Source organism: Comamonas sp. FG99, from assembly GCF_057808605.1.
Genome location: NZ_JBMDII010000013.1, coordinates 55,153 through 111,703, shown reverse-complemented (window position 1 = coordinate 111,703; position 56,551 = coordinate 55,153). Strand labels below are relative to the sequence as shown.

50 protein-coding genes (2 of these 50 running past the window's edge) are annotated in these 56,551 nt (G+C 69.8%); 30 read left to right on the top strand and 20 right to left on the bottom strand.

All coding sequences use genetic code 11. The features are described from left to right. The 3 genes in view from rhmD to aldA are tightly spaced (at most 29 nt apart) and all read left to right on the top strand, a layout consistent with a single transcriptional unit that may run on beyond the window. Positions 1-926, top strand: the 3' portion of a protein-coding gene (gene rhmD / locus ACODRX_RS11125; protein WP_488871557.1) for an L-rhamnonate dehydratase. Its footprint begins 262 nt before the window's first position; only the last 926 of its 1,188 coding nucleotides appear in the window; the start codon falls outside the window, past its left edge; it ends in the stop codon at positions 924-926. Between the two features lie 10 nt (positions 927-936). Further along, complete coding sequence (locus tag ACODRX_RS11120) at positions 937-1,743, top strand: HpcH/HpaI aldolase family protein (RefSeq protein ID WP_488871556.1); 807 nt, start codon at positions 937-939, stop codon at positions 1,741-1,743. 29 nt (positions 1,744-1,772) lie between these two features. Then, positions 1,773-3,206: an aldehyde dehydrogenase gene (aldA, locus tag ACODRX_RS11115; protein ID WP_488871555.1), complete on the top strand. Its 1,434-nt coding sequence runs from the start codon at positions 1,773-1,775 to the stop codon at positions 3,204-3,206. Between the two features lie 44 nt (positions 3,207-3,250). Here aldA and ACODRX_RS11110 read toward each other — a convergent pair whose 3' ends face one another. The 7 genes from ACODRX_RS11110 to ACODRX_RS11080 form a co-directional block, all read right to left on the bottom strand. Further along, positions 3,251-3,742, bottom strand: a complete 492-nt coding sequence (locus ACODRX_RS11110; RefSeq protein WP_488871554.1) for a cupredoxin domain-containing protein — start codon at positions 3,740-3,742, stop codon at positions 3,251-3,253. Between the two features lie 20 nt (positions 3,743-3,762). Continuing rightward, positions 3,763-4,614, bottom strand: a complete 852-nt coding sequence (locus ACODRX_RS11105) for a transporter (RefSeq protein WP_488871553.1) — start codon at positions 4,612-4,614, stop codon at positions 3,763-3,765. Positions 4,615-4,630: 16 nt separating this feature from the next. Further along, positions 4,631-6,937 carry a primary-amine oxidase gene (gene tynA / locus ACODRX_RS11100; protein ID WP_488871552.1) on the bottom strand — a complete coding sequence of 769 codons (2,307 nt, stop codon included), beginning with the start codon at positions 6,935-6,937 and terminating at the stop codon, positions 4,631-4,633. 52 nt (positions 6,938-6,989) lie between these two features. Further along, positions 6,990-8,474, bottom strand: coding sequence for an aldehyde dehydrogenase family protein (locus tag ACODRX_RS11095; RefSeq protein ID WP_488871551.1), 1,485 nt, complete (start codon positions 8,472-8,474; stop codon positions 6,990-6,992). Between the two features lie 105 nt (positions 8,475-8,579). After that, positions 8,580-9,521 carry a transcriptional regulator FeaR gene (feaR, locus tag ACODRX_RS11090; RefSeq protein WP_488871550.1) on the bottom strand — a complete coding sequence of 314 codons (942 nt, stop codon included), beginning with the start codon at positions 9,519-9,521 and terminating at the stop codon, positions 8,580-8,582. Positions 9,522-9,707: 186 nt separating this feature from the next. Then, on the bottom strand, positions 9,708-10,439 hold the full coding sequence (locus ACODRX_RS11085) for a GntR family transcriptional regulator (protein WP_488871549.1): 732 nt from the start codon (positions 10,437-10,439) through the stop codon (positions 9,708-9,710). A gap of 4 nt (positions 10,440-10,443) precedes the next feature. Further along, complete coding sequence (locus ACODRX_RS11080; protein ID WP_488871548.1) at positions 10,444-12,138, bottom strand: sigma 54-interacting transcriptional regulator; 1,695 nt, start codon at positions 12,136-12,138, stop codon at positions 10,444-10,446. Between the two features lie 343 nt (positions 12,139-12,481). Between ACODRX_RS11080 and ACODRX_RS11075 the strand changes: the two genes are divergently transcribed. The 19 genes from ACODRX_RS11075 to thmT are packed head-to-tail and all read left to right on the top strand — an operon-like array spanning position 12,482 to position 28,783. Next, positions 12,482-12,688 carry a phenol hydroxylase subunit gene (locus ACODRX_RS11075; RefSeq protein WP_488871547.1) on the top strand — a complete coding sequence of 69 codons (207 nt, stop codon included), beginning with the start codon at positions 12,482-12,484 and terminating at the stop codon, positions 12,686-12,688. Positions 12,689-12,738: 50 nt separating this feature from the next. Then, entirely contained in the window at positions 12,739-13,731 is a 993-nt protein-coding gene (locus ACODRX_RS11070) for an aromatic/alkene monooxygenase hydroxylase subunit beta (RefSeq protein ID WP_488871546.1), read from the top strand. Between the two features lie 15 nt (positions 13,732-13,746). Further along, a complete protein-coding gene (locus ACODRX_RS11065; RefSeq protein WP_488871545.1) occupies positions 13,747-14,028 on the top strand; it encodes an MmoB/DmpM family protein in 282 nt (93 codons plus the stop codon). 32 nt (positions 14,029-14,060) lie between these two features. Beyond that, positions 14,061-15,632 carry an aromatic/alkene/methane monooxygenase hydroxylase/oxygenase subunit alpha gene (locus ACODRX_RS11060; RefSeq protein WP_488871544.1) on the top strand — a complete coding sequence of 524 codons (1,572 nt, stop codon included), beginning with the start codon at positions 14,061-14,063 and terminating at the stop codon, positions 15,630-15,632. Beyond that, the gene (locus ACODRX_RS11055; protein WP_488871543.1) at positions 15,629-15,985 is read left to right on the top strand and encodes a phenol hydroxylase subunit P4; all 357 of its coding nucleotides are present in this window, start codon (positions 15,629-15,631) and stop codon (positions 15,983-15,985) included. Before ACODRX_RS11060 ends, ACODRX_RS11055 begins: the two co-directional genes overlap by 4 nt. Positions 15,986-15,998: 13 nt before the next feature. Further along, complete coding sequence (locus ACODRX_RS11050) at positions 15,999-17,063, top strand: NADH:ubiquinone reductase (Na(+)-transporting) subunit F (RefSeq protein WP_488871542.1); 1,065 nt, start codon at positions 15,999-16,001, stop codon at positions 17,061-17,063. A 15-nt stretch (positions 17,064-17,078) separates the two neighbouring features. Continuing rightward, a complete protein-coding gene (locus tag ACODRX_RS11045; protein ID WP_488871541.1) occupies positions 17,079-17,480 on the top strand; it encodes a 2Fe-2S iron-sulfur cluster binding domain-containing protein in 402 nt (133 codons plus the stop codon). A gap of 1 nt (position 17,481) precedes the next feature. Continuing rightward, positions 17,482-18,426 carry a catechol 2,3-dioxygenase gene (locus tag ACODRX_RS11040; RefSeq protein WP_488871540.1) on the top strand — a complete coding sequence of 315 codons (945 nt, stop codon included), beginning with the start codon at positions 17,482-17,484 and terminating at the stop codon, positions 18,424-18,426. 47 nt (positions 18,427-18,473) lie between these two features. After that, entirely contained in the window at positions 18,474-19,364 is an 891-nt protein-coding gene (locus ACODRX_RS11035) for a SphA family protein (protein ID WP_488871539.1), read from the top strand. Positions 19,365-19,375: 11 nt separating this feature from the next. Continuing rightward, positions 19,376-19,867, top strand: a complete 492-nt coding sequence (locus ACODRX_RS11030) for a GlcG/HbpS family heme-binding protein (protein ID WP_488871538.1) — start codon at positions 19,376-19,378, stop codon at positions 19,865-19,867. A gap of 24 nt (positions 19,868-19,891) precedes the next feature. Next, the gene (locus tag ACODRX_RS11025) at positions 19,892-21,346 is read left to right on the top strand and encodes a 2-hydroxymuconic semialdehyde dehydrogenase (protein WP_488871537.1); all 1,455 of its coding nucleotides are present in this window, start codon (positions 19,892-19,894) and stop codon (positions 21,344-21,346) included. Beyond that, entirely contained in the window at positions 21,327-23,102 is a 1,776-nt protein-coding gene (locus tag ACODRX_RS11020; RefSeq protein ID WP_488871536.1) for an arylsulfatase, read from the top strand. The genes ACODRX_RS11025 and ACODRX_RS11020 overlap by 20 nt, the downstream gene beginning before the upstream one ends. Next, positions 23,089-24,135 (top strand): formylglycine-generating enzyme family protein, encoded by a 1,047-nt coding sequence (locus tag ACODRX_RS11015; RefSeq protein ID WP_488871535.1) that lies wholly within the window; start codon positions 23,089-23,091, stop codon positions 24,133-24,135. Before ACODRX_RS11020 ends, ACODRX_RS11015 begins: the two co-directional genes overlap by 14 nt. Positions 24,136-24,149: 14 nt before the next feature. After that, complete coding sequence (locus tag ACODRX_RS11010) at positions 24,150-25,016, top strand: alpha/beta fold hydrolase (RefSeq protein WP_488871534.1); 867 nt, start codon at positions 24,150-24,152, stop codon at positions 25,014-25,016. Continuing rightward, positions 25,013-25,795, top strand: a complete 783-nt coding sequence (dmpE, locus tag ACODRX_RS11005) for a 2-oxopent-4-enoate hydratase (protein WP_488871533.1) — start codon at positions 25,013-25,015, stop codon at positions 25,793-25,795. Before ACODRX_RS11010 ends, dmpE begins: the two co-directional genes overlap by 4 nt. Positions 25,796-25,812: 17 nt before the next feature. Continuing rightward, entirely contained in the window at positions 25,813-26,727 is a 915-nt protein-coding gene (locus ACODRX_RS11000) for an acetaldehyde dehydrogenase (acetylating) (protein WP_488871532.1), read from the top strand. Between the two features lie 12 nt (positions 26,728-26,739). After that, on the top strand, positions 26,740-27,774 hold the full coding sequence (gene dmpG, locus ACODRX_RS10995; protein WP_488871531.1) for a 4-hydroxy-2-oxovalerate aldolase: 1,035 nt from the start codon (positions 26,740-26,742) through the stop codon (positions 27,772-27,774). A 13-nt stretch (positions 27,775-27,787) separates the two neighbouring features. Beyond that, entirely contained in the window at positions 27,788-28,576 is a 789-nt protein-coding gene (gene dmpH / locus ACODRX_RS10990; protein WP_488871530.1) for a 2-oxo-3-hexenedioate decarboxylase, read from the top strand. Between the two features lie 15 nt (positions 28,577-28,591). Beyond that, entirely contained in the window at positions 28,592-28,783 is a 192-nt protein-coding gene (gene thmT, locus ACODRX_RS10985; protein ID WP_488871529.1) for a 2-hydroxymuconate tautomerase, read from the top strand. Positions 28,784-28,810: 27 nt separating this feature from the next. Here the strand turns inward: thmT and ACODRX_RS10980 are convergent, their stop codons facing one another. Together ACODRX_RS10980 and ACODRX_RS10975 are read right to left on the bottom strand one after the other, a co-directional pair. Then, positions 28,811-30,742 carry a RecQ family ATP-dependent DNA helicase gene (locus ACODRX_RS10980; RefSeq protein WP_488871528.1) on the bottom strand — a complete coding sequence of 644 codons (1,932 nt, stop codon included), beginning with the start codon at positions 30,740-30,742 and terminating at the stop codon, positions 28,811-28,813. 81 nt (positions 30,743-30,823) lie between these two features. Next, entirely contained in the window at positions 30,824-31,441 is a 618-nt protein-coding gene (locus tag ACODRX_RS10975; RefSeq protein ID WP_488871527.1) for a 2-hydroxychromene-2-carboxylate isomerase, read from the bottom strand. A gap of 151 nt (positions 31,442-31,592) precedes the next feature. Here ACODRX_RS10975 and ACODRX_RS10970 point away from each other — a divergent pair, with 151 nt between their 5' ends. Beyond that, positions 31,593-31,964, top strand: coding sequence for a hypothetical protein (locus ACODRX_RS10970; RefSeq protein WP_488871526.1), 372 nt, complete (start codon positions 31,593-31,595; stop codon positions 31,962-31,964). A gap of 40 nt (positions 31,965-32,004) precedes the next feature. Here the strand turns inward: ACODRX_RS10970 and ACODRX_RS10965 are convergent, their stop codons facing one another. From ACODRX_RS10965 to soxR, 6 genes are all read right to left on the bottom strand, one after another. Then, positions 32,005-33,021: a Bug family tripartite tricarboxylate transporter substrate binding protein gene (locus ACODRX_RS10965; protein ID WP_488871584.1), complete on the bottom strand. Its 1,017-nt coding sequence runs from the start codon at positions 33,019-33,021 to the stop codon at positions 32,005-32,007. A 192-nt stretch (positions 33,022-33,213) separates the two neighbouring features. Further along, positions 33,214-36,312 (bottom strand): efflux RND transporter permease subunit, encoded by a 3,099-nt coding sequence (locus tag ACODRX_RS10960; RefSeq protein WP_488871525.1) that lies wholly within the window; start codon positions 36,310-36,312, stop codon positions 33,214-33,216. A 9-nt stretch (positions 36,313-36,321) separates the two neighbouring features. After that, positions 36,322-37,494, bottom strand: coding sequence for an efflux RND transporter periplasmic adaptor subunit (locus ACODRX_RS10955; protein ID WP_488871524.1), 1,173 nt, complete (start codon positions 37,492-37,494; stop codon positions 36,322-36,324). Further along, positions 37,491-39,023: an efflux transporter outer membrane subunit gene (locus ACODRX_RS10950; RefSeq protein WP_488871523.1), complete on the bottom strand. Its 1,533-nt coding sequence runs from the start codon at positions 39,021-39,023 to the stop codon at positions 37,491-37,493. Before ACODRX_RS10950 ends, ACODRX_RS10955 begins: the two co-directional genes overlap by 4 nt. A 152-nt stretch (positions 39,024-39,175) precedes the next feature. Next, the gene (locus tag ACODRX_RS10945; RefSeq protein WP_488871522.1) at positions 39,176-40,033 is read right to left on the bottom strand and encodes a helix-turn-helix domain-containing protein; all 858 of its coding nucleotides are present in this window, start codon (positions 40,031-40,033) and stop codon (positions 39,176-39,178) included. A gap of 45 nt (positions 40,034-40,078) precedes the next feature. Further along, positions 40,079-40,564: a redox-sensitive transcriptional activator SoxR gene (gene soxR / locus ACODRX_RS10940; protein WP_488871521.1), complete on the bottom strand. Its 486-nt coding sequence runs from the start codon at positions 40,562-40,564 to the stop codon at positions 40,079-40,081. 223 nt (positions 40,565-40,787) lie between these two features. On the opposite strand from soxR, the gene ACODRX_RS10935 reads away from it, so the two are divergent. From ACODRX_RS10935 to ACODRX_RS10905, 7 genes are all read left to right on the top strand, one after another. Further along, positions 40,788-41,171 carry a hypothetical protein gene (locus tag ACODRX_RS10935; RefSeq protein WP_488871520.1) on the top strand — a complete coding sequence of 128 codons (384 nt, stop codon included), beginning with the start codon at positions 40,788-40,790 and terminating at the stop codon, positions 41,169-41,171. Beyond that, positions 41,168-42,043, top strand: a complete 876-nt coding sequence (locus ACODRX_RS10930) for a helix-turn-helix domain-containing protein (RefSeq protein ID WP_488871519.1) — start codon at positions 41,168-41,170, stop codon at positions 42,041-42,043. Before ACODRX_RS10935 ends, ACODRX_RS10930 begins: the two co-directional genes overlap by 4 nt. 138 nt (positions 42,044-42,181) lie before the next feature. Next, positions 42,182-43,336 (top strand): efflux RND transporter periplasmic adaptor subunit, encoded by a 1,155-nt coding sequence (locus tag ACODRX_RS10925; RefSeq protein WP_488871518.1) that lies wholly within the window; start codon positions 42,182-42,184, stop codon positions 43,334-43,336. Between the two features lie 13 nt (positions 43,337-43,349). Beyond that, positions 43,350-46,535, top strand: a complete 3,186-nt coding sequence (locus tag ACODRX_RS10920) for an efflux RND transporter permease subunit (RefSeq protein WP_488871517.1) — start codon at positions 43,350-43,352, stop codon at positions 46,533-46,535. Next, on the top strand, positions 46,528-47,967 hold the full coding sequence (locus ACODRX_RS10915; protein WP_488871516.1) for an efflux transporter outer membrane subunit: 1,440 nt from the start codon (positions 46,528-46,530) through the stop codon (positions 47,965-47,967). Before ACODRX_RS10920 ends, ACODRX_RS10915 begins: the two co-directional genes overlap by 8 nt. Before the next feature lie 51 nt (positions 47,968-48,018). Continuing rightward, entirely contained in the window at positions 48,019-49,083 is a 1,065-nt protein-coding gene (locus ACODRX_RS10910) for a homocysteine S-methyltransferase family protein (protein ID WP_488871515.1), read from the top strand. 409 nt (positions 49,084-49,492) lie between these two features. Next, entirely contained in the window at positions 49,493-50,473 is a 981-nt protein-coding gene (locus tag ACODRX_RS10905) for a porin (protein ID WP_488871514.1), read from the top strand. A gap of 3 nt (positions 50,474-50,476) precedes the next feature. On the opposite strand, the gene ACODRX_RS10900 is transcribed toward ACODRX_RS10905, so the two are convergent. The 5 genes from ACODRX_RS10900 to mdlC all read right to left on the bottom strand — a co-directional run. Beyond that, entirely contained in the window at positions 50,477-51,928 is a 1,452-nt protein-coding gene (locus ACODRX_RS10900) for an aldehyde dehydrogenase (RefSeq protein ID WP_488871513.1), read from the bottom strand. Between the two features lie 288 nt (positions 51,929-52,216). After that, entirely contained in the window at positions 52,217-53,224 is a 1,008-nt protein-coding gene (locus ACODRX_RS10895) for a Bug family tripartite tricarboxylate transporter substrate binding protein (protein ID WP_488871512.1), read from the bottom strand. 18 nt (positions 53,225-53,242) lie between these two features. Beyond that, on the bottom strand, positions 53,243-54,214 hold the full coding sequence (locus tag ACODRX_RS10890) for a Bug family tripartite tricarboxylate transporter substrate binding protein (protein WP_488871511.1): 972 nt from the start codon (positions 54,212-54,214) through the stop codon (positions 53,243-53,245). Positions 54,215-54,237: 23 nt separating this feature from the next. Beyond that, positions 54,238-55,188: a ketopantoate reductase family protein gene (locus ACODRX_RS10885; RefSeq protein WP_488871510.1), complete on the bottom strand. Its 951-nt coding sequence runs from the start codon at positions 55,186-55,188 to the stop codon at positions 54,238-54,240. A 2-nt stretch (positions 55,189-55,190) separates the two neighbouring features. Then, positions 55,191-56,551 carry the 3' portion of a benzoylformate decarboxylase gene (gene mdlC, locus ACODRX_RS10880; protein WP_488871509.1) on the bottom strand. Its footprint extends 313 nt past the window's final position, so only the last 1,361 of its 1,674 coding nucleotides appear in the window; its start codon lies beyond the right edge, outside the window — the gene reads right to left on this strand; its stop codon occupies positions 55,191-55,193.

The following is a 56,551-nucleotide window of genomic DNA, read 5'->3' as shown; positions in this document are numbered from 1 at the left end:
AGCACCTGGCGCGCTTCCTCGAAGGCGCGAAAGTCACCGACATCGAGCGCATCTGGGACCAGATGTATTTGTCCACGCTGTACTACGGTCGCAAGGGCCTGGTCATCAACACCATCTCGGGCGTGGATCTGGCGCTGTGGGACCTGCTGGGCAAGGTGCGCGGCGAGCCGGTGCACCAGCTGCTCGGCGGCGCGGTGCGCGACGAGCTGCAGTTCTATGCCACCGGCGCGCGGCCCGACCTGGCGCAGAAGATGGGCTTCATCGGCGGCAAGCTGCCGCTGCACCACGGCCCGGCCGAGGGCGAGGAGGGCCTGCGCAAGAACCTGCAGGAGCTGGCCACCATGCGCGAGCGCGTGGGCCCGGACTTCTGGCTCATGCTCGATTGCTGGATGAGCCTGGATGTGAACTACGCCACCCGCCTGGCGCAGGGCGCGAAGGAATATGGCCTCAAGTGGATCGAGGAAGCCCTGCCGCCCGACGACTACTGGGGCTATGCGGCGCTGAGGAAGAACGTGCCCACCGGCATGCTGGTGACCACCGGCGAGCACGAGGCCACGCGCTGGGGTTTTCGCATGCTGCTGGAGATGGGCTGCTGCGACATCATCCAGCCCGACGTGGGCTGGTGTGGCGGCATCACCGAGCTGCTCAAGATCTCGGCCCTGGCCGATGCGCACCAGGCCCTGGTCATCCCGCATGGCTCCAGCGTCTACAGCTACCACTTCGTGGCCACGCGCCACAACAGTCCGTTCGCCGAGTTCCTGATGATGGCGCCCAAGGCCGACGAGGTCGTGCCCATGTTCCATCCACAGCTGCTGGGCGAGCCGGTGCCGGTGAATGGCCGGATGCGCATCTCGGCGCTGGACAAGCCGGGCTTTGGCGTGGAGCTGAACGCCGAATGCGCGCTGCACCGTCCCTACACGCACTGAAGGAGCCGCCATGCAATTACCCGTCAACCCCTTCAAGGCCGCGCTGCGCCGCGCCGAGCCGCTGTACGGCATCTGGGCCGGCTTTGCCACGCCCTATGCGGCCGAGATCATCGCCACCACCGGCTACGACTGGATGCTGGTCGACGGCGAGCACGCGCCCAACACCGTGCCCACGCTGCTGGGCCAGCTGCAGGCGGTGGCGCCCTATGCCACGCATCCGGTGGTGCGCCCGGTCAGCGGCGATGCGGTGCTCATCAAGCAGCTGCTGGACGTGGGCGTGCAGACGCTGATGGTGCCCATGGTCGAAACCGCCGAGCAGGCCCAGGCCCTGGTGCGAGCCATGCGCTACCCGCCGCACGGCATGCGCGGCGTGGGCGGCGGCCTCACCCGGGCCACGCGCTGGGATGCGGTGCCCGACTACATCCGCACGGCGCACGAGGAGCTGTGCCTGATCGTGCAGATCGAGTCGCGCCGCGGTGTGGAGAACGCCGCCGCCATCGCCGCGGTGGATGGGGTGGACGCGGTCTTCATCGGCCCGGCCGACCTGTCCACCGGCATGGGCTACGCGGGCGATGCCAGCCAGGGCGAGGTGCAGGACTGCATCCGTCGCACCATCGAGGCGACGCGGGCGCAGGGCAAGGCCTGCGGCATCCTGGCGCCGCGCGAGGAAGATGCGCGCCGCTATGCCGCATGGGGCTGCAGCTTCATCGCAGTGGCCATCGACATCAGCCTGCTGCGCCAGGCCGCGCAGGCCAACCTGGCGCGCTACCGCGCGAGCGGCGAGACGGCCCCTGCCCCCGCATCCCGAACCTATTGACTCCCAATATTGCCCCCAAGGAGGAATCCATGGCACCCATTCCCGTGTTGCGCAACTTCATCGCCGGCGCCTTCAGCGACAGCGCCGAGCTGCACGATGTGACCAACCCCGCCACCGGCGAGCTGCTGGCGCGCTCGCCCCTGTCCACGCCGGCCGACGTCGAGCGGGCCATCGCGGCCGCGCGCGGCGCCCAGAAGGCCTGGGCCCGCAAGCCGGCCATCGAGCGCGCCCAGCACCTGCGCCGCATTGCGGCCAGGCTGCGCGAGCACGCGCCGCGCATCGCCCGCACCATCACGCAGGAGCAGGGCAAGATCCTCGGGCTGGCCGAGGTGGAGGTCAGCTTCACCGCCGACTACCTGGACTACATGGCCGAATGGGCGCGCCGCCTGGAAGGCGAAATCATCACCAGCGACCGCGCGAATGAGCAGATCTTCCTGCAGCGCAAGCCGCTGGGCGTGGTGGCGGGCATCCTGCCCTGGAACTTCCCCTTCTTCCTGATCGCGCGCAAGATGGCGCCGGCCCTGCTCACGGGTAATACCATCGTCATCAAGCCCAGCGAGGAAACGCCCATCAACTGCCACGCCTTCACCGAGCTGCTGGCCCAGAGCGAGCTGCCGGCCGGCGTGTTCAACGTGGTCTACGGGCAAGGCGGCACGGGCGCTGCGCTGGCCGGGCATGCGGGCGTGGACATGGTCAGCTTCACCGGCAGCGTGGCCACGGGCGAGCGCATCGCGGCCGCCGCCGCGCCCCACATCACCAAGCTCAACCTGGAGCTGGGCGGCAAGGCGCCGGCCATCGTGCTGGCCGATGCCGACCTGGAGCTGGCAGTCAAGGCCATCCGCGATTCGCGCATCATCAACACCGGCCAGGTCTGCAATTGCGCCGAGCGTGTCTATGTGGAGCGCAAGGTGGCCGATGAATTCATGGCGCGCATCGCGGCTGCCATGGCCGCCACGCGCTTCGGCGACCCCCTTGCCCGGGCGGATGTGGAGATGGGCCCGCTGATCAACCGCAAGGGGCTGGACAGCGTGCAGGCCAAGGTCCGCCAGGCCATCGCCGACGGCGCCGAGGTGCTGACCGGCGGCGCGGTCGCCGACCTGGGCGCGGGCTTTCACTTCCAGCCCACGGTGCTGGCGAACTGCCATGCCGGCATGGAGATCATGCGCAAGGAAATCTTCGGCCCGGTACTGCCGATCCAGGTGGTCGACAGCCTGGAGGAAGCAGTGGCGCTGGCCAACGACTGCGAGTACGGCCTGACCTCGTCGATCTACACGCGCGACCTCTCCAAGGCCATGTATGCGATGCGCGAGATCGACTTCGGCGAGACCTACATCAACCGCGAGAACTTCGAGGCCATGCAGGGCTTTCATGCTGGCGTGCGCAAGTCGGGCGTGGGTGGCGCCGACGGCAAGCACGGCCTGTACGAGTACACCCATACGCATGTGGTGTACCTGCAGGGCTGAGGGCGCGGCGGCGCCGCCCGCCCGCTCCCGGGCTGCAGGCAAACTCAGGGCGCTACGCTGAAGCTGCCCTGCATGCCGGCTTCGAAATGGCCTGGCACCAGGCAGGCAAAGGCAAAGCGGCCGGCGCGGTTGAAGCGCCAGACCAGCTCGCCGGCCTGGCCCGCGGGCACATGCGCCATGTGGGCCTCGCCATGGGCCATGCCGGGGTTGTGGCGCATGTGCTCGGCATGCGCGGCCAGGGCCTGGGGCGTGCCCAGCACGATCTCGTGCAGGAGCCGGCCCTGGTTTTGCACGCGCAGCCGCAGCGTCTCACCCAGGCGCACGCTGAAATGGCTGGGGGTGAAGCGCATGTCGTCGCCCATGCGCAGCGTGATGGTGCGCCGGGCCGCCTTGGCATCGCCGGCAATGCCCCAGGGCTGCTGCTGCGCCGTGGCCGGCGCCGGCGCGTGGTGGCCGGCATGCGGGCCGGCCTCGTGGGCTCGGGCCGCGCCGGCGCACAGCGCTGCCGCCATGCCGAGCAATGCTCGTCGTTCCATGCATTGCATATGCACCTCCGCTAGAACAGTTGCACCAGCCGCAATTGCACGCCGTGCAAGGGGGTGCCGTTGCGCACCCGCACGTCGCGCTGGTATTGCAGCTGCAGCTGCGTGGCCTCGCTCAGCCATTGCTGCCAGGTCAGCATCAGGTTGGTATCGCGGCGCGCGCCCATGAGCGTGGCGCCGTCCAGGGTTTCCTTCATGCCCGCAGTCTGGCGCACGGAAAATGCCAGCCTGGTGCGCTCGCCGAGCTGGTAGCTCAGGTGCGCGAAGGCGCGCAGCATGGGCCGGCGCCTGACCGAGGTGGCGCGCTCGTCGCCATAGAGCTCGAGCTGCCCGACCAGGTCCAGCGACCACGATTGGCCCAGCGGCATGATGTAGCCCGTCTCGATGTCCCAGGCATAGCGGTTCTCGCTGACGGCCAGCCCCTGGTCGCGCTTTTGTCCGCTGGGCACGCTCAGGTAGGAGGCAATGCCCCAATGGCGGCCCGTGGCCTCGTCCGAGAACGGCCAGAGGGTCGCGCCCAGCGCCAGGTTGCCCAGGCCCGACTCGCGGTAGCCGATGGAGGATATGCGTTGGCGCGCCGCCGGCACGATGATTTCCACATCGGCCGGCATGCCGGCCACCTGGAAATAGTGCATGCCGCGCAGAATGCCCAGATCCAGCCGCAGGCCCAGGCCCGAGGACTCCAGCTCGCCTCGGGCATAGGTCTTGCCGCCGCGCGCCTGTTGGGCGTAGAAGGCCAGCACCGTCGAGCCCGCGGGGGCGGGGGCATAGTCGCCGGGGTCGGGCGTGCCGGCCGCCTGCGCGGCGGCGCCGCACAGGCCGGCGATGGCAAGCACAGCCGCCTTGGCGCGAATCGTCATGCGCATGCTTGTCTCCCTGCGTTCATCGGCTGGTTTGCTGGGGGCTGGCCTTGGCCGGGCGGTTCAAGCCCAGCGTCGGCGTCTCGTCGAAGAAGTTCCAGGGCTTGAGCAGCACATTGACCCATTCGGTGGGCATGATGGGCCACTCTTCGGCGCGCGCGACGTGGGTGGTGCCGGTGGTCAGCCAGACCACGTTGTCGGTGTTGACGATGGACTCGTCATCCGCGCTGAATTGCCCCAGCCCCGTGTCGCGGTCGGAGCGGTTCGAGTACTTGCCTTCGGGGTAGCGCTCCTCGGGCTTGTAGCGCGTGACCCAGAGCTGCCGGTCCATGAAGCTCAGGCGGTTGTAGATCCATTCGTCCGCCGCGAAATTGGCGCCCTTGGCGATGGGGTGCGTGCCGCCCGCGTAGGGAATCAGCTGGTAGGAGACGGGATTGCCCATCTTGTTGAGCCTGCCGGTATTGCTCAGCAGGCGCACGGTGGAGGCGTCGAACTTCTGCGCCGCCTGCTTTTCCGTGCTGGCGATGCGCGTGGTGGTCTGCATGGTGCTGGTGCGCGGCCCGGCCACCGGGCTGGGCAGGACGACGGGATCGAGCTCGGTCAGGGTGTTGGCCTCGCCATCCACGTCCAGGTCGAGGCGGAAGTTGTAGATGTGCTGGTGCGTGGTGCCCACGATGTTGTGGTCGATCAGCGTGCCGTAGCGCGTGTCTTGCGCGGCCGTGGGGTCTTGCATGGTGCGCGCCTGCACGCCCTTGACGGCTTCGATGCCGGTGGCGCCGGCATTGATGCCGATGGTGCCGTTCTCGGCGAACACCCAGTCGAAGATGTAGTCGTAGTTGCCCACGGTGCTGATCCAGCGCACCACCAGCTCGCGCCGCTCCACGCTGGTGTTGCGCGCTTCGCCCAGCAGCTCGTTGTGCTTGAATTCCGGGCCGGCATAGCGCTCGAACACCGCGATGGCATTGGGCACCGGCGTCGGCGTGCCGGTGTAGTCGGCCAGGGTGGCGCCGAGCATGACGGCGTTCTCGGGCGCGTCGGTGCCGCGCACCATGGGCGAGGTCAAGGTGCCCATGCCGTACTCGCCGGAGTCCAGGTAGGCCTTGAAGTACCAGCCCACGTCGGGGTCGCCATAGGGCACGATCATGCCGCCCAGCGAGCCCTCGTACAGGATCTTGCGCTTGACGCCCTTGTCGTTGTAGGTGACGGTGGAGAACACCAGGCCGACGCGCTGGTCCAGGCGCACATGGAAGTCCCAGTTGCGCCAGTGGATGGTGTTGCCGGTGATGGTGTAGTTCTTGCCCTCGGGCTCGCTGATGTGCAGCGGCTTGGGCGGCTCGGCCAGCCGGCGCGCGCCGCGTCCGTCATACGGCGTGGCGGCCATGGGCACGGGGATGACGCCCGCATCCTCGATCTTGAGCACCTTGCGCTTTTCCAGGTCGACCACGGCGACGAGGTTCTCGATCGGATGGGCCCAGAAATTGCCGTCCGTGCCTTCGTTCAGGTAGCTGACCACCTTGAGCAGCCGGTCTTCATGCCTGAGGCCATCCTTGCCGCCGAAATAGCCCACGGTCAGCGGGTTCGCCACCACATCCTTGGCGCTCTTGATGCCGCGCTTGGCCAGGGCCTGTGCGTATTCGGGGCTGGCCTCGATGATCTCCTGCACCGCCATGAAATCGTCGAGCAGGACCATGCCGTGCACGCCCGGAACTTCCTGGAGGCTGACGAGCTGGCGCGCGCCCAGGTCGACCACGCCTTCCAGCACTTTCTTGCCTTGCAGGATGATGAATTCCGATTGGCGGCTCTGCGCGACGGACTTGCCGCTCAGGGCCTGCTCCCAGACCTGCTGCTTGGGTGGCGTCTTGAGCGAGATTTCGGTGAAGCGCGCGCCCTCGGGCAGCCGGCCGCTGGCCTTGAGGATGTCGACCGTGGCCGTGATCTCCGCCGCGCTCAGCGGGTTGAGCGGGCTGGCGCTGGTTTCGATCCGGAAGGTCTGGTCCAGCCCCGATTGGAAGACTTCGTTGAAGAACTCTTCGGAGACGAAGGGCTGGCCCTTGCGCTGCACCACCGGCACGCTGAGCTTGAGCGGCTTGCCGTTGACCGTGGCCTCGCGCGAGCCGGGCTTGATGCGCACCACCGCACCGTTGCGGTAGACCGTGTAGACACCGGCGAATGCATCCCAGCGCACGGTGGCGTCCGTGTCCTTGAGCACCTCCTTGAGGGGCTGCATGTGGGCGGCGGCCCCATGGGCATGGGCCGGGGAGCTGCCCAGCAGGGCGGCTGTCAGGGCGGCGGCGGCGATGGCCGCAGCCGTAGGGATGGGATGGTGCATGAAGGTCTCCTCGGTTGTTGTAGTGGGAATGGCCCGGCGCCGGGCGGCGGCGTCAGTGGGCGATGCAGACCGATTTGATTTCGGTGAACGACTCCACCGCCGCGCTGCCGAACTCGCGCCCCTGGCCCGACTGCTTGACGCCGCCGAACGGCATGGCCGGATCGATCAGCACATGGGTGTTGACCCAGACCGTGCCCGATTCGATGCGCGGGATCAGGTTCATGGCCCGGCCCAGGTCCCGGGTCCAGAGGCTGGCGCCCAGGCCGTAGTCGCTGTCGTTCGCCATGGCCACGGCTTCTTCGTCCGAGTCGAAGGGCAGCACGGCCAGCACCGGGCCGAACACTTCCTCGCGCGCAATCGCCATGCCGGGTGTCACGCCATCGAGTACCGTGGGCTGGACATAAAAGCCTGGCCGATCCGGCAAGCCGCCGCCGGTGACGATGCGGGCGCCCTGCTGCGCGGCCTGGGCCAGCCGCTGCGCTATGGCCTGCTGCTGGCGCAGCGAGACCACGGGTGTGATCTGCGAGGTCGGGTCCAGCCCCGGGCCGATCCGCATGCCAGCCACCGCGGCCGCCAGCGCGTCGACGAATTCCTGGTGGCGCGAGCGGTGCACGAAGAAACGCGAGGCCGCGGCGCACACCTGGCCCGAGTTGGTCAGGCCGCCCAGCAGCGCGCCCTGTACCGCCTGGGCGATGTCCGCGTCCTCGAACACCAGCATGGGATTCTTGCCGCCCAGCTCCAGCGTGAAGCGCGCCATGCGCTCTAGCGCGGCCTGGCCGACCTGGCGGCCGGCGTGGGTGGAGCCGGTGAAGGTGATCTTGCGCACCAGGGGGTGCGACACCAGGGCCTGGCCAGTCTGCGCCCCGCCGGGCAGCAAGTTGAAGACGCCGGGCGGCAGGCCTGCCTGCAGCGCCAGCTGCGCCAGGTAGAGGGCCGTCAATGGGGTTTCGGGCGAGGGCTTGAGCACCACGGTGCAGCCGGCGGCCAGCGCGGGAATCAGCTTCCAGGCGGCGATCAGCAGCGGGAAGTTCCAGGGCACGATGCCGGCCACCACGCCGACCGGTTCGCGGCGCGTATAGGCGGTGAATCTGGCGCCGGGCGGCAAGGCGATGGAGACATCCATGGTGCGGCCCTCGATCTTGGTCGCCCAGCCCGCCATGTAGCGCATGAACTCCACGCAGCCGCCCACATCGAGCAGGCGCGCGACATGGATGGACTTGCCCTGGTTGAGCGTCTCCAGCTGCGCCAGCGTTTCCGCATGCCGGCCGAGCAGGGTGGCGAAATCCAGCAGGATGCGCTCGCGCTCGGCCGGGCGCAGCGCGCTCCAGCGCCCGTCCCGAAAGGCCTTGTCCGCCGACAGCACGGCCTGCTCCACGGTGCTGCCGTCGGCAAAATGCACCTGGGCGATCGCCTGTCCGGTCGATGGGTCCAGAACCTGGTGGGGCTCGCCGGCGAGTACGCTGGCGCCTTCGATGAAGCTACCATGCGGCTGGCGCAGAAAGGACTGCACTTCCTGCCCGGGCGGGAAGAGTTCCATGGCTTGTCTCCTGATGCTGTTGTTGGGAAACAAGCATAGGAGAGGGCGCTGGGCGGTGCTTTGCTGTTCCTGCCAGATGCTTGGCCGTGCCTGCCAAGTTGCGTGTCAGCTTCGGTATTGGTGCCGGTACTGGCTTGGCGACTGCCCGAAGCGATCCTTGAAGGCGGACGAGAAGTGGCTGATGTTGGTAAAGCCCCATTCCAGCGACACGGCCGTCATGCTGGCCGAGCTGCCGCGCAGCGCCTGGGCGCAGGCATCGAGCCGGCGGTCCCAGATGTAGCGGCTCACGGTTTCGTTGCGGCGCGCGAAAAGCCGGTACAGGCCGCGCACCGAAACCCCGACGGCGCGGGCGATCTGCTCGGGCAGCAGTTCGTCGTCGCGCAGGTGTTCGTGGACGAAGGCGCAGGCGCGCTGGTACAGCTTCTCGTGGTTGTCCATCTCTGCCAGCGGCATCGGGCAGATGGCCGGCCGAAGCAGGCTGATCAGGGCCGATTGCAGTGCCTCGACTTCCGCCAGCGTCAGCTCCTGCTCGCGCTGCGCGGCGGCATCCAGCACCAGCTGCCTGGCCCACTTGCCAAAACTGAGATGGCTGTCGATGCGCCTGGCGCAGGCAATGGTGCCGGGCGCCCCATGCTCGACCAGGGGGGCGGGCAACAGCATCGAAACCTGGCAGGACTGCTGCGGCACCAGCACCCGGAAGGGCCGGTTGCCGTCGAGCAGGGTCAGGTCTCCCGCCACCAGGCTGGTGTCCTGCCCGCTTTGCTGCACCACCGACGCGCCGCGCAATTGCAGTACCGCATAGAAGCAGCGCTCGCGCGAGTCCAGATGCGATGAATCCTTGAACAGCGTGAGCTGGTCGAGCGTCGCCAGGCTCACGCGCAGGCTGCCGCTGCCCCGGTCGCTGAGCTGCCCGGTGAAATGCTCGCCCAGGGGCTCGGCGCCGAATGTCCCGCAGACGCGATTGACATCGTCCAGCCACTGCTCGAAGACGTCGCTGCGCTGGGCGCGAGTCGCGAGACCCGCAACCGGGGTCGCTGGCTGCAGCATGGCATCACTCCTTCACGGCTACGGCAGAAATCGGACCAGGCTGGGCGCGCTACGCCATGTCACACCACACCACACCGCGCCTGCGCGCAACAGGCTCTGCAAAAAAGCAAAATTGTAGGCGGGGCTGAACTTTCGCACCACTCCCGCCGGCACAGGGTTTGTGCGTAGCCGCGGCTAGGCCGCGGCCTAGCCCGGCAGTACCACCCGGCCCTCGCGCAGCGCCTTGAGCAGCTCGTGCGGCGTGGCGCAGATGTGCGCCTCCAGCGCCAGGGCCGCGCGCGCCTCCTGGCCGGCCATGGCCAGCTCGAAGATCTCGGTGTGCTCGGCATGCACGTCGCGCGTCATGCCGGGCAGGTCCATCGCGTAGCAGCGGTAGCGTTCGCCATGGCGTGCCAGCAGGCGCAGCACCTTCTGCGTCCAGGGCGAGGGCTGGCCCGCCAGCAGGGCCTCGTGGAAGCTCAGGTTCATCGCTTCCCAGGGGCGGCGCTGGGCGCGCGACAGCGGCTGCTCGAAGGAGGACAGCTCCTCGTAGCTGGCGCGCAGCTGGGCGCGCCAGGCGTCGCCGCCATGGCGTATGGAGTCGCGCAGGGCCTGGGTCTCGATGTGCACGCGCAGCCGCGTCAGGTCCTCCAGGTCGTCGATGGCGATCGGCGAGACGCGAAAGCCGCGCTGCCCCTCGGCCGTGACCAGGGCGTCGCTGACCAGGCGCGTGAGCGCCTCGCGCAGCGTGCCCGCGCCCACGCCATAGGTCTGGCGCAAGTGCTCTATGCGCAGCTTGCTGCCGGGCAGCAGCCGGCCCTCGATGATGTCGGCGCGCAGCTCCGCATAGGTCTGCTCGGTCAGGGTGCGCGAGGCATGGCCGGCGGGCATCTCGGCATCGTGCATCAGCAGGCGCTGGATGAAGGGTCTCTTGGCCATGCGTTCACTCCTTGGCGCGCTCGCGGATGCGCGACAGCCGGTAGCTCAGCTGCGGCCGCGTCATGCCCAGGGCGCGCGATGCGGCCGCCAGGTTGCCGCCGGCGCGGCGCACGGCCTCCTGCAGCAGGCCGTCCTCCAGCGCCTCCAGCGACAGGCCCTGGCTCTGCATGGCGTCGTAGAGTCCGCCCGCGTTGCCGTGGCCCGGGGCGGCTGGTTCCGGAGCCAGGTAGCCCTGCGCATCGATGCCGCTGTGTCCCGCATCGCTCCACTGCGGAAAGAGCGTGGCCACGTCGATCAGCTCGCCGGGCGGCGTGAGGATGAGGCCGCGCTCCATCAGGTTTTCGAGCTCGCGCACGTTGCCGGGCCAGCGGTGGCCGCGCAGCGCGGCCAGCGCCCGGTCGCTGATGCCGGCCACCGGCTTGCCGTGCAGCGCGGCGTATTTCTGCAGCAGGTGCATGGCCAGCAGCTCGATGTCGTCCACGCGCTCGCGCAGCGCCGGGATGCGGATGGGGTAGACGTTCAGGCGGTACAGCAGGTCGCGCCGGAAGCGCCCTTCCTCGACGGCCTTTTCCAGGTCGACGTTGGTGGCGGCGATGACGCGCACATCGACCCGCGTCGGGCGGCTGCCGCCCAGGCGCTCGAGCTCGCCGCTTTGCAGCACGCGCAGCAGCTTGGCCTGCGCCGGCAGCGGCAGCTCGCCGAGTTCGTCGAGCATCAGCGTGCCGCCGTGCGCGCGCTCGAAGCGGCCGATGCGGGTGGCGCTGGCGCCGGTGTAGGCACCCTTTTCGGCGCCGAAAAGCTCGCTTTCGATCAGCTCGGCCGGCAGTGCCGCGCAGTTGATGGCGACGAAGGGCTTGCCCGCGCGCGGGCTCATGGCATGCAGCGCGCGTGCGAAGCGCTCCTTGCCGACGCCGGTCTCGCCGGTGAGCAGCACGGTGACCTGGGTGGGCGCGGCCTTGCGCAGCAGCTCCACCGCGCCCCGGAAGGCGCGCGAGTGGCCCAGCAGCGGGCCCTGGTCGTCGCAGGGCTGCAGCCCGGTGCGCAGCGCCTCGACCTGCGACTGCAGCTCGTCGATGCGCACCAGCATGGAGTCGGGGTCGTAGTCGCGCGCCATCAGTTCGCCGTCGGGCCATTCGTGCAGGAAGCGTCCCTCGATGAGGCAATGCGGATGGCCGCAGGCCGAGCACTGGACTTCCTTGAACAGCGCCGGGCGGCGGAAGAAGGCGCTGGTGTAGCCCGAGGCATAGCCGAGCAGCATCCAGCAGGCGGGCGCGTCCTGCGGGCCCCAGGTGCGCTGGTGCACTTCGGCCTCCCAGCTGTGGTCCCAGCGCACGGTGCAGCGCAGCCGGCCCGCGGCCTCGTCGATCTCGAAGATTTCGGGCGTGGCGCGTACCGCGCCTTCGAGCCGGTGCAGCTGGGGGCCCACGGCGAACATCTCGAACGGACTGGCGTCGGGGCGGATCTGGCGCGCCAGCAGCGCGTCGCGCCCGCCCGCGGCATAGCCGGCGCGCAGCAGCAGGCGGCGCGTGTGATCGGGGCCGACGGTGTCCATCAGCTCGCGGCGCAGCGCGCCCAGCGAGGCCGAGTGCAGCAGCAGCATGCGCTCGCCCGATAGCCAGATCAGGCCGTCGTCGGTGGAAAAGCGCACGAGGCTGCGCAGGTCGGCATCGGAGGGCAGGGCTGGGGCGGGCGTGGGCATCTCAAAACTATCGATAAAAACACTGTTATTGACCATGCGGATTGACCCGCAGTCCGCGGTTTTCGCCCGATGCGGGGGCGGGGTGATGAATTGCGCACATCGTTCCAGCCACTTCACCATTTGATCATGCTGCAGCGCGCAAACGCGAGGCCTTGTGCCGAGCGCAGCCCAGGGTTTGCCCCGATGCGGGCCGGAGCAGGCGGCCGAGGAGGGTGGCTGGCCTAGGTGCTAACCCTCAATTTATCGATATTTTTGTGTTTCGGGCATGGATTGGCACGGCGCATGCAAACAGGCTGGGCACGGACCTGCCAGCAACCAGCCAACGAACCGACAGGAATACACCATGGATACGACCAGCCCTTGCGCGATGCCCCCCGAGTTGCCCGCCTGCGATCTTTCGCGCCGCTCGGTGCGCGTGCTGCAGCGCCGCGGCAATGGTTTCGTGGAGTTCGAGTTCTCCGTCGGCTGGCCCGAGCTGGTGGTGGAGCTGACCATGACCGAGGCCGACTTCCAGGCCTTTTGCCGCAGGCAGCAGGCCACCGTGCTGTAGGCCCCGCCCAGATCCATAGAGACCGATGACACCCACAGGAGACGACGCCCATGAACATTGAACTGCAGGCGCGCGAGCTTCAGCCGCTGCGCCATACCTTCGCCCGCGTGGCGGCCTATACGGGGGACAAGCCCGCCTCGCGCTATCTGGAGGCGACGCTGGGCGTCCAGCCCACGCACCACTTCCACTACCGGCCGCTGTGGGAGCCCGAGTTCGAGCTGTTCGACACCGGGCGCACCGCGATCCGCATGGCCGACTGGAACGCGCTGCGCGATCCGCGCCAGTTCTACTACGCCACCTGGACCATGGCCCGCGCCCGGCAGCAGGAGGCGGTCGAGGCCAACTACCAGTTCGTGGAGTCGCGCGGCCTGGCGGGCAAGATGCCCGATGCCCTGCGCTCCAAGGTGTGCGAGGTGCTGATGCCGCTGCGCCATGTGGCCTGGGGCGGCAACATGAACAACTGCCAGGTCTGCTCGCGCGGCTATGGCACGCCGTTCACCGCGCCGGCCATGATGCATGCCATGGACCACCTGGGCGTGGCCCAGTACCTGACGCGGCTGGGCCTGGCCATGGACGAGCCCGGCGTGCTGGAGGCCGGGCGCAACGACTGGATGCAGGCGCCGGCCTGGCAGCCGCTGCGCAGCCTGGTGGAGTCCCTGCTGGTGATGCAGGACCCGATGGAGCTGTTCGTGGCCCAGAACCTGGCGCTGGACGGCCTGCTGTACCCGCTGGTCTACAACCATTTCGTGGACGACGACGTGGCCGTGCAGGGCGGCACCGCGGTGGCCATGCTCACCGCCTTCATGCCCGAGTGGCACGCCGAGAGCGCGCGCTGGATCGATGCGGTGGTCAAGGTGGCCGCGGCCGAGTCGCAGCCCAACCGCGAGCAGCTCTCGCGCTGGTACCAGGCCCATGCCGGCCAGGCCTGCGCGGCCCTCGCGCCGGTGGCCGAGCTGGCCCTGGGCGCGCGCGGCGCCGCCGTGCTGGACGGGGTGCGCCAGGACCTCGACGCCCGCGCCCGCAAGGCCGGCCTGGATGTCTGAACACGGGAGCCAAGCATGAACCAAGCCGTATCCAAGGTGTTCATCGCCTTCCAGGACAACGAGGAGTCGCGCCCCGTGGTGGACGCCATCCTCGCCGACAACAGCCATGCCCAGGCCGTGTATTCGCCCGGCCTCGTGAAGATCGACGCCCCCGGCAGCCTGGTCGTGCGCCGCGCCAGCATCGAGGAGCAGACCGGCCGTCCCTACGAGCTGCAGCAGATCCAGATCAACCTGGTCACGCTGTCCGGCAACGTGGACGAGGACGACGACGAATTCCGCCTGAGCTGGAACCAGTAAAGCCACCGCATCACGCATTCCAAGGAGACACCATGGACGCACCCGTAATCAAGAAAAAGCTGGGTCTGAAGGACCGCTACACCGCCATGACGCGCGGCCTGGGCTGGGAGACCACCTACCAGCCCATGGACAAGGTCTTTCCCTACGACAAGTTCGAGGGCATCAAGATCCACGACTGGGACAAGTGGGAAGACCCGTTCCGCCTGACCATGGACGCCTACTGGAAGTACCAGGGCGAGAAGGAGAAGAAGCTCTACGCGGTCATCGAGGCCTTCGCGCAGAACAACGGCCAGCTGGGCGTGACCGATGCGCGCTACCTCAATGCCCTGAAGCTGTTCATCCAGGGCGTGGTGCCGCTGGAGTACTACGCCCACCGCGGCTTCGCGCATGTGGGCCGGCACTTCACCGGGCCGGGAGCGCGCGTGGCCGCGCAGATGCAGTCCATCGACGAGCTGCGCCACTTCCAGACCGAGACGCATGCGCTGTCGAACTACAACAAGTACTTCAACGGCATGCACAGCTCCACCCACTGGTTCGACCGGGTGTGGTACCTGTCGGTGCCCAAGTCCTTCTTCGAGGATGCGCTGACGGCCGGGCCCTTCGAGTTCCTCACGGCGGTGAGCTTCTCGTTCGAATACGTGCTCACCAACCTGCTGTTCGTGCCCTTCATGTCGGGCGCGGCGCACAACGGCGACCTCTCGACCGTGACCTTCGGCTTCTCGGCGCAGAGCGACGAGTCGCGCCACATGACGCTGGGCATCGAGTGCATCAAGTTCATGCTGGAGCAGGACCCGGACAACGTGCCCATCGTGCAGCGCTGGATCGACAAGTGGTTCTGGCGCGGCTACCGCGTGCTCACCCTGGTGGCGATGATGCAGGACTACATGCTGCCCAAGCGCGTGATGAGCTGGAAGGAGGCCTGGGAGATGTATGCCGAGGAGAACGGCGGCGCGCTGTTCCGCGACCTGGCGCGCTACGGCATCCGCGAGCCCGAGGGCTGGAAGCTGGCCTGCGAGGGCAAGGACCACATCAGCCACCAGGCCTGGAACATCTTCTACAACTACACGGCGGCCGCGCCCTTGCACACCTGGGTGCCCACCGACCAGGAGATGCAGTGGCTGTCCGAGAAGTACCCGGACACCTTCGACCGGCACTACCGCCCGCGCCTGGAGCACTACCGCAGCGAGCAGCAGGCGGGCCGGCGCTTCTACAGCAAGACCCTGCCCATGCTGTGCACCATCTGCCAGATCCCCATGGGCTTCACCGAGCCCGGCGACGCCACCAGCATCTGCTACCGCGAGTCCGACTACCAGGGCAGCAAGTACCACTTCTGCAGCGACGGCTGCAAGCATGTGTTCGACCACGAGCCCGAGAAGTACGTGCAGTCGTGGCTGCCCGTGCACCAGATCTACCAGGGCCACTGCTTCAAGCCCGACGCCAACCCCGGCGCCGAGGGGTTCGATCCGCTGGCCGCGGTGCTCGACTGGTACGGCCTGCAGTTCGGCCGCGACAACCTCGACTTCGAGGGCTCGGAAGACCAGCGCAACTTCGCGGCCTGGCGCGGCGACGCGCCGGCCCAGGCCAGCCAGGAGGCACAGCCATGAGCATCAACGCACTCAAGCCCTACGACTTTCCCGCCAAGGACGTGCGCGAGAACTTTCCTGCGCCCCTGCTCTACATCGGCTGGGAGGACCACCTGATGTTCTGCTCGCCGGTGGCGCTGCCGCTGCCCGCCGACACGCCCTTCGGCGCGCTGGCCGAGGCCGTGCTGCCCGGCGTCTATGGCGCCCATCCCGACTTCGCGCGCATCGACTGGAGCGCCGTGCAATGGTTCAAGTCGGGCCGGCCCTGGTCGCCCGATCCGGCCAGGTCGCTGCAGGACAACGGCCTGGGGCACAAGGACGTGATCCGCTTCAGGACGCCGGGGCTCACCGGCATCGAGGGCTCGCACAGCTGACGACGGACGCGCCATGAGCTACCAACTCACACTCGAACCGCTGGGCGCCACCATCGAGGTGGAAGACGGCCAGACCCTGCTCGACGCCGCCTTGCGCCAGGGCATCTACATACCGCATGCCTGCGGCCATGGCCTGTGCGGCACCTGCAAGGTGCAGGTGTGCGACGGCGAGGTCGACCATGGCGCGGCCAATCCCTTCGCGCTGATGGACATGGAGCGCGACGACGGCAAGACGCTGGCCTGCTGCGCCACCTTGCTCAGCGATGCCACCGTCGAGGCCGACATCGAGGACGAGCCCGATGCGCAGGTGATCCCCGTGCGCGACTTCGGCGCCACGGTTACGCGCATCGTGCAGCTCACGCCCACGATCAAGGCGCTGCATCTGCGGCTCGAGCAGCCCATCCGCTACCAGGCCGGGCAGTACGTGCAGGTGCAGATCCCGGCGCTCGGCCAGTCGCGCGCCTTCTCCATCGCCAATGCGCCTGGCAGCGACGGCACGGCCACCGAGATCGAGCTCAACGTGCGGCTGGTGCCCGGCGGCGCGGGCACCACGTGGCTGCACGAGTCGCTGGCCGAGGGCGGGCGCCTCGGCATCTCGGGGCCCTACGGGCGCTTCTTCGTGCGCCACTCAGCCGGCCAGCCGATGGTGTTCATGGCGGGCGGCTCCGGCCTGTCCAGCCCGCGCGCCATGATCCAGGAGCTGCTGGCCAGCGGCTGCGAGCAGCCGATCACGCTGGTCTATGGCCAGCGCAGCCGGGCCGAGCTGTACTACGACGCGGAATTTCGCGAGCTCGCGGCGCGGCATCCGCGCTTCACCTACGTGCCGGCCATCTCGGGCGACGAGGACGGCGCGGGCTGGAGCGGCGCGCGCGGCTTCGTCCACGAGGCGGCCAAGGCGCATTTCGGCGGCAACTTCGCGGGCCGCAAGGCCTATCTGTGCGGGCCGCCGCCGATGATCGAAGCCTGCATCTCCACGCTGATGCAGGGCCGGCTGTTCGAGCGCGACATCTACACCGAGAAATTCATCTCGGCCGCCGATGCGCAAGGCCCGCGCAGCCCGCTGTTCAGGCGCGTCTGAAGCGGGGTGCCGGCCATGGGGAGCCTGAACCCGGGCAGCAAGCTCAGCGTGCAGGTCGCGCAGACCGGCGAGTGCTACGACTGCCATAGCGGCGAGAGCCTGCTCAAGGGCATGCTGCGCCTGGGCCGCCGGGGCATTCCGGTGGGCTGCGTCAACGGTGGCTGCGGCGTGTGCAAGGTGCGCATCGTCGAAGGCAGCGTGCAGGCGCTCGGCCCCGTCAGCCGCGCCCACGTGAGCTGCGAAGAGGAGGCCCAGGGCTACACGCTGGCATGCCGCGTCGCGCCCACCGCGGCCGTGCGCCTGGAGGTGAGCGCGCGGCTGTCCAAGCCCTTTGGTCAACCCTGTGCCGAAGCCTGCGCCAGGCCGGCTTCGGCCCCACCGAATTCATCGACAACCGCAACCACAAAGGAGACATGACATGGGAGTTCTACGTTTGGGCCACGCGAGCCTCAAGGTAATGGACATGGCCGCCGCGCAGCAGCACTACGAGAAGGTGCTGGGCATGAAGACCGTCATGAAGGACAACGCCGGCAATCTGTACCTCAAGTGCTGGGACGAATGGGACCGGTTCTCGCTGATCCTGACGCCCTCGGACCAGGCGGGCCTGAACCACCTGGCCTACAAGGTGGAGCAGGACGCCGATCTCGACGCGCTGCAACAGCGCATCGAGCAGTGGGGCGTGAAGACGCAGGTGCTGCCCGAGGGCACGCTGCCCGCCACCGGCCGCATGCTGCAGTTCAGGCTGCCCAGCGGCCATGAGATGCGCCTGTATGCGCACAAGGAATACGCCGGCACCGACGTGGGCACCACCAACCCCGACCCATGGCCCGACGACATCCACGGCGCCGGCGTGCACTGGCTGGACCATGCACTGCTGATGTGCGAGATGAACCCGCCCGAAGGCATCAACACCGTCGCCGACAACACGCGCTTCATGAGCGAGTGCCTGGACTTCTTCCTCACCGAGCAGGTGCTGGTCGGCCCCGAGGGCGACATCCAGGCCGCCACCTGGATGGCCCGCACCACCACGCCGCACGACATCGCCTTCGTCGGCGGCCCGCGCAGCGGCCTGCACCACATCGCCTTCTTCCTCGATTCGTGGCACGACGTGCTCAAGTCCGCCGACGTGATGGCCAAGAACAAGGTGCGCATCGACGTGGCCCCCACCCGCCACGGCATCACGCGTGGCGAAACCATCTACTTCTTCGACCCCAGCGGCAACCGCAACGAGACCTTCGCCGGCCTGGGCTACCTGGCCCAGCGCGACCGCCCCGTGACCACCTGGACGGAGGACCAGCTCGGCAGCGGCATCTTCTATCACACCGGCGACCTGGTCGCATCCTTCACCGAGGTCTACACCTGATCGGGCCCGCGCGCACCAACCCACGAAAAGACAAGCAAGGACAGACCATGAACCGAACCATTGCATCCGCCGCGCTGGCGGCGGCGGCCGCGTTTGCCCCGGTGGCGGCGCTGGCCGACGGCCACTATGTCCCGGGCGTCGAGGGCATCCAGGGCGCGAGCGTGCCGCCGGCGGGCATCTACTACCTCGGCTATCTCGTGAACTACGACATCGGCAGCTTCCGCGCGCCCGGCTCCAGCAGCGACCTGCCCGGCCACAACAGCGGCACGGTAACCGCGCTCGCCAACCGCCTGGTGTGGATCAGCCATACCAAGCTGCTGGGCGCCGACTACGGCATGGAGGCCATCGTGCCGCTGGTGCGCACTTCGCTCACGGTGAATGCCGCCGGCATCTCCGACAGCCGCTCCGGCGTGGGCGACATCTATGTCGGCCCGCTGGTGCTCGGCTGGCATGGCCCGCAGTGGGACGCGGTCGCCGCTGCCGGCATATGGCTGGACACGGGCAGCACCGACCACCCGGCCTCGGCCGGCAAGGGTTTCAAGAGCACCATGCTCACCGGCGGCCTGACCTATTACTTCGATTCGGCCAAGAGCATCTCGGGCTCCGCGCTGATGCGCTTCGAGCGCAATGGCCGCAACGCCGCGGGCCTGCGGCCCGGCAACCAGGTCACGCTGGAATGGGGCCTGGCCAAGAACTTCGGCGCGGTGCAGGCCGGCCTGGTCGGCTACAGCCAGTGGCAGGTGAGCGACGACGGCGGCGCCGGCGCCAGCAACCAGCGCTCTTCGCGCCATGCCATCGGCGCCGAGCTGGTGTACCCGGTCCCGGGCGCGGGCGTCTTCCTCAAGGCCGCCGCCTACAAGGAGGTGCGCGCCGAGGCCGGCACCGGCGCCTACCCCAAGGGCTCGCTGCTGCGCTTCACGCTGGTGAAGGCGTTTTGAGGGGGCCCGGCATGCGCAATGAAGCCGATACCCTGGTCGCCGATGGCTGCAGCGTGGAGCTGCGCGCCATCGAGCTGGGCGCTGCGCTGCGGGCCGTGCAGGCCGCCGTGCGGCACGCCACGCAGCTTGGCGTGTGCGTGAACGTCGCGGTGCTCGACTCGGCCGGCGTGCTGGCGGCGTTCGCGCGCATGCCCGGCGCGCCGCTGCACTCGATCGATATCGCCATCGACAAGGCCTACACCGCCACCAGCTTCGGCCTGCCCACCGGCGCCTGGCAGCAGGCCCTGGCCTCGCATTCGGAAGCCGTGCGCGCCGGCCTGGTGCTGCGCCCGCGCTTCGTGGCCTTCGGGGGCGGGATTCCCATCGTCGAGCGCGGCGTCCGTGCGCACGGCGCCCGTATGCACGGCGCCCGCATTGGCGCCATCGGGGTGTCGGGCGGCAGCGAATCGCAGGACGAAGCCATTGCGCTCGCGGGCCTGGCCGCGCTCGGCGCCGAGGCATGAGCAACAAGCAAGGAGAGATCGACCATGAAACAGGTGCTGAATTTCATCAACGGCGAGTACGTGGCCTCCAGCCGCACTTTTGACAAACACTCGCCGCTCACCGGCGAAGTCATTGCCCAGGTGCACGAGGCGGACAAGGCCGCGGTGGACAGCGCGGTGGCCGCCGCCCGCGCCGCGCTCACGGGCCCCTGGAGCCGCATGACCGTGGCCGAGCGCACGGATAGGCTATGCGCGCTCGCCGATGGCATCAACCGCCGCTTCGAGGAGTTCCTGGCCGCCGAATGCGCGGACACCGGCAAGCCGCGCAGCCTCGCCAGCCACATCGACATTCCGCGCGGCGCCGCCAACTTCAAGATCTTCGCCGACGTGGTGAAGAACGTCCCCACCGAGTTCTTCGAGATGGCAACGCCCGATGGCAAGGGCGCGATCAACTACGGCTACCGCACGCCGGTCGGCGTGGTCGGCGTGGTCTGCCCCTGGAACCTGCCGCTGCTGCTCATGACCTGGAAGGTCGGGCCGGCCCTGGCCTGCGGCAACACCGTCGTCGTCAAGCCTTCGGAAGAAACGCCCCAGACCGCCGCGCTGCTCGGCGAAGTCATGAACGAGGCCGGCATCCCGCCCGGCGTCTACAACGTGGTGCATGGCTTTGGCCCCGACTCCGCGGGCGAGTTCGTCACCACGCACCCCGGCATCGATGCGATCACCTTCACCGGCGAGACGCGCACTGGCGAGGTGATCATGAAGGCCGCCGCCAAGGGCGCGCGCCCCGTGAGCATGGAGATGGGCGGCAAGAACGCGGCCCTGGTGTTTGCCGACTGCGATTTCGACGCGGCCATCGAAGGCACGCTGCGCTCCGCATTCGTCAACAGCGGCCAGGTGTGCCTGGGCACCGAGCGGGTCTATGTCGAGCGCCCGATCTTCGAGCGCTTCGTGGCCGAGCTGGCGCGCCAGGTCGAAGGCTGGAAGATCGGCGTGCCCGAAGATGCCGGTACCCGGCTGGGCCCGCTGATCAGCCGCGAACACCAGGACAAGGTGCTCTCGTACTACCGGCTCGCGGTGCAGGAAGGCGCGCAGGTCGTGACTGGCGGCGGTGTCCCCGACATGGGCGCCAGGTACGCGGGCGGCGCGTGGATCCAGCCCACCATCTGGACTGGCCTGGCCGACGATGCGCGCGTGATGACCGAGGAGATCTTCGGCCCCTGCTGCCACATCATGCCCTTCGACAGCGAGGAAGAAGCCGTCGCCAAGGCCAACGGCAACGCCTACGGCCTGGCCTGCGCGATCTGGACCCGCGACGTCTCGCGCGCGCACCGCGTGGCGCAGCGCATGCAGGTGGGTATCTCCTGGGTCAACAGCTGGTTCCTGCGCGACCTGCGCACCGCCTTCGGCGGCGCCAAGCAATCGGGCATCGGCCGCGAGGGCGGCGTGCATTCGCTGGAGTTCTACACGGAGATGAAAAATGTCTGCATCAAGCTGTGAATTCGCGCTGCCGGCCGTGGCAGCCCCCCGGCGCGGGCCGTGGCTTCGCGTGGCCCTTGCCGCGGCAGTGATCGCCGCCGCGGCCGCGCCCCTGCATGCGAGCCAGGCGGCCGGCAAGGCCGAGGCCCGCCGTCCCAATGTGCTGCTGATCCTGGCGGACGACCTGGGCTATTCGGACATCGGCGCCTTTGGCGGGGAGATCGCCACGCCGAACCTGGATCTGCTGGCCAGGAGCGGCATGAAGCTGACGGATTTCTATGCCTCGCCGTTTTGCTCGCCGACGCGGGCCATGCTGCTGTCCGGCGCAGACAACCACCAGGTCGGGTTTGGCAGCATGGCCGAGCTGCTGACGCCGCAGCAGCGCAGCCGCGCCGGCTACGAGGGATACCTCACCGACCGGGCGCTGCCCTTTCCCCAGCTGCTCAAGGATGCGGGCTATCACACCTACATGGCGGGCAAGTGGCACCTGGGCGTGAAGGAGGAGCACGCGCCGCCCCAGCGGGGCTTCGAGCAGTCCTACGCCATGATGAACGGCGGCGCGAGCCACTTCGACCAGACGGGCATCATCACCTTCGAGGCGGACAAGACGCCGATGGCGCTGTACCGCGAGAATGGCAAGGAGGTGCAGATCCCCAAGGATTTCTATTCGAGCGAGCAGTTCGCGTCGAAGATCATTTCCTACATCGACGGGGGCAAGGGCGACGGCAAGCCGTTCTTTGCCTACCTGGCCTTCACCGCGCCTCACTGGCCGCTGCAGGCGCGCGATGCCTACATCCGGAAATACCAGGGCAAGTATGACGTCGGCTACGACGTCATCCGCGCCCAGCGCCTGCAGCGCATGAAGGCGCTGGGCATCGTGCCCAAGGACATGCAGCCCTATGCCGGCAACCCCGCATGGCCGCGCTGGGACCAGCTGAGCCCCCACCAAAAGCGCGTCGACGCCAAGCGCATGGCGGTGTATGCGGCCATGGTGGAAGAGATGGACGCCGAAATCGGCCGCGTGGTGAGCTACCTCAAGAGCATCGGAGAGTACGAGAACACCGCCATCTTCTTCATGTCGGACAACGGCGCCGACGGCAACACCGTGCTCGACGAGGGCCAGACCCGCGAATGGGCCAGAAGGCACCGCGACAACAGCATAGAGAACACGGGCCGGCCCGGCTCGTTCGCCGAATACGGGCCCGGCTGGGCGCAGGTGGGCTCCACGCCGCACAACATGTACAAGGCGTTCATGTACGAGGGCGGCATTGCGGTTCCCGCCATCTTCAGCCTGCCCGAGGGGCGCGGCCAGGCCGCGGTATCCCGCGCGCCGGCCCATGTCACCGACATCGCGCCCACCATCCTGGAGCTGGCGGGGGTGGAGCGCCCCGGATCGAGCTACCGGGGACGCGAGGTCGCGCTCATGCAAGGCACCTCGATGCGGCCGCTGCTCACCGGGCAGAGCCAGACGGTGCACCCGGTATTTCGCCGGGGCTGGGAGCTCAACGGCCGCCGCGCGATGCGCGTGGGCGACTGGAAGATCGTCCAGGCCAACAAGCCGTGGGGCTCCGGCGCCTGGGAGCTGTACGACCTGTCCAGGGACCGCGCGGAGCTGACCGACCTGGCTGCGCAGCAGCCCGAGAAGCTCAAGGAATTGCTGGCCGAATACGAGCGCTATACCAGGGAAAACGGCGTGGTCGATTTCGAGGGGCTGGCCGCGCGCCCGGGCTACAGCAACAGCCTGAAGTACTACGAGGACATCAATGAAGTCCAGTGACGCGCCCGGCCTGCCGCGGCTCGCCGCGCTGGCCGCCCTGTGTGCGATCTGGGCCACCGCCCAGGCGGCGCCCGCGCCGCTGTGCACCGGCTATTCCGGGCTGCCGCCAGGCTTTGGCGCGCCGGGCGGCAACCGCGCAGGCATGGTGGAGATCTCTGCCGGGCGCTTTCGCATGGGCTCCAGCGACGGCTACCCGGAGGAGCGCGAGGTGCACGAAGTCCGCGTGGCTGGCTTCTGGATGGACCGGCATGAAGTGACGAACGCGCAGTTTGCGCGCTTCGTCCAGGCCACCGGATATGTCACCCGGGCCGAACGCAGGCCGCAGGCCCAGGATTTTGCCGGGCTGGATGCCGATCGGCTGCAGCCGGGCTCCGCGGTGTTCGTGCCGCCGCGCGGCGCGGAGCACCTGGGCGGCGGCGCCTATGCATGGTGGCGCTGGGTACCCGGCGCCAGCTGGCGCCATCCGCAAGGCCCGGGCAGCGGCATCGCGGGCCTGCAGAACCATCCGGTGGTGCATGTGGCCTACGAGGATGCGCTGGCCTATGCCCGCTGGCTGGGGCATGAGCTGCCAACGGAGGCCCAGTGGGAGTATGCGGCGCGCGGCGGGCTGGACGGCGCCGAATACCCCTGGGGCAACACGCCGGATGCGAAAGGCAGGCCCATGGCCAACACCTGGCAGGGCCGCTTTCCCTCCACGGACAGCGGGCGGGACGGCCACAAGGGAACGGCGCCCGTGGGCTGCTATCCCGCCAACGGCTTCGGCCTGTACGACGCGGTCGGCAATGTCTGGGAATGGACGCGCGACTCCTACCAGGCCCGCCATGCGGCAGCGCCGATGGTGGACCCGGTGGTGGTGAGCCTGCCGGCGGCCGGCACCGGCGGCGCGGCGCCGGCAAAAGTCATCAAGGGCGGATCGTTTTTGTGCGCGCCTGATTTCTGCGTGCGCTACCGCCCCGCGGCGCGCCAGCCGCAGGACACGCTGCTGGGGGCGGTGCACATCGGCTTTCGCACCGTGCTGAACCAGGCCCCATGAGAAAGGAGACAGGAATGCTGCAATCCCATGCCGAGATCGCGCACCAGGTGCGCACCGGCGGTTTCACGACCAATGTGCATGACAGCGGCAGCGGCGAGCCCGTGCTGCTCATCCATGGCTCCGGCCCCGGTGTTTCCGCATGGGCCAACTGGCGGCTGGTGATGCCCGAGCTGGCGAGGCGGGCCCGCGTCATCGCCCCCGACATGGCCGGCTTCGGCTACAGCGAGCGGCCGCCGGGCCTGCGGTACGGCATGGATGCCTGGGTGCGGCAGACCGTGGACCTGCTCGACGCGCTGGGCATCGAGCGCGCCGACCTCGTGGGCAACTCCTTCGGCGGTGGCCTGGCGCTGGCACTGGCCATACGCCACCCCGGGCGCGTGCGGCGGCTGGTGCTCATGGGCAGCGTCGGCGTGCCGTTCGCGCTCACGCCGGGGCTCGATGCGGTCTGGGGCTACGAGCCGTCGATCGAGGCCATGCGCGGGCTGCTCGACATCTTCGCCTTCGACCGCGGCCTGGTGAACGACGAGCTGGCGCGCCTGCGCTACGAAGCCAGCATCCGGGCCGGCGTGCAGGAATCCTTCGCGGCCATGTTCCCGGCGCCGCGCCAGCGCTGGGTCGATGCGCTGGCCAGCCGCGAGCAGGACATCCGCCGCATCCCGCACGAGACGCTGCTCATCCATGGCCGCGAGGACCGCGTGATCCCGCTGGCCAACTCGATCACCCTGTCCTCCTGGATCGCGCGCTCGCAACTGCATGTCTACGGCCAGTGTGGGCACTGGACGCAGATCGAGCATGCCGCCCGCTTCGCGCGCCTGGTCGGCGACTTCCTCGCCGAAGCCCGCCCCGGCGAACCCTTTCCACTGACGAGCCCCCAACCATGAATACCGAACTGCAAGAAAAACTGGGCGACGAGCTGTACGCGGCCCTGCGCGACCGCCAGGCCATCGAGCCGCTGAGCGCGCGCCATCCCGGCATCACCATCGAGCACGCCTATGCGATCCAGCAGCGCATGCTGGCGCGGCGCCTGGCCGCGGGCGAGCGGGTGGTGGGCAAGAAGATCGGCGTCACCTCCCAGGCGGTGATGGACATGCTCGGCGTGTTCCAGCCCGACTTCGGCTGGCTCACCGACGGCATGGTCTTCAACGAAGGCGAGGCCATCCCGGCCGACTCGCTGATCCAGCCCAAGGCCGAGGGCGAGATCGCCTTCGTGCTCAAGCGCAGGCTGCAGGGGCCCGGCGTCACCGCCGCCGATGTGCTGGCCGCCACCGAGGGCGTGATGGCCTGCTTCGAGATCGTCGATTCGCGCATCCGCGACTGGAAGATCCGCATCCAGGACACGGTGGCCGACAACGCCAGCTGCGGCGTCTTCGTGCTCGGCGATCGCCTCGTCGATCCGCGCGATGCGGATCTCTTTACCTGCGGCATGGTGCTGGAGAAGAACGGCGAGATCGTCGCCACCGGCGCGGGTGCCGCGGCACTCGGGCATCCCGCCAACGCCGTGGCCTGGCTGGCCAACACCCTGGGGCGGCACGGCATCGCGCTCGAAGCGGGCGAGGTGATCCTGTCCGGATCGCTGGCTGCGATGGTGCCGGTCAAGGCCGGCGACAGCCTGCGCGTGAGCATTGGCGGCATCGGCGGCTGCTCGGTGCGCTTCATCTGATTCAAGGAGACAAGGCAATGAGCCAGAAAATCAAATGCGCCCTGATCGGGCCCGGCAACATCGGCACCGACCTGCTCGCCAAGCTGCGGCGCAGCGCCGTGCTCGAACCCGTGTGGATGGTGGGCATAGACCCGGCCTCCGACGGCCTGCAGCGCGCCCGCGAGATGGGCATCAAGACCACCGCCGACGGCGTGGACGGCCTGGTGCCGCACATGCGGGCGGACGGCGTGCAGATCGTCTTCGACGCCACCAGCGCCTACGTGCACGCCGAGAACTCGCGCAAGGTCAACGAACAGGGCGCGCTGATGATCGATCTCACGCCCGCGGCCATAGGCCCGTACTGCGTGCCGCCGGTCAACCTGCGCCAGCACCTGGGCGGGCGCGCGATGAACGTCAACATGGTCACCTGCGGCGGCCAGGCCACCATTCCCATGGTGGCGGCGGTCAGCCGGGTGCAGCCGGTCGCCTACGGCGAGATCGTCGCCACCGTGTCCTCCAAGTCGGTGGGCCCGGGCACGCGCAAGAACATCGACGAATTCACCCGCACCACCGCCGGCGCGGTCGAGAAGGTCGGCGGCGCGAAGCAGGGCAAGGCCATCATCGTCATCAACCCGGCCGAGCCGCCGCTGATCATGCGCGACACGGTGCACTGCCTCACCGAGGGCGCGCCCGACCGCGAGGCCATCACCGCCTCGGTGCACGACATGCTGCGCGAAGTGCAGCAATACGTGCCCGGCTACCGCCTGGTCAACGGCCCGGTGTTCGACGGCAACCGCGTCTCCATCTTCCTGGAGGTCGAGGGCCTGGGCGACTACCTGCCCAAGTACGCGGGCAATCTCGACATCATGACCGCCGCCGCCGCGCGTACCGCTGAAATGTTCGCCGAGGAAATCCTCAAGGGCGAACTCGTCCTCGAACCCATTGCCGCCTGAAGGAGACACGCCATGACACTCAAGGGCAAGAACATCACCGTGCACGACATGACGCTGCGCGACGGCATGCACCCCAAGCGCCACCTGATGACGCTCGAACAGATGAAGAGCGTGGCCCAGGGCCTGGACGCGGCCGGCGTGCCGCTGATCGAGGTCACCCATGGCGACGGCCTGGGCGGCGCCTCGGTCAACTACGGCTTTCCCGCGCACAGTGACGAGCAATACCTGGGCAGCGTCATCCCGCTGATGAAGCGCGCCCGGGTCTCGGCCCTGCTGCTGCCCGGCATTGGCACGGTGGACCACCTGAAGATGGCGCACGGGCTGGGCGTGTCCACCATCCGCGTGGCCACGCACTGCACCGAGGCCGACGTCAGCGAGCAGCACATCGCCATGGCCCGCAAGCTCGGCATGGACACCGTGGGCTTTCTGATGATGGCCCACATGAACAGCGCCGAGGGCCTCGTGAAGCAGGCGCGGCTCATGGAGGGCTATGGCGCCAACTGCATCTACGTCACCGACTCGGCCGGCTACCTGCTGCCCGACCAGGTCAAGGAGCGCATCGCCGCGGTGCGCGCCGCGCTCAGGTCCGAAACCGAGCTGGGCTTCCACGGCCACCACAACCTCGCCATGGGCGTGGCCAACTCCATCGCCGCGGTCGAGGCCGGGGCCAACCGCATCGACGCGGCGGCGGCCGGCCTGGGCGCGGGCGCGGGCAATACGCCGATGGAGGTGCTGGTGGCCGTCTGCGACCGCATGGGAATCGAGACCGGCGTCGACGTCTGGAAGATCCAGGACGTGGCCGAGGACCTGGTCGTGCCGCTGATGGACTTTCCCATCCGCATCGACCGCGACGCGCTCACCCTCGGCTATGCCGGCGTGTACGGCAGTTTCCTGCTGTTCGCCAAGCGCGCGGAGAAGAAATACGGCGTGCCCGCGCGCGACCTGCTCGTCGAGCTGGGCCGGCGCGGCATGGTCGGCGGCCAGGAAGACATGATCGAAGACACCGCGCTGACCATGGCGCGCGAACGCGGCCTGCAGGCGGCTTGAAAGGAGTGCAGCAATGGTATTGAGCCCAAACACCGTCGAACGGCTGGCCGAGCATCTGGAGACCTGCGAGCTGCAGGCGCGCGACACGCCGAAGATCACCGATGAACACCCCGGCATGGACTGGGACGACGCCTACGCCATCCAGGACGCGATCCTGGCGCGCAAGCTCGCGCGCGGCGCCCGCGTGGTGGGGCTGAAGGCCGGGCTGACCTCGCACGCGAAAATGAAGCAGATGGGCGTGACCGAGCCGGTGTTCGGCTTTCTCGTCGACGGCTTCAGCGTGCCCGAGGGCGGCACGGTGCACACCCGCGAACTCATCCACCCCAAGGTCGAGCCCGAGATCGCCTTCGTGCTGGGGCGCGCGCTCAAGGGGCCGGGCTGCCATATCGGCGCGGTGCTCGCGGCCACCGACTTCGTGCTGCCGGGCATCGAAGTCATCGACAGCCGCTACCGCGACTTCAAGTTCGACCTCAAGAGCGTGGTGGCCGACAACACCTCGGCAGCGCGCTTCGTGGTGGGTGGGCGCGCGCTGCGCCCCGAGGCCATCGACCTGCGCACCGTGGGCATCGTGCTGGAGAAGAACGGCCAGCCGGTGGCCCTGGGCGCGGGCGCGGCCGTGCTCGGCCACCCGGCGGCGGCCATTGCCATGCTGGCCAACCACCTGGGGCGGCGCGGCCAGGAAATCCCGGCCGGCAGCCTGATCCTCTCGGGCGGCGCCACCGAGGCCGTCGCGGTGGCGGCGGGCGACCACGTCTGCCTGCGCGTGCAAGGCATGGGCAGCGTGTCGCTGCGCTTTGACTGAGCCAGGGAGCCAGCCATGCCATTTGCACAGATCTACATGCTCGAAGGCCGTACCGAGGCGCAGAAGAAGGCCGTGATCGAGAAGGTGACGCAGGCCCTGGTCGAGGCCATAGGGGCGCCCGTGGCCAACGTGCGCGTCTGGATCCACGACGTGCCCAAGGAGAACTGGGGCATCGCCGGGGTCAGCGCCAAGGAGCTGGGGCGCTGACACCGCGGCGCACGGCGGCGCCGCCGCTCAGTCCGCGGCGCACACCCGCAGCACCTCCTCGCCATAGGCTTCGAGCTTCTTGGCGCCGATGCCGCTGATGCCATGCAGGTCGTCCAGCGTGCCCGGGTTGCGCTGGGCGATGGCGGCCAGCGTGGCGTCGGCGAACACCAGGTAGGCGGGCACGTTGTGCGACTTGGCCACCTCGGTGCGCCAGGCCTTGAGGTTGATGAAGCGCACCTGCTCGTCGGGCCCCAGGTTGGCCGCGGCGATGGCGGGCTTGGCGGCGCGGCCCGACTTGCGGCTGCCGCGCTCGGCTGTGGCCTGGCGCAGCAGCACCGTCTGCTCGCCGCGCAGCACCGCGCGCGAGCCCTCGCACAGCGCCAGCGTCTCGAAGCTGTAGCCGGCCTCGGTCTCCACCTTGCGGCTTTGCAGCGCGCCCACCGCCAGCAGCTGGCGCAGCACGCCGCGCAGCTGGGGCTCGCTGTAGGCGCTGCCGAGGCCGAAGGTCGAGAGCTTGTCGTGCTGGAACTGGCGCACCTTGTCGGTCTCCTTGCCGCGCACGATGTCGAGGATGTGGCCCGCGCCGAAGGTGATGCTGCTGGCCTCGTGCGCGCGGTAGATGGTGGACAGCAGCTTGCGCGCGGCGTCGGTGCCGTCCCAGGTGGTGGGCGGCTGCAGGCAGTTGTCGCAGTTGCCGCACTGGTAGCGTGGCGCCTTGCCGGCGCCGGGATCGCTTTCGGGGTGGGCCGAGTCCTGGTCGCCGCCGAGGCCGTAGGTCTCGCCGAAATAGTTCAGCAGCCGCACGCGGCGGCAGTCGATGGCCTCGGCCAGCGTCAGCAGCGCATCGAGCTTGCTGCGCATGACCTGCTTGAAGCCGTCCTCGGCCGGGCTCTCGTCGATCATGCGGCGCTGGTTGACCACGTCCGACAGGCCATAGGCCATCCAGGCGTCGGCGGCCAGGCCGTCGCGGCCGGCGCGGCCGGTCTCCTGGTAGTAGCCCTCGATGTTCTTGGGCATGTCCAGGTGGGCGACGAAGCGCACGTCCGGCTTGTTGATGCCCATGCCGAAGGCGATGGTGGCGACGATGACGATGCCTTCCTCGCGCAGGAAGCGGTCCTGGTGCTGCTGGCGCACATGGCTGGGCAGGCCCGCGTGGTAGGGCAGGGCCGACAGGCCGGCATCGGCCAGCTGCTGCGCCACCTCTTCGACGCGCTTGCGCGACTGGCAGTAGACCACGCCGGCCTCGCCCTCGTGCTCGCGTTCGATGAAGCGCAGCAGCTGCGCGGCGGCATCCTTCTTCTCGACGATGGTGTACTTGATGTTGGGCCGGTCGAAGCTGCTGACGAACTGCCGCGCATCTTCCAGCTGCAGCCGCTCGACGATGTCGGCCCGGGTGAGCGCATCGGCGGTGGCGGTGAGGGCGATGCGCGGCACGCCGGCATAGCGCTGGTGCAGCACCGTCAGCTCACGGTATTCGGGGCGGAAGTCGTGGCCCCACTGGCTCACGCAGTGCGCCTCGTCGATGGCGAACAGCGACAGCTTGCCCTGCGCGCGCAGCTCGTCCAGCAGGCCCAGCATGCGCGGGGTGTTGAGCCGCTCGGGCGCCACGTACAGCAGCGTGAGGCCGCCGCTCATCAGCTGCAGCTCCACGTCGCGGGTCTGCTCGTAGCTGAGCGTGGAGTTCAGGTAGGCCGCCTCCACGCCGATCTCGTGCATCGCGCTGACCTGGTCGTGCATCAGCGCGATCAGCGGCGACACCACCAGCGTCACGCCCAGGCCCTGCTGCTGGCGCACGATGGCCGGCACCTGGTAGCACAGGCTCTTGCCGCCGCCGGTGGGCATCAGCACCAGCGCATCGCCGCCGGCCACCAGGTGTTCCACGATGGCCTGCTGCGGGCCGCGGAAATGCTCGTAGCCGAAGGCGTCTTGCAGGACGGTGTGCGCCAGGGATTTACTCATGAATGGATAGCTTTCAGCGCCTTGGTATCAGGCTCGTGCCAAGCGCTGAAGCCCTGTTGGGTTGAGATCAAGAAAAACCGCTCAGCGCCGCTGCAGCGCCCGCTCCACGAAGTCGAGCCGGTCCTGGCCCCAGAAGCGTTCGCCGTCCAGTACGAAGATCGGTGAGCCGAAGATGCCCTTGGCCACGGCCTCGTCGCTGTAGCGGCGGTAGCTGGCCTGGGTGTCGGGCGAGTCTTCCAGCGCTTGCAGCGCAGCGCCATCATAGCCGGCGGCGTTGGCGACGGCGATCCGGACCTCGGCCTGCGAGGTGTCCTGCTCCTCGGCCCACAGCGCGCGCAGGAGCGCCTGCGACAGCGGCTGGGCGTCGAGCCCCTGGTTCTGCGCGGCGATCACCATCCAGCCCGGCTTCTTGTTCCAGGCGGGGTCGGTGGGTGCGCCCTTGGGGTAGTAGCGGGGCTCCAGGTTCAGCGGCATGCCCAGGTGCTGGCGCCAGCGGTCCAGCTCCAGCGCATGGTAGCTGCGGCGCGCCTCGGGCCGGGTCTTGAGCGGGATGCCGCCGGTCTGCGGCACCACCGCCTGGAAGTCATAGGGCTTGAGCAGCAGTTTCACGCCATGGCGGCGCACCAGCTCCTGCACGCGCGGCCCGGCAAAATAGGCCCAGGGCGACGACAGGGTGTAGAAGAGTTCGAGCTCGGTCATCCTCCGATTATCTTTGCATCGGGGCTGGCGGTACCGGTGTTCTGGTGCTTGCTGCACCGTGAAACCTGGTTACAAGCTCTGCACGAGGGACGTTGATGTAACAGCCTGGCAGGCTAGACTGCAGTCCTGTCCAACAGCCTGGGAGCTGTCCATGATGAAGTTGTCTCTGCGTTCCATCTCGGCGGCGGCGCTGCTGGCGGCGCTGGCCGGCGGCCTGCCGGCCCATGCGGCGGGCCTGGGGCTGGGCGTGCCGACCGCTGCCGACGCAGGGATGGATGCCGCAGGCCCGGCCTGGGGCCAGGGCGCCGGCGCCACGGGCAAGACCGATGCCCGGGGGCGCGCTGCGGCGCAGGGTGGCGCGGCCTCGGCGCGCGGCCAGGCGGCGGCCGATGCCGGGCGCAAGGCGGCGGGCCCGGCCCAGCGCAGCCTGGCCGGGCTGCAAGGCGTCGCGCTGTCGCCGGCCGATACCACCGCCCGCGTGCGTGTGCGGGGGCAGCCGGGTTTGGGGTTGAGTGTGCGCTAACTTCTGCTGCGGCCTCCCGCATTGAGCGGGTGGCTGCTGGTTACTGGATGCTGATGTGGGCGGCCTTCACCACCTCGGCCCATTTGAGGCGGTTGTCGTGCACCGTCTGCTTGAACTGCGCCGGGCTCTCCAGGCGCACGGTGTTGCCCATCTGCTCCAGCCGCTGCCTGACATCCGGCTGCTGCAGCACCTTTTGCACGGCGGCATTGAGCCGGGCCACGATGGCCGCATCCGTGTCCTTGGGTGCGAAGATGCCGAACCAGATCGAGCTGTCGAAGCCCTTGCTGCCGGGCAGGCCGCTGGCGGCGATGGTGGGCACCTCGGGCACGGCCGCCACCGGTTTGGCGGTGGTCACGCCCAGCAGGCGCACCTTGCCGTCCTTGTAGTGCGGCAGCACGGTCTGCACCTGGTTCATGATGCAGCAGGTCTCGCCGCGCACCACCGAGAGGATCGCCTCCGGGCCGCCCTTGTAGGGGACGTGGATCATGTCCAGCCCCAGGCGGTGGTTGAATTCGGCAAACGCCATCTGCGTGCCGGTGCCGTTGCCGGTGGAGGCGAAGTTGTACTTGCCCGGCTGCGCCTTGACCGCGCGCACGAACCCGGCGAGGTCGTGCACGTCGAGCACCTTGGGGTTGACGGTGAGCACGTTGGAGACGTCCACCACCGGCGCCACCGGCACGAAGTCCTTTTCCACATCGAACGGCAGGTTCTTGTACAGCGCGGCGTTCACGCCGTGCGTGGCCGCGGTGCCGAAGATCAGCGTGTAGCCGTCGGGCTTGGCGCGGGCCACGTATTCACTGGCGATGTTGCCGCCCGCGCCGGGCTTGTAGTCGATGACGATGGGCTGGCCCAGCTCCTTGGCCAGCGGGTCCTGGATCAGCCGCGCCACCACGTCCACGCCCGAGCCGGCGTTGAAGGTCATCACCAGCGTGATGAGCTGCCTGGGGTAGCCGGCGGCATCGCCGCTGGCCGCCATGGCGGCAGTGGGCAGGGCCGCGCCGATGGCGGCGGCGGCCAGCGCGGAGCACAGGATGCGGCGGGTGAAGCTCTTGGGCATGGCAGTGGGCGTGTGCGGTTCGTGAAACCGGTATTGTGCCCAGAGTCTCATGCCCTGGCGCCATGTGCTTAGAGCTGCCAACACAACCCTTGATACGTCGTTGCTTCGCCTTGTCGTACTACCGTACTGCCTACGGCTTCGCGCCTCGTCTCAACCGCAAATCTTCGATTTGCTGGGTTGTGTTGGCAGCTCCTATTCCCGTGGCGCAGAAAGGGCGGGCGCCGGCTGCGGCGGCTGGCCGCGCAGGCGCCGCACGCTGCGGCGCAGCCATTGCTCCACGTCGTCCACATAGGTGAACACCGCCGGCACCACCAGCAGGCTGAGCACGGTGGAGGTGATCAGCCCGCCGATCACCGCGGTGGCCATCGGCGAGCGGAAGCTCGCGTCGGCCGCGCCCCAGCCCACCGCGATGGGCAGCATGCCGGCGCCCATGGCCAGCGTGGTCATGATGATGGGGCGGGCGCGCTTGTGGCAGGCGTCGAGCAGCGCGTCCCAGCGGCTCAGGCCGCGATCGCGGCGCGCAACGATGGCGTACTCCACCAGCAGGATGGAGTTCTTGGTGGCCACGCCCATCAGCATGATGAGGCCGATCAGCGAGGGCATGGAGAAGCTCTTGCCCGCCAGCAGCAGCCCCACGAAGGCGCCGCCCAGCGACAGCGGCAGCGCCGCGAGGATGGTGGCGGGCTGCAGGAAGTCCTTGAACAGCAGCACCAGCACGATGTAGATGCAGACCACGCCGGTCAGCATCGCCAGGCCGAAGCCGGTGAACAGCTCGCCCATGGCTTCGGCGTCGCCCACGTCGATGATGCGCACGCTGGCCGGCAGGCTCTTGACCGCGGGCAGCTTGCGCACCGCCTCGGTCACGTCGTTGAGCCCGCGCTCGCCCAGCTCGATCTCGAAGTTCATGTTGCGCGCGCGGTCGTAGCGGCTGATCACCGCCGGGCCGCCGGCCAGCGTGAGGCTTGCCACCTCGCCCAGGCGCACCGGGCCGTGGGCGCCGGGCACGGCCAGGCGGGCGAGCAGATCCAGGTCCTGGCGGGCGCCGTCCGCCAGGCGCACCATGATCGGCACCTGCCGCTCGGCGAGGTTGAGCTTGGGCAGCTGGTTCTCGTAGTCGCCCAGCGTGGCCACGCGCAGCGTATCGGCGATGGCGGCGCTGGTCACGCCCAGGTCGGCGGCGCGGGCGAAGTCGGGCCGCACCACGATCTCGGGCCGCACCAGGCCGGCCAGCGAGGTCACGTTGCCGATGCCGGGGATGGTGCGCAGCTCGCGCTCCACCTCGGTGGCCGCTTCGCGCAGCGCATGCGGGTCCTGGCTGGACAGCGCCAGCAGGTACTTGTCGTTCGAGCCGCCCAGGCCCACGCCCCAGCGCACGCCGGGCAGGTCGGCCAGCGCCTCGCGGATGCGCTGCTCGATCACCTGCTTCTTCGGCCGCGTGCCGCGCGGCGCCAGCTGCAGCGTGAGCGTGGCCTTGCGCGCCTCGACGAAGTTGCCCGAGAACGGATCGGCCCCGGCGCTGCCCGCGCCGATGGCGGTGTAGATGTCGCCGATGTGCTCGAGCTTGAGCAGGCGCTGGCGCACCTGCTCGGCCGTGGCGATGGTCTGCTCCAGCTTCGCGCCCGGCGGCAGCTCCACCCGCACCTGGGTCTGGACGTTGTCGTCCGGCGGTATGAAGCCAGAGGGCAGCAGCGGGATCAGCGCCAGCGAGCCGGCGAAGAACAGCGTGGCGCCGATCATGGTGCGCCAGCGGTGGCGCAGGCAGGCCTGCGCGGCGCGCATGTACCAGGCCAGCCAGGTGGGCTCGCGCTCGGGCTTGACCAGCGGCTTGAGCATGTAGGCCGCCATCATCGGCGTCAGCAGCCGCGCCACCACCAGCGAGGCGAACACCGCGAGCGACGCGGTCCAGCCGAACTGCTTGAAGAACTTGCCCACCACGCCGCTCATGAAGGCGGTGGGCAGGAAGACCGCGATCAGCGTGAAGGTGGTGGCGACGACGGCCAGGCCGATCTCGTCGGCCGCCTCCATCGCCGCCTGGTAGGGGGTCTTGCCCATGCGCAGGTGGCGCACGATGTTCTCCACCTCGACGATCGCGTCGTCCACCAGGATGCCGATCACCAGCGACAGCGCCAGCAGCGTGATGATGTTGATCGAGAAGCCCAGCAGGTACATGCCGATGAAGGCCGGTATCACCGACAGCGGCAGCGCCACCGCCGAGACGATGGTGGCCCGCCAGTCGCGCAGGAACAGCCACACCACCAGCACCGCCAGCACCGCGCCCTCGTACAGCAGCTGCATCGAGGCGCCGTACTCGTCGGAGGCGATCTTCACGAAGTCCAGCGTGCGGGTGAGGTGGATGTCGGGATGGTCCTTTTGCAGCTGCGCCAGCGCGGCCTCGACCGCGGCGCCCACCTCCACCTCGCTGGCGCCACGGCTGCGCGCCACCTCGAAGCCCACCACCCGCTTGCCATTGAGCAGCGCGGCGGCGCGCGGCTCGGCCACCGTGTCCTGCACCGTGGCCACGTCGGCCAGCGCGATGCGGCGGCCGTCGGGCAGCGGGATCTGCATGCGCCGCAGCTCGTCGGCCGACTGCACGGTGGCGATGGTGCGCACCGGCTGCTCGGCGCCGCCCAGGTCGGCGCGCCCGCCGGCGCTCTCCAGCTGCACCTGGCGCAGCCGGTGCGATACATCGGCCGCGGTGGCGTTCAGCGCCTGCAGCCGGGCCGGCTCGAGCGCCACGCGGATCTCGCGCGTGGCGCCGCCCACGCGGTTGACCGCGCCCACGCCGCGCACCGCCATCAGGCGCCGCGCCACCGTGTCGTCCACGAACCACGACAGGCCCTCGTCGTCGAGCCGGTCCGATGAGATCGCGAAGGCCAGGATCGGCTGGGCCGCCAGGTCGAGCTTGGTGACGATGGGGTCGCGCAGGTCGGCGGGCATGTCCGAGCGCACCCGGCTGACGGCCGAGCGCACATCGTCCACCGCCTCCTGGATGGGCTTTTCGAGCACGAACTCGGCCGCGATGGTGGCCGCGCCGTCGGTCAGCGTGCTGGTGATGTGCTTGAGGCCCTGCAGCGTGGCGATCGAGTTCTCGATCTTGCGCGCCACGTCGTTCTCCAGCTGCGTGGGCGAGGCGCCGGGCAGCGCGGCGGTGACGATGACCACCGGCAAGTCCATGTCCGGAAAGTTCTGCACCTTCATGGACTTGAACGAGAACAGCCCCGCCAGCGTCAGCAGCACGAAGAGCATCAGCGCCGGAATCGGATTGCGGATGGACCAGGCGGAAAGATTCATGGCCGGTCCTTATTGCGCCGCGGCTGCATTGGCGGTGGATGGCGCGGCCGGGGTCGCGATCTCGCGCACCAGGTCGCCGTCGTTCAGGAAGCCGGCGCCCTGGGCCACGATGCGCGCCTCGCGGGGCAGCTCGGAGGTGATCTCCACCCGCTCGCCCACGCGCCGGCCGGTCTGCACCTTGAGCAGCCGTACATGGCTGTCCGGCTGCAGCAGCAGCACATGGTTGAAGCCGTCGCGCGGCACGATGGCCGCCAGCGGCACCGTGAGCGCGGCGCTCTTGCCCAGCACGAACTCGCCGCTGGCGAACATGCCGGCCTTGACGCCGGCATGGCGCATCGCATCCGGCAGGTCCACATACACCAGCGCATTGCGCGTCTGCGGGTCCACCGTGGGCGCCACCACGCGCACCGTGCCGCGCAGCTGCTCGCCGCTGGCGGCCGTCACCACCGCCGGGGTGCCGGGGGCGATGCGCGCCAGCGCGCTGGAGGCGACCTCGGCGCGCCACTCCAGCCGGCCCTGGCGCACCAGGCGGAACAGCTCCGTGCCCGCGTTGACCACGCTGCCCACCGTGGCGCTGCGCGCCGAGATCACGCCGCTGTCGGGCGCCAGCACCTGCGTGTTGCGGCTGTGCACCTGCTGGGCCGCGGCGGCGGCGCGCGCCGCCTCCACCCGGGCCTTGGCCGTCTGCGCCGCGGTCAGGTACTGGTTGATCTGCTGCTGGCTCAGGGCGCCGGTCTTTTCCAGCGTGCGCGCCCGCTCGGCATTGCCCTGGGCGTCGGCGGCCTGGGCCTCGGCCTCGGCCAGGTTGGCCCGCAGGCGCGCCAGCTCGGCCTGCACGGTATCGCCGGCAAACACCGCGAGCACCTGGCCTTTCCTGACCTGGTCGCCCACGTTCACCCGCACCTCGGCCAGGCGCAGGCCGTTGGATTCCGAACCGACGGCCGCTTCCTGCCAGGCGGCGATATTGCCATTGGCGGCCAGCGTCTGCGCCAGCTCCATGGATTCGGGCACGGCGACGCTCACGGCCAGCGCGGGCCGGGTGGCGGAGGCTTCAGCCGGCGCTGGGGCCGCTGCGGTGGTTGCGGCCGGCGCAGGCTTGCGCAGCTGCCAGGCGGCGGCAAGCCCGCCGATCACGAGAATGGCAATGGCGGCGAGCAGAAGGCGTTTGGTGGTGTGTTTCATGGCGATGGTGAATGGTTCGGTGGCGCGGGCGGCTCATAGCCGCCGCCCAGCGCGCGGTACAGCGCCACCCAGGCCTGTGCGCGCTCGCGCTGCAGGCCCACGCGCGCGGTCTGCGCGGCAAACAGGGTGCGCCGGCCGTCTTCCAGCTCGAACAGGCTGGCCAGGCCGCTGGCCTGGCGCGCTTGCACGGCATCGAACGAGGCCTGGTAGTTCTGCACCGCCAGGTCGGCATCGGCGGCGCGCTCGGCCGTGCCCCGCAGGTTGAGCAGGGCCTCCTCCACCTCGCGCACCGCCTGGCGCACGCTGGCGCGGTACTGCGACACGGCCTCGTCGTAGCGCGCATGGGCCGCCTCGGTGTTGGCGGCGCGGGTGCCGCCGTCGAACAGCGGCACGCTCAGCGACAGCGGGCCAATGCTCCAGGTGTTCAGCGACTGCTGCGTGCCGGCGGCGCTCAGCCGCATCGCGGCGACCGAGCCCGACAGCGCCAGGCGCGGGTAGCGCTGGGCTTCGCTCTGGCCGACCTCGGCGCTGGCGGCCGCCACGGCCAGCTCGGCCGCACGCACGTCGGGGCGCTGGGCCAGCACGCGGGCCGGCACCTGGTCCACCACCGGCAGCGCGGAGGGCGGCTCCACGCTGGCCGGGCGCCGGGCCAGGCCCTGGTCGATCTCGCTGGCGGGCAGGCCCGTCAGCGCCACCAGGGCCTGGCGCAGCACCGCGCACTGGGTGCGCTGCTGGCTGAGGTGCGCCCGGGCATCGGCGGCACTGGCGCGGGCCAGCGCCGCATCGGCCGGGGCGGTGAAGCCGGCGTTGGCCGACAGCTGCGTGAGCTGCGCGGTCTGCTGGCGCGAACGGGTGTCGGACTCGGCCACCGCCAGCTGCAGCGTGCAGCTGCGCTCGGCGTAGTAGGCATTGGCGGTTTCGGCCGCCACCGACACGCGCGCGTCGTGCCAGCGGGCCTGGGCGCCGGCGGCGCGCGCATTCGCGGCGTCGCGCCCCGCGCGCAGGCCGCCCAGCAGGTCGATCTCCCAGCTGGCCTGCAGGCCGGCCTGCAGCGTCGTCATCGCCGGCAGCGCCGACGAGCCGGTGTTGATGCCCGATGCCATGGTGTTGCCGCGCGATGCCGAGACGCTGCCGTCCAGGCTGGGCAGCATCGCCGCGCCCGCCTGCACCTGCGCGGCGCGGGCCTCGGCAATGCGCGCGGCGGCGCTGGCCACGGTGGGGCTGGCGGCCTGGGCGGCATCGATCAGCGCCGCCAATGCCGGGTCGCCGGCCTGTGCCCACCAGTGGGCCAGGCCGGGTACCGTGCCGCCATGGGGCAGGCCGTTGGCCTGTGGCTGTTGCGGTGGCTGCGCCGGCAGCGTGGCATGCCACTGCGCCGGCGCGAGCGCATCGACGCGCGCGGGCGGCCGCCCGATGGCGCAGCCCGCGAGAGCCGCCGTGGCGGCGGCCGCCGCCACGGCCAGCGCGGCCCGGGCCAAAGGCCTGGGGCCGGGGCGCGGCGGGCGTGAAGATGGGGATGCTTGGTTCATGGAGATGGCTATTTTTGCGGATGGTCCCAAGACCACTTGCCGCGCCGGTGCAATCCGGCAGGCGCGTATCTTCTGCAATGTCGGCGCGCGCGTATTGAACGAAAGCGACCTGCGCGGGGAAAGTGGCCGGCGCGGCGCATCGGCTGGTGGGGTTAGCGCCGCAGCAGCCAGTGGGCGTCGGCCGCATGGGCGGCGCTGCCGAGCATGTGCTCGCGCAGCGTGCCGGGGGGCAGCTCGAACAGCGTGCGCGCCTCGCGGCTGAAATGGGCCTGGTCGGCATAGCCGCTGTCCAGCGCCGCCTCCAGCGTCGATGCGTTGGCGTCGCGCATGGCCAGCAGCGCCTGTTCGACGCGCAGCATGCGCTCGACCTCGCCGGCGCGCAGCCCGGTCATGCTGCGCACGCGCCGCTGCAGGTGGCGCTGTGTCCAGCCCAGGCGCTCGGCCAGGGCCTGGCGGGCCTCGCGGCGAAAGCCCTGCTCCAGCAGCGGCAGCCAGTCGGCATGGCTGCGCCGCACCGTGGCCCAGCGCGGCAGCAAGAAGGCCTCGGCCAGCGCGATGCGCGCGCCGTGATCGGGCGCGGCCAGCATGGCCTGCAGCCATTCGCTCCAGTCGCCCAGCGCCGCCAGCCAGGCAGCCGCATCCTGCATGGCGTCGGTCAGCGGATGCAGATCCAGCCCGGTCAGCCAGGCCAGCGCGCCGGGCTGGAAGGCGACGCAGAAGAAATCGGTGCCCGGCGCCGAGCTTGAGTGGAAGGGGTGGCGGTGCGCGCCCGAGATGCCGATCACGGGCAAGGGCAGGTTCACCGCCTGGCCCGCGCATTCGTTCAGCACCTCCGCGCCGCGCACCAGCCACGACAGCCCGGGATAGGGGCCGGCGGGCACGCGCGTATCGCATGGCGCGGTGGGCGGCAGCGCGGCCAGGTCGCGCCAGATGTAGGCGCGCACGCAGCCCGCCAGCGCGGCGCAAGGCAGTTGCAGCGCGGCGGGCGGAAGGGGCGGCGGATGCGGCATGCCGGCGATTGTGCCTGGGCCTCGCCCCGGTGGCGCGCGAATCGCCTACCGGCGGGCTGGATTTGCCGGCAGCGTGGGCGGCGCGTCGCCCAGCCAGCGGCGCGGCCCCGGGCCGTTTTGCGCGCACAGGTCGCCGGGGTTGTGCAGCACGCAGTGGCGCAGCGACAGGCAGCCGCAGCCAATGCACTGGTCCAGGCTTTCGCTCAGCCGCTGCAGCTCGCCCATGCGCTCGTCCAGGCGCTGCTTCCAGACCCGCGACATCCTCTGCCAGTCCGCGCCCGTGGGTACGTGGCGGCTGGGCAGCCGCGCCAGCTGCTCGGCGATCTCCTCCAGCGTGAAGCCGATGCGCTGCGCGAACACCACGAAGGCGATGCGCCGCAGCGAGGAGCGGTGGTAGCGGCGGTGGCCGCTGGCGCTGCGCACCGACTCGATCAGCGCCAGCGATTCGTAGAAGCGCAGCGCCGAGGCCTTGACGCCGCTGCGCTGCGCGACCTCGCCGATGCTCAGCAGCGGATCATCCCCAGTTTTCATGTTGGCTTTCCTTCGTGGCTTGACTTCAAGTTCACTTGAACTTGAAGAATGCAGCCATTCTCAGCGATAGCGCAGCCGCCGGGCAAGCCCGCGGTTGCTGTCCATGAAGGCATGCTGGCCGGAGCGCGAAATTCTTTGGCCGAACGCTGCAATGACGCAGTTGCCCGTGGCCCATAAAGTAATGAGTCTCATTTTTATTGATCGGCATACGCAGGAGGTTTCCATGTACATCGACAGCAGCAGCTATCCCCTGGTCCGCATGGGCTACGAGCGCGACAAGGCCGTGCCCGTGGACCGCTTGCTGGCGGACTTCTCGGCCCTGCTCGATCGCGGCCAGGCCTTTGTCTTCTACAGCGACGGCGACATGTCGCAGGAGGAGCGCTCGCCCGAGGAGCGCAAGCAGGTGGTGCTGTGGATGAAGGCCCGCCGCGCCGAGCTCAAAAGCCTGGTGCGCGCCCTGGTCCACGCCGAGCCCGATGCGCACAAGCGCGAGCAGGCCCAGGCCTTCGCGCAGATGTTCGGCAAGGCCTGGGGCTATCCGATGCTGCTGGTGGCCTCCACGCAAGAGGCGCGCGAGCGCGCATTGCAGCTGCTTGAGCGTGATTGAGCTGGATTGAGGACGAAGCGATGAATGCCGTGGATACCTCCTTGTTGCTGGCTCAGGCCGAGGTGTGGGACCCCGACCAGGTGAATCGCCCGGTGATCGTGCTGCCCATGCACTCGGGCCCGGGGGATTGGGGCATGGGCTTCCATGCCCACCGCAAGAGCCAGCTCATGGTCACGCACGCGGGGTTGATCACGCTGGAGACCGATGCCGGCGTCTGCGTGGTGCCGCCGCGCAGCGCCGCCTGGATCGAGGGCGGCATGCCGCACCGCGTCAGCTGCAGCGGCGCGGCCAGCGGCTACATCGTCTTCGTGGCGGCGGGGGCGGCGCGCCCCCTGGCCGGCCCCTGCCATGCACTGGCCGTCTCGCCCTTCCTGCGCGCGCTGCTGGAGCGCGTGCAGGCCCTGCCGCAGCACTACCGCCTCGATGGTGCCGACGGCCGGCTGATGCAAGTGCTGCTCGACGAGATCCAGGCGGCGCAGTCCGAAGGCCTGCACCTGCCGCTGCCGCGCGACCAGCGCCTGCGCCGCATGACCGGCGCCCTGTGCGCCGAGCCGCAGCTGCAGGCGCGGCTGGCCGACTGGGCGCAGCGCATAGGCATGAGCGAGCGCAGCATGACCCGTTTGTTCCTGGCCGAGACCGGCCTCACGGTCAACCAGTGGCGCCGCCAGCTGCATGTGCTCACCGCGCTGCGGCAGCTGTCCGATGGGCAGCGCATCCAGACCGTGGCCGATGCCCTCGGCTATGAAAGCGCGCCGGCCTTCGTGACCATGTTCCGCAAGGCGGTGGGCACCTCGCCGCGCCGCTTCCTGGCGCAGCGCAGCGCGCCGCCGCAGCCGGCCTGGCCCCGGCCGCCGCCCGTGCCCGGGGCCTGAGACCCGCCACCACCCGTTTTCCACAACGTCTCGCGGGCCGCGCGCCGCGCAGGGACGGCTGTGCCCGAAAAACGCCGCAAAACACCGCAAAACGCCGCAGCACACCGTGCACGGCAGTTTCCTGAAGGAGAGAGTCCCATGTCCGTCTTCCAAGCGCCGCCGCTGCGGCATATGTTGCTGGGCAGCGCCGTCGCGGCGCTGGCCCTGGTGGCCGGCTGCCGCCCGCAGGCCGTGGGCGATGCCCATGCCGGCGATGGCCCGCCACCCGCCCCCGAGGTGCTGGTGGCCGAAGTCGTGCCGTCCGGCGTGCGTGTCTGGGACGAGTTCAATGGCCGTGTCGATGCCATCGATTCCGTGCAGCTGCGCCCGCGCGTGTCGGGCTACATCGAGCGCATTGCCTTCACCGAAGGCCAGGAGGTGAAGAAAGGCCAGCTGCTGTTCGTGATCGACCCGCGCCCCTACCGCGCGGCGCTGGCCAGCGCCCAGGCCCAGCTCGAACGCGCGCGCGCCGCGGCGGCGCTGGCCCGCACGCAGGACCAGCGCGCCCGCCAGCTGGTGGCCGAGCATGCCGTCTCGCGCGAGGAGGCCGACACCCGTGCCGGCACCCTGGCGCAGGCGCAGGCCCAGGTGCGCGCGGCCGAGGCCGAGCTGGCCGCCGCCAGGCTCAGCCTCGACTTCACCGAGGTGCGCGCGCCGATCGCCGGCCGTGCCGGGCGCGCGCTGCTCACGGTGGGCAACATGGCCCAGGCCGACCAGAGCGTGCTGGCCACGCTGGTCTCGCAAGATCCGGTCTATGTGTATTTCGATGCCGACGAGCACAGCTTTCTGCGCTACCAGGGCCAGGATGGCCGGCAGCGCGCAGGGCGGCCGGTGCGCGTGGGCCTGGCCAGCGACGAGGGCTTTCCGCATGCGGGAGTGCTGGACTTCACCGATAACCAGCTGCAGCCGGGCACCGGCACGATGCGCCTGCGCGCGCGCCTGCCCAACCCCGGCCGGCTGCTGACGCCAGGCCTGTTCGCACGCGTGCAAATGCAGGCGGGGCAAGGCGGCGGCGGGCAGCAGGCGCTGCTGATCGACGACAAGGCGGTGCTCACCGACCAGGACCGCAAATACGTCTACGTGGTGGGCGCGGGCAACAAGGCCGAGCGCCGCGACCTCACGCTGGGCCGCATGGTCGATGGCCGGCGCGTGGTGGAAAAGGGGTTGGTCGCGGGCGAGCGCGTCGTGGTTGGCGGGCTGCAGCGCATCTACTACCCGGGCATGGACATCAACCCGCGGCCGGTGGCGCAATAGGCAGGGCAAGCACATGGATTTCTCCAAATTCTTCATCGACCGCCCGATCTTCGCGGTGGTGCTGTCCATCATCCTGTTCGCCGTGGGGCTGGTGGCGATTCCGCAGCTGCCCGTGGGCGAGTACCCCGAGGTCGTGCCGCCCAGCGTGGTGGTGCGCGCCACCTACCCGGGCGCCAATCCCAAGGAGGTCGCCGAGTCGGTGGCCGTGCCGCTGGAGGAGGCCATCAACGGCGTCGAGGGCCTGATGTACCTGAAGTCGGTCGCGGCGTCCGACGGCAGCCTGCAGGTGGTGGCCACCTTCCGGCCCGAGGTCGATCCCGACACGGCGGCGGTGCGGGTGCAAAACCGCGTCAGCCAGGCCCAGAGCCGGCTGCCCGAGGAGGTGCGCCAGTTCGGCGTGACCACGCAGAAGCAGTCGTCCACGCCGCTGATGTACGTGGGCCTGGTCTCCAGGGACGGCCGGCACGAGGCGCTGTACCTGCGCAACTACGTCACGCTCAAGATCAAGGACGAGCTGGCGCGCATTGCGGGCGTGGGCGACGTGGGCGTCTACGGCGCGGGCGACTATGCCATGCGCGTCTGGCTCGACCCGAACAAGGTGGCGGCGCGCCAGCTCACCGCGCCCGAGGTGATCGCGGCCATCCGCGAGCAGAACATCCAGGTCTCGGCCGGCCAGCTGGGCGCCCAGCCCAGCCCCCAGAGCGCGGACAAGCTGCTGTCCATCAATGTGCGCGGGCGCCTGAAGACGCCCGAGGAGTTCGGCGCCATCGTGCTCAAGAGCGGTGCGGACGGCCAGCTCGTGCGCCTGGCCGACGTGGCGCGCATCGAGCTGGGCGCCAGCGACTACACGCTGCGCTCCTGGAGCGACACCAAGAACATGGCGGCCGTGGGCATCTTCCTGTCGCCGGGCGCGAATGCGCTGGGCGTGGCCGAGCAGGTCTACGCGGCCATGGACAGGCTGTCGCGCGACCTGCCCGAGGGCGTGGCCTTCGAGTCGGTCTGGGACCCCACGGTCTTCGTGCGCGACTCCATCAAGGCGGTGCAGCACACGCTGATCGAGGCCGTGATCCTGGTGGTGCTGGTGGTCATCGTCTTCCTGCAGACCTGGCGCGCCTCCATCATCCCGCTGCTGGCCGTGCCGGTGTCCATCATCGGCACCTTCGCGGGCCTGTACCTGCTGGGCTACTCCATCAACACGCTGACCCTGTTCGGCCTGGTGCTGGCCATCGGCATCGTGGTGGACGACGCCATCGTGGTGGTGGAGAACGTGGAGCGCTACATCGAGGAAGGGCACACGCCGCTGGAGGCGGCGCACCTGGCGATGAAGGAGGTCTCGGGCCCCATCATCGCCATCGCCCTGGTGCTGTGCGCGGTCTTCGTGCCCATGGCCTTTCTCAGCGGCGTGACGGGGCAGTTCTACAAGCAGTTCGCCGTCACCATCGCCATCTCCACGGTGATCTCGGCCATCAACTCGCTGACGCTGTCGCCCGCGCTGGCGGCCAAGCTGCTGCAGCCGCGCGGCGCGCCGCGCGACCTGCTGGCGCGCGGGCTGGACCGCGGCCTGGGCTGGTTCTTCCGGCCCTTCAACCGCTTCTTCGAGCGCAGCGCCCATGGCTACCAGAACTCGGTGGGGCATTCGCTGCGCCGCCGCGGCCTGGTGTTCGGGGTCTATGCGGCGCTGCTGGCCGGCACGGCCGTGCTGTTCCAGGCCGTGCCGGGCGGCTTCATCCCGCTGCAGGACAAGCTGTACCTGTTCGGCGGCGCCAAGCTGCCCGAGGGGGCCTCGCTGGGCCGCACGGACGCCGTCACGCGGCAGATGGTCGAGGCGGCCAAGAGCGTGGAGGGCGTGGACATGGTCGCCGCCTTCGCGGGCTTCAATGCGCTGCAGTCCACGACCACGCCCAACCTGACCAGCTCCTACATCATGCTCAAGCCCTTTGGCGAGCGTACGCGCAGCGCCCAGGCCATCAATGCCGAGCTGAGCGCCAAGTTCGCGCAGATCGAGGGCGGCTTCGCCTACGCGCTGATGCCGCCGCCCATCCAGGGCCTGGGCAATGGCTCGGGCTACTCGCTGTTCCTGCAGGACCGCGCGGGCCTGGGCTACGCGGCGCTGCAGCAGGCGCTGCAGGCCTTCCAGGCCGAGATCGCCAAAACGCCGGGCATGACCTACCCGGTCAGCAGCTACCAGTCCAACATCCCGCAGCTCGAAGTCAAGGTGGACCGCACCAAGGCCAAGGCCCAGGGCGTGGCGCTGACCGATCTGTTCCAGACGCTGCAGGCCTACCTGGGATCGGTCTACGTCAACGACTTCAACGCCTTCGGCCGGGTCTGGCGCGTGATGCTGCAGGCCGATGCCGACTATCGCCAGGCCGTGGAGGACATCGCGCAGCTGCGCACGCGCAATGCGCGCGGCGAGATGGTGCCCATAGGCTCCATGGTCACCGTGGTGCCCAGCTTCGGGCCTGATCCGGTGCTGCGCTACAACGGCTTTGCGGCGGCCGACCTGATCGGCGACTCCGACCCGCGCGTGCTGTCCTCGGGCGAGGTGCTGGCCAAGCTGCAGGAGATCGCGCAGCGCACGCTGCCGCGCGGCATAGCGCTGGCCTGGACCGACCTCAGCTACCAGCAGGTGGAGCAGAGCAATGCGGCTGCCGTGGTCTTCGCCATCGCCGTGATGCTGGTCTTCCTGGTGCTGGCCGCGCTCTACGAGAGCTGGACGCTGCCGCTGGCCGTGATCCTCATCGTGCCCGTGTGCATCTGCGCGGCGCTGTTCGGCGTCTGGCTGGCGGGAGGGGACAACAACGTCTTCGTGCAGGTGGGCCTGGTGGTGCTGATGGGTCTGGCCTGCAAGAACGCCATCCTGATCGTGGAGTTCGCGCGCGAGCTGGAGCTGCGCGGCGTGGGCATCGTCGATGCCGCGCTGCAGGCCTGCCGCCTGCGGCTGCGCCCCATCGTCATGACCTCGATCGCCTTCATCGCGGGCGCCGTGCCCCTGCTCATCGGCAGCGGCGCCGGCAGCGAGGTGCGCGCGGCCACGGGCGTGACGGTGTTCTCCGGCATGTTGGGCGTGACCCTGTTCGGCCTGTTCCTCACGCCGGTGTTCTACGTCACGCTGCGCCGCCTGTTGGGCCGCGCGCTGACGGGCCATGCGCCGGCACATCCTGCATCACCCGCATCTCTGGAGGCCCGTAATGCCTGAGACCCGCAAACCCCTGCGCCTGCACGCGCTGGCCCTGGCTGCGGCCAGCCTGGTGGCCGGCTGCGCCGTCGGGCCCGACTTTCAGGCGCCGGCGCTGCCCGAGGCCGGCGCGAAATTCGCGCGTGCCGAGCCCGGCGTGGCTGTGCCGCAAGCCGCAGCTGAGGCTGCTTTCTGGCGCCAGTTCAATGACCCGCAGCTCACGCAACTGGTGGAGCAGGCCTTGCAGGCCAACCAGGACCTGCGCGGGGCGCTGGCCCGGCTGGACGGTGCCCAGGCGCTGCTGCGCGAAAGCCGCGCAGGCCAGTTGCCCACGGTCACGATGTCGGGCCAGGCGCTGCAACAAAAGCGCAGCGAGAGCGAAGCCATGGGCGGGCCGCGCAGCCAGCGCAGCTACAGCGCAGGCTTGGCGGCCAGCTGGGAGATCGACTTGTACGGCCGCGTGCGGCGCAACATCGAGGCGCGCAACGCCGACCTGAGCGCCGGCGCGGCCGACCTCGCGGCGCTGCAGGTGGCCATCGCGGCCCAGGTTGCCGGCAGCTATGCAGACCTGCGCGGCTGGCAGCAGCGCCTGGCCCTGGCCCAGGCCAACGCCGCCAACCAGCAGGACACCCTGCACCTGGTGCGGCTGCGCCTCACGCATGGCAGCGGCACCGAGTTCGACCTGGCGCGCGCCCAGGCCCAGCTGGAGGCCACGCGCTCGCGCATTCCCGCGCTGCAGGCGCAGATCGCCATGGCCCAGCACCGCCTGGCCGTGCTCACGGGCCAGGTGCCCGAGGCCTTGATCGCACAGCTGGAGCAGCCGTCGGCCCTGCCGCAGCTGCCCCCGGCCATCGACCCCGGCACGCCGGCCGGCCTGCTGCGCCGCCGCCCCGACGTGGCCGCGGCCGAGGCGCGCCTGCATGCCGCCACGGCGCGCATCGGCGTGGCCACGGCCGACCTGTTCCCGCGCCTGTCGCTGGGCGGGCTGCTGGGCAGCACGGCGCTGCATGGCGGATCGCTGTTCGAGGGCGGCAGCGCCACCGGCAGTGTGTTCCTGGGCGTGGACTGGTCCTTCCTCGACGTGGGCCGCGTGCGTGCGCGCATCGCGGCCAGCGAGGCCGGCGCCCAGGCCGCGCTGGCCCAGTACCAGCAGGCCGTGCTGCTGGCGCTGGAGGACACCGAGAACGCCCTGGTGCGCCTGCAGCGCACGCGTGCCGAGGATGCCCACCTGGCCCGGGCCGCGGAGCAGCGCCAGCGTGCCGAGCAGCTCGCGCTGCGCCGCTACCAGCTGGGCAGCGTGGGCCTGTACGAGGTGCTGGACGCGCAGCGCGATCTGTACGCGGCCCAGGACGCGGCCGCCGACAGCCGCGCGCGCGGGCTGCGCGCCGCCGTGGCGCTGTACCAGGCGCTGGCCGGTGGCTGGGGCGGGGCGCTGCCGGCCGTGCCGGGCTGACGAAGCCAGGCCTTGGGCGCGGGCACTCGATACTTTCTACAATCGCAGCCCATGAGCCTGCCCCAGTACACCCGCGCCAAAGAGCTTCCCGACATCCTTGCCAAGCGCCTCGTCATCCTCGACGGCGCCATGGGCACCATGATCCAGCGCTTCAAGCTGGGCGAGGCCCAGTACCGGGGCGAGGGCTATGCCGGCCCCGATGGCGCGGGCGAGCGCTTCAAGGACTTTGCGCACGACGTCAAGGGCAACAACGAGCTGCTGTCGATCACCCGCCCCGACGTGATCCGCGACATCCACGAAAAATACCTGGCGGCCGGCGCCGACCTGATCGAGACCAATACCTTCGGCGCGACCACCATCGCCCAGGACGACTACCACATGGCCGACCTGGCGCGCGAGATGAATCTCAGGAGCGCCCGGCTGGCGCGCGCGGCCTGCGACAAGTACAGCACGCCCGGCCATCCACGCTACGTGGCCGGTGCCCTGGGCCCCACGCCCAAGACGGCCAGCATCAGCCCCGACGTGAACGACCCCGGCGCGCGCAACGTGAATTTCGAGCAGCTGCGCCAGGCCTACCTGGAGCAGACGCTGGCGCTGATCGAGGGCGGCGCCGACGTGATCCTGGTCGAGACCATCTTCGACACGCTCAACGCCAAGGCCGCGCTGTTCGCGGTGGACGAGGCCTTCGAGCAAAGCGGCCAGCTGCTGCCGATCATGATCAGCGGCACGGTGACCGACGCCTCGGGCCGCATCCTGTCGGGCCAGACGGTCACGGCCTTCTGGCACAGCGTGCGCCATGCCAACCCGCTGTCCATCGGGCTGAACTGCGCGCTGGGCGCGGCGCTGATGCGCCCCTACGTGCAGGAGCTGAACAAGGCCGCGCCCGAGACCTTCATCAGCTGCTACCCCAACGCCGGCCTGCCCAACCCGATGAGCGACACGGGCTTCGACGAGACGCCCGAGGTCACCAGCCGGCTGGTGCACGAGTTCGCGGCCGAGGGCCTGGTGAACATCGTCGGCGGCTGCTGCGGCACCACGCCCGAGCACATCGGCGCGATCGCCAAGGCGGTGCAGGCCACGCCCACGCGCCGGCTGTTCTATCCAGCCGAGGCCTGATAAAACGATAGCTGCCGGCGCTTGGTTAGTAATGGTTTCAGATATAAAAGTATTTTAAATCAATGTACTGCAAGCGCTGGAAGCTATCAATTTGATGTATTGCCGCTGCCCGGCCGCATACTCAGGGTCTGTGCCCATAGCCAATCCCGGTCGGCTTTTCTAAAATGCTCCACGGCCTGCCGCTGCGCAGGCCTTGTTTTTGGGCCCGATGGCGCTTGCCGCCTGGCAGATGCCGCATGTTTCGCCATGCGCGTCATGCCCCGGGCCTTCGTGGGGACCGTCCATGCCGGATGGCGCCCCGTTTCCTGCGCTGCCTGCGGCAGTGTGTTGTGCCGATGCGGCCTGGCAAGGTGCCGCGCATCGGCGGTCTGTCATCCATCCCCCCTCTCGTTGAAAGGAGTCTTTCAGGATGCGTTTTTCCCATGGCTTGATGTTTGCTTGTTGTGCTTTGGCGCTGGCCGCGGGGCCGGCCGCGGCCCAGTCGTCGACGGTGGTGGTCAGCGGCTACCTGGATGCCGGCGTGTACCGTGACTACGACCACACCACCAAGCTGGGCACGATCCAGCGCAGCAACCTCGCCTTTGCCGGCACCGAGGACCTGGGCGGCGGCCTGCAGGCCACGTTCCGCCTGAGCACGCGCTTCGAGATGGGCAGCGGCGCACCCGAGGGCAATGGCTACAAGCCGTTCTGGCATGACGAATCCACCGTGGGCCTCAAGGGCAGCTGGGGCCAGCTGCGCCTGGGCCGCGCGCTCAGCGCGATGTGGGCGCAGGAGTGGAAGTTCGATGCCTGGGCCAACTTCAACCGCATCGCCTCGCCCGCCTGGCACATGGCCCACTACCTGGCGCCCACCGACCGCGCCAGCAACAACGGCACCGCCGAATACGGGCGCATGACCAACGGGCTGTACTACGACTCGCCCAGCGTGGGCGGCTTCAGCGCCCACCTGAGCGGCTCGGCCGAGCGCACCGAGGCCCAGGGGCGCCATGGGCGCGGGTATTCGGCATCGCTGAACTACGAGCAGGGCCCGGTGGCCGCGATGCTGGCGCACGAGCGCAATGGCAGCGGCGATACCGACCTGTACCTGGGCGGCAAGTACCGCTGGGGCGCGGCGGCCCTGATGCTGGCCTACGACCGCACCCGCAGCGGCGACAGCGCGGACAAGGCCAACATGATCGCGCTCGGCGCCACCTACGCCATGGGCGCGACCACCTTCAAGGCCGGCTATGGGCGCCAGCGCCTGAACGGCGACACCAACCACATGGCATCGCTGGGCGCGGAATACGCGCTGTCCAAGCGCACCATGGCCTATGCCAGCCTGGGGCACCAGCGCTACGCCCAGCAGCCCTCGCGCAGCGCCTTCGGCGTGGGGCTGGCGCATTCGTTCTGAGCCTCAGAATGGATAGTGGCGCTCGCTGGTCTGCATGGTGATCCAGCGGGTGTCGGTGAAGGCGTCTATGCCCTGGCGGCCGCCGAAATGGCCGTAGCCCGAGGCCTTGACGCCGCCGAACGGCATCTGCGCCTCGTCGTGCACGGTGGGGCCGTTGATGTGGCAGATGCCGGCCTCGATGCGCGCGGCCACGCGCCAGCCGCGCGCGGTGTCGCGTGTGAACACGGCTGACGACAGGCCGAATTCATTGTCGTTGGCGCAGGCGATCGCTTCCTCCTCGCCGCGCACCCGCACGATGGCCTTGACCGGGCCGAAGCTCTCTTCGCGGTAGATGCGCATCGCGGGCGTCACGCCGTCGAGCAGGGTCGCGGGCAGCAGCGTGTTGCCGGCCTTGCCGCCGCAGACGATGCTGGCGCCCAGGGCCACGGCGTCGTCGATCAGCGCGTTGCAGCGCTCCACGGTGGCCATGTCGACCACCGAGCCCAGCACCACCGGGCCCTGGCGCGGATCGCCCAGCGGCAGCGCGCGGGCGCGCGCCGCGAGCTTGGCGATAAACGCTTCGGCCACGGTCTCATCGACGATGATGCGTTCGGTGGACATGCAGATCTGGCCCGAGTTGGCGAAGGCGCCGAAGCTGGCCGCGTGGGCGGCGGCATCCAGGTCGGCATCGTCGAGCACGATCAAGGGCGCCTTGCCGCCCAGCTCCAGCAGCGCGGGCTTGAGGTGGCGGGCGCAGGTCTGGGCGATGAGGCGGCCCACGCGGGTGGAGCCGGTGAAGCTCACGCGGCGCACGGCCGGATGGGCGACCATGGCCTCGACCACCGCGCCCGCGTCCTCGGGCGCATTGGTCACGAAGTTCACCACCCCGGCCGGCAGGCCGGCGTCCTGCAGCGCCTCGATGATGAGGCCGTGGGTGGCGGGGCACAGCTCCGAGCCCTTGAGGATGACGGTGTTGCCGCAGGCCAGCGCGGTGGAGATGGCGCGCACCGCCAGGATCACCGGCGCATTCCAGGGCGCGATGCCCAGCACCACGCCGGCCGGCTGGCGCACGGCCATGGCCAGGCTGCCGGGCACGTCCGAGGGGATGATCTCGCCGCCGATCTGCGTGGTCAGCGCCGCGGCCTCCAGCAGCATGCCGCTGGCCAGCTGCACGTTGAAGCCGGCCCAGATGCCGGAGGCCCCGGTCTCGGCCGCCATGGCCGCGGCAATCGCCTCGCCCTTGGCCTGCAGCGCCTGCGAGGCCTTCATCAGCAGGGCGCGGCGCGCACCCGGGCCAAGCTGGGCCCAGGCGGGAAAGGCCGCCGCCGCGGCCGCGCAGGCCCGCAGCGCATCCTGCACGGTGGCGGCCGGCGCGCGCGTGGCCACCGTGCCGTCGAGCGGGTTGCGGCGCTCGAAGCTCGCGCCATTGCCGGCCCGGCAGGCCTGGCCGCCGATCAGCATGTTCTGTTCGATCATTGTGCTTGTCCTTTTCAATCCGTTAGGGCCTGTTCACACCAATACGGGGTCGCGCAAGCCCGACAGGGCTGTCAATGCTAGGCACGCGACGCCGTGCGTGTGCCCACCCGCACAAGGAGCGTAACGACGCAGTGGCGGCCCTGCCGCACTTGCCCGAAGGGTTGAGCCCTCTTGGGCGGTCTGCTGCGTTGCTGTCTCTTGCAAGGTACCTACCTTGCTGCGGGCCAGCGCCTTGCAGCCCATCCCAAGAGGACTCAACGCGATCCCCGTGCTTTGTGTGAACAGGCCCTAGTCCACTTTCAGGCCGATCTCCTGGATCAGCGGCGCAAAGCGCGCGCGTTCGCGGGCATGGTGCTCCACGAACTCCTGGCGGCTCATGTGCGGCTCGGGCGTGGCGCCCAGGCCCTGGATCATCTCGATCACCTGCTTTTGCTCCAGTGCCTTGAGCACGCTGGCGCGCACCGCCTGCACCACCGGCGTGGGCGTGCCGGCCGGCGCGTAGATGCCGAACAGCGTGTCGGCATCGAAGCCGGGCAGGCCGCTTTCGGCCAGTGTAGGCACCTGGGGATACAGCGGCGAGCGCCGGGGGCTGCCGATCGCCAGCAGCCTGAGCTTGCCCGCCTCGACCTGCTTGAGGCCCGGGCCGGGGTCGAACCAGTACTGCAGCTGGCCGCTGAGCACGTCGGTCAGCGCCGGGCCGGCGCCCTTGTAGGGGACATGCACGGCATCGACCCCGGCGGCGCGCTTGAACATCTCGCCCGCCAAGTGAGGCGAGCTGCCCGGGCCCGGCGAGCCGTAGGACAGCGTGCCGGGGTGGGCCCGCAGGTACTGGATGAAGTCCTGCACGCTGGCCACCGGCAGCTTGGGATTGGTTTCCAGGAACACATGGACGCGGGCCACCGCGGCCACCGGGTCCAGGTTCTTCTCCGGATCGAAGGGCAGCTTGCGGTAGATCAGCGGGTTGATGCTGATGGCGCCGCCCGAGCTCAGCAGCAGCGTGTAGCCGTCCTTGGCGGCGCGCACGGTTTCGCCGATGCCGATGTTGCCGCCCGCGCCGGGCCGGTTGTCCACCACCACGCTCTGGCCCAGCACCTGGCTCATGGTGGGCGAGATCGCGCGGGCGATCACGTCGGCCGCGCCGCCGGGGGCGAAGTTGACGATCAGGCGCACCGGGCGCTGCGGCCATGGCTGGGCATGCAGCGCCGGGGCCAGGCCCAGCGCGGCGCCAAGCACGCACAGGAACGCAAGCGCGCCCTGGGCGAGCCGGGTGCGGCGAAGGAAGAAGGGTGTCGGCATGGGCTTTCCTCGTTGTGCTCAGTCGAGCCGGATGCCCGCGGTCTTGATGACCTGGCCCCAGCGCTGTCTTTCGGCCAGCCAGAACTCGCGCATGCGCTCGGGCGTGCTGGGCAGCGGCTCCAGCGCCAGCGCCTCGAAGCGGGCCTGCACCGCCGGCGTGTTCAGCGCCTGCTGCAGGGTGCCGGACCACCGCTGCACCGTGGCCTCGTCCGTTCCCCGGGGCGCGACCAGGCCCTGCCAGGCAAAGGCCTCGAAGCCGGCCACGCCCTGCTCGATCAGCGTGGGCACCTGAGGCAGGCTCTTGAGGCGCTGGGCGCTGGCCACGCCTATCACGCGCACCTTGTCCGCGGCGATGTGGGGCATGCCGGCGGCGCTGTCCACCAGCATGAAGGGGAGCTGCCCGCCAATGATGTCGAGCATGGCCGGGCCGGCGCCGCGGTAGGGCGCGTGGGTCATCTTGACCCCCATCTGCTGGGCCAGCAGCTCCATGGCCAGGTGGTGCGGCGTGCCAAGCCCGGGGGAGCCGTAGCTCAGCTGGTCCGGATTCGCCCGGGCCCAGGCCTTGAACTCCTGGAAGTCATGGATCGGCAGCTGCTTGCCCACCACCAGCAGCAGCGGAAAACGCGCCAGCAGGCCGATGGGCACGAAATCGCGCTCGGCGTTGTAGGCCAGCTTGGGGAACAGGTACGGGTTGGCGGCCAGGGTGGCGAAGTCGGCGGTGAAGACGATGTTGCCGTAGTCGCGCGAGCGTGCCACGTATTCCGCCGCGATGTTGGTGCCCGCGCCGGGCTTGTTGATCACCACGATGCTGCGCTTGATCTGCCGGGCCCAGGTTTCGGCCACGCCGCGCGCCACCGCGTCCGAGCCGCCGCCGGCGGCAAAGCCGACCACCCATTCCATGGGCTTGCCGGCAGCGGGCTGGGCATGGGCGCCGCCCAGCAGCATCTGCACTCCGCAGGCGGTGCCGGCCTTGAGAAAGGTTCTGCGCATCTTGTCTCCGTGTTGTCGTTTGCTTACTCGGGCATGCGCTGCTGCGCAAGGCTGACCAGCCGGTGCAGCGTGCGGGTGACGGGCGTGGCGATGCCGTGCCGCCCGCCGCTGCGCACCACCGCGCCGTGGATGGAGTCGGTCTCGGTGGCGCGGCCCGCGAGCAGGTCCTGCAGCATCGAGGGCTGGTGGCCGATGTGGTGGCGCAGTGCGTTCTCCACCGTGGCCTGCAGGCGCGCCGCGTCCAGCGCGATGCCGCTGGCCGCCGCCACCGCCGAGACTTCGGCCAGCACCTCGTGGATGAGCGCGCGGCCATCGGGGTTGTCCAGCCCGTCCACCGTGCGCCGCGTCACCCCGCACAGCCCGTTGAAGGCCGCGTTGAAGGCCAGCTTTTCCCAGATGGCGGTTTCCACCTGGGGGTCGATCTCGCAGTGCAGGCCCGCCTGGTTGAAGTCGTCGCACAGCGCCTGGAAGCCGGGGCTGGCCTGCCCGCTGCGGGGCATGAAGCGGATGGCGCCGCTGCCCTGCGAGCCGACCCGGCCCGGGCCCAGCAGCCGGGCGGGCCAGGTGGTCACGCCCACCGCGATCCGGCTGGCGGCGGCGAATTCGTGCAGCGTCTCGATGTGGCCTATGCCGTTTTGCAGGCTCAGGAACAGTGTGTCGGGGCCGCTCAGGTGGGCAATGCTTTGCAGCGCGCTGCGGGTATGCGCCGCCTTGGTGAAGACCAGCCAGCGCCCGGGGCCCTCGGCCAGCTCGCCGGCCAGCGCGGCCTGTACGCGGGCATGCAGCTGGCCGTGCTCGGTTTCGCAGTGCACGCCATGCTCGCGGATGGCCTGCAGCAGGCCGGGATCGACATCGACCAGGGTGACCGGGATGCCCGCCTGCGCCAGCCGCGCGCCAAACAGGGTGCCCATGGCACCGGCGCCCAGTATGCCGATGGCGCTGCCCCGGGCTTGAGAGTGCGGTGTGCCGGGCATGCTCAGGCCACCTCCACTTCGAGCACCATGGGGCGCGGATGGGCCATGGCCTCGCCGAGCGCCCGGGCCAGCTGCGCGGCGTCCGCCACCTGCACGCCGTCGCAGCCCTGGCCCCGGGCCAGCGCGACGAAGTCGATGTCGGGCAGCTCGGTGCCTTCGACCTTCTCGCCGTCGCGGTAGCCAAAGACCTTGGAGAAGTCCTGCAGGGCCGCATAGCGCCGGTTCTTGAGGATGACGAAGGTGATGGGCAGGCGCAGCTGGGCCGCGCTCCACAGCGCCTGGATGGCATACATGGCCGAGCCGTCGCCGATCACCGCGATGACCTTGCTGCCGGGCTTGGCCAGGGCCACGCCCACCGCGGCGGGCAGGCCATGGCCCAGGCCGCCGCTGCACATGGTGTAGAAGGTGGCGCTGTGCAGGATGGGCAGGTAGGCCTGGATGGTGGCGCGCGCGCTGGGCGCCTCTTCCACGATGATGCTGTGCGGATCGCGCAGGCCGGCGAGCGTGTGCATCGCAAAGGCCACCGACATGCGCTCGCCCGGCGCGGGGGGCGCGGGCATGGGCGGGGCGGGGCGGCGCGCGGGCGCGCTGCGCTGCACCGCCTGCGGGCGCTGCAGCAGCTCTTGCACGCCCAGGCGGACATTGCCCACCGCGGCCGTGCCCACCGGCGCCCAGGCGGCGATGGCCGGGTCTTCGATGAGCTGGAACAGCCGGGCGCCCGCGGGGATGAAGGGCCCGGCGCCCTCCACATGGTAGGTGAAGGCGGCCGCGCCCAGGGCGAAGATCATGTCGTGGCCGTCCAGCAGCTCCACGATGCGCTCGCGTATCGCGGGCAGGAAGCCGGCGAACAGCGGGTGGTCTTCGGGAAAGCTGCAGCGCCCGCTCATGGGCGCCACGTAGACCCGGGCCTGGTGGCGCTCGGCCAGCGCCACCACGGCATCCCAGGCCTGGGCGCGGTCCACCGCGGCGCCCACCACGAGGGCGGGCCGCTGCGCCGCATCCAGCGCCTCGCCGATCAGGGCCAGCGTGGCGGCGTCGGGCCGGGCCTCGAAACCCACATGGCGCAGCGCGATGGGCTCGCAGGGCTGGTCCCAGTCGTCGGCCGGGATGGAGACGAACACCGGGCCGCGCGGCTCCTGCATGGCGATGTAGTAGGCGCGCGCCAGCGCCTGCGGCACGTCTGCGGCGCGGGCGGGCTCGCAGCTCCACTTCACATAGGGCTTGGGCAGGTCGGTGGCGTCGCGCGAGTGCAGGAAGGGGTCGAGCTGCAGCAGCGAGCGCGCCTGCTGCCCGGCGGTGATCACCATCGGCGTGCGGTTCTTGCTGGCGGTGAAGATGTTGGCCATGGCATGGCCCACGCCGG

Excerpts from the sequence above, each read along its gene's own strand:
- ACODRX_RS11120 (WP_488871556.1), top strand. The coding sequence starts at position 937 with ATGCAATTACCCGTCAACCCCTTCAAGGCCGCGCTGCGCCGCGCCGAG.
- aldA (WP_488871555.1), top strand. The coding sequence starts at position 1,773 with ATGGCACCCATTCCCGTGTTGCGCAACTTCATCGCCGGCGCCTTCAGC.
- ACODRX_RS11110 (WP_488871554.1), bottom strand. The coding sequence starts at position 3,742 with ATGGAACGACGAGCATTGCTCGGCATGGCGGCAGCGCTGTGCGCCGGC.
- ACODRX_RS11105 (WP_488871553.1), bottom strand. The coding sequence starts at position 4,614 with ATGCGCATGACGATTCGCGCCAAGGCGGCTGTGCTTGCCATCGCCGGC.
- tynA (WP_488871552.1), bottom strand. The coding sequence starts at position 6,937 with ATGCACCATCCCATCCCTACGGCTGCGGCCATCGCCGCCGCCGCCCTG.
- ACODRX_RS11095 (WP_488871551.1), bottom strand. The coding sequence starts at position 8,474 with ATGGAACTCTTCCCGCCCGGGCAGGAAGTGCAGTCCTTTCTGCGCCAG.
- feaR (WP_488871550.1), bottom strand. The coding sequence starts at position 9,521 with ATGCTGCAGCCAGCGACCCCGGTTGCGGGTCTCGCGACTCGCGCCCAG.
- ACODRX_RS11085 (WP_488871549.1), bottom strand. The coding sequence starts at position 10,439 with ATGGCCAAGAGACCCTTCATCCAGCGCCTGCTGATGCACGATGCCGAG.
- ACODRX_RS11080 (WP_488871548.1), bottom strand. The coding sequence starts at position 12,138 with ATGCCCACGCCCGCCCCAGCCCTGCCCTCCGATGCCGACCTGCGCAGC.
- ACODRX_RS11075 (WP_488871547.1), top strand. The coding sequence starts at position 12,482 with ATGGATACGACCAGCCCTTGCGCGATGCCCCCCGAGTTGCCCGCCTGC.
- ACODRX_RS11070 (WP_488871546.1), top strand. The coding sequence starts at position 12,739 with ATGAACATTGAACTGCAGGCGCGCGAGCTTCAGCCGCTGCGCCATACC.
- ACODRX_RS11065 (WP_488871545.1), top strand. The coding sequence starts at position 13,747 with ATGAACCAAGCCGTATCCAAGGTGTTCATCGCCTTCCAGGACAACGAG.
- ACODRX_RS11060 (WP_488871544.1), top strand. The coding sequence starts at position 14,061 with ATGGACGCACCCGTAATCAAGAAAAAGCTGGGTCTGAAGGACCGCTAC.
- ACODRX_RS11055 (WP_488871543.1), top strand. The coding sequence starts at position 15,629 with ATGAGCATCAACGCACTCAAGCCCTACGACTTTCCCGCCAAGGACGTG.
- ACODRX_RS11050 (WP_488871542.1), top strand. The coding sequence starts at position 15,999 with ATGAGCTACCAACTCACACTCGAACCGCTGGGCGCCACCATCGAGGTG.
- ACODRX_RS11045 (WP_488871541.1), top strand. The coding sequence starts at position 17,079 with ATGGGGAGCCTGAACCCGGGCAGCAAGCTCAGCGTGCAGGTCGCGCAG.
- ACODRX_RS11040 (WP_488871540.1), top strand. The coding sequence starts at position 17,482 with ATGGGAGTTCTACGTTTGGGCCACGCGAGCCTCAAGGTAATGGACATG.
- ACODRX_RS11035 (WP_488871539.1), top strand. The coding sequence starts at position 18,474 with ATGAACCGAACCATTGCATCCGCCGCGCTGGCGGCGGCGGCCGCGTTT.
- ACODRX_RS11030 (WP_488871538.1), top strand. The coding sequence starts at position 19,376 with ATGCGCAATGAAGCCGATACCCTGGTCGCCGATGGCTGCAGCGTGGAG.
- ACODRX_RS11025 (WP_488871537.1), top strand. The coding sequence starts at position 19,892 with ATGAAACAGGTGCTGAATTTCATCAACGGCGAGTACGTGGCCTCCAGC.
- ACODRX_RS11020 (WP_488871536.1), top strand. The coding sequence starts at position 21,327 with ATGTCTGCATCAAGCTGTGAATTCGCGCTGCCGGCCGTGGCAGCCCCC.
- ACODRX_RS11015 (WP_488871535.1), top strand. The coding sequence starts at position 23,089 with ATGAAGTCCAGTGACGCGCCCGGCCTGCCGCGGCTCGCCGCGCTGGCC.
- ACODRX_RS11010 (WP_488871534.1), top strand. The coding sequence starts at position 24,150 with ATGCTGCAATCCCATGCCGAGATCGCGCACCAGGTGCGCACCGGCGGT.
- dmpE (WP_488871533.1), top strand. The coding sequence starts at position 25,013 with ATGAATACCGAACTGCAAGAAAAACTGGGCGACGAGCTGTACGCGGCC.
- ACODRX_RS11000 (WP_488871532.1), top strand. The coding sequence starts at position 25,813 with ATGAGCCAGAAAATCAAATGCGCCCTGATCGGGCCCGGCAACATCGGC.
- dmpG (WP_488871531.1), top strand. The coding sequence starts at position 26,740 with ATGACACTCAAGGGCAAGAACATCACCGTGCACGACATGACGCTGCGC.
- dmpH (WP_488871530.1), top strand. The coding sequence starts at position 27,788 with ATGGTATTGAGCCCAAACACCGTCGAACGGCTGGCCGAGCATCTGGAG.
- thmT (WP_488871529.1), top strand. The coding sequence starts at position 28,592 with ATGCCATTTGCACAGATCTACATGCTCGAAGGCCGTACCGAGGCGCAG.
- ACODRX_RS10980 (WP_488871528.1), bottom strand. The coding sequence starts at position 30,742 with ATGAGTAAATCCCTGGCGCACACCGTCCTGCAAGACGCCTTCGGCTAC.
- ACODRX_RS10975 (WP_488871527.1), bottom strand. The coding sequence starts at position 31,441 with ATGACCGAGCTCGAACTCTTCTACACCCTGTCGTCGCCCTGGGCCTAT.
- ACODRX_RS10970 (WP_488871526.1), top strand. The coding sequence starts at position 31,593 with ATGATGAAGTTGTCTCTGCGTTCCATCTCGGCGGCGGCGCTGCTGGCG.
- ACODRX_RS10965 (WP_488871584.1), bottom strand. The coding sequence starts at position 33,021 with ATGCCCAAGAGCTTCACCCGCCGCATCCTGTGCTCCGCGCTGGCCGCC.
- ACODRX_RS10960 (WP_488871525.1), bottom strand. The coding sequence starts at position 36,312 with ATGAATCTTTCCGCCTGGTCCATCCGCAATCCGATTCCGGCGCTGATG.
- ACODRX_RS10955 (WP_488871524.1), bottom strand. The coding sequence starts at position 37,494 with ATGAAACACACCACCAAACGCCTTCTGCTCGCCGCCATTGCCATTCTC.
- ACODRX_RS10950 (WP_488871523.1), bottom strand. The coding sequence starts at position 39,023 with ATGAACCAAGCATCCCCATCTTCACGCCCGCCGCGCCCCGGCCCCAGG.
- ACODRX_RS10945 (WP_488871522.1), bottom strand. The coding sequence starts at position 40,033 with ATGCCGCATCCGCCGCCCCTTCCGCCCGCCGCGCTGCAACTGCCTTGC.
- soxR (WP_488871521.1), bottom strand. The coding sequence starts at position 40,564 with ATGAAAACTGGGGATGATCCGCTGCTGAGCATCGGCGAGGTCGCGCAG.
- ACODRX_RS10935 (WP_488871520.1), top strand. The coding sequence starts at position 40,788 with ATGTACATCGACAGCAGCAGCTATCCCCTGGTCCGCATGGGCTACGAG.
- ACODRX_RS10925 (WP_488871518.1), top strand. The coding sequence starts at position 42,182 with ATGTCCGTCTTCCAAGCGCCGCCGCTGCGGCATATGTTGCTGGGCAGC.
- ACODRX_RS10920 (WP_488871517.1), top strand. The coding sequence starts at position 43,350 with ATGGATTTCTCCAAATTCTTCATCGACCGCCCGATCTTCGCGGTGGTG.
- ACODRX_RS10915 (WP_488871516.1), top strand. The coding sequence starts at position 46,528 with ATGCCTGAGACCCGCAAACCCCTGCGCCTGCACGCGCTGGCCCTGGCT.
- ACODRX_RS10910 (WP_488871515.1), top strand. The coding sequence starts at position 48,019 with ATGAGCCTGCCCCAGTACACCCGCGCCAAAGAGCTTCCCGACATCCTT.
- ACODRX_RS10905 (WP_488871514.1), top strand. The coding sequence starts at position 49,493 with ATGCGTTTTTCCCATGGCTTGATGTTTGCTTGTTGTGCTTTGGCGCTG.
- ACODRX_RS10900 (WP_488871513.1), bottom strand. The coding sequence starts at position 51,928 with ATGATCGAACAGAACATGCTGATCGGCGGCCAGGCCTGCCGGGCCGGC.
- ACODRX_RS10895 (WP_488871512.1), bottom strand. The coding sequence starts at position 53,224 with ATGCCGACACCCTTCTTCCTTCGCCGCACCCGGCTCGCCCAGGGCGCG.
- ACODRX_RS10890 (WP_488871511.1), bottom strand. The coding sequence starts at position 54,214 with ATGCGCAGAACCTTTCTCAAGGCCGGCACCGCCTGCGGAGTGCAGATG.
- ACODRX_RS10885 (WP_488871510.1), bottom strand. The coding sequence starts at position 55,188 with ATGCCCGGCACACCGCACTCTCAAGCCCGGGGCAGCGCCATCGGCATA.